This window comes from Amycolatopsis sp. NPDC004169 (genome assembly GCF_040610315.1).
Lineage (GTDB): Bacteria > Actinomycetota > Actinomycetes > Mycobacteriales > Pseudonocardiaceae > Amycolatopsis.
Genome location: NZ_JBEXMD010000008.1, coordinates 56,393 through 111,942, shown reverse-complemented (window position 1 = coordinate 111,942; position 55,550 = coordinate 56,393). Strand labels below are relative to the sequence as shown.

Genomic DNA, 55,550 nt, shown 5'->3' with positions numbered 1-55,550 from the left:
AAGGGCGTCGTCCGCGACACCGGTGGCCACGCCGTCGCGCTCGCCTACTCGATGGAGGCCGTCTACGACATCCGTCCCGGCGATGTCTGGTGGACCGCGTCCGACGTCGGCTGGGTCGTCGGCCACTCCTACATCGTGTACGCGCCGCTGCTGGTCGGCGCCACGACGGTCATGTACGAAGGCAAGCCCGTCGGCACGCCGGATGCGGGCGCGTTCTGGCGGGTCATCGCCGAGCACGGCGTCCAGGCGCTGTTCACCGCGCCGACCGCGCTGCGGGCCGTCAAGAAGGTCGACCCGGACGCCCGCGAGCTGGAGAAGTACGACCTGAAGCAGTTCCGGACGCTGTTCCTGGCCGGCGAGCGGCTCGACCCGGAGACCTACCACTGGGCGCACGAGAAGCTCGGCGTCCCGGTCGTCGACCACTGGTGGCAGACCGAGACCGGCTGGCCGATCGCCGCCAACCCGCGCGGCCTGGAGCCGATGGAGGTCAAGGCGGGGTCGGCGACCAGGCCGATCCCCGGCTGGGACGTCCGGATCCTCGACCAGGCCGGCGAGGAGCTCCCCGCCGGCCGCGAAGGCGCCATCACGGTGAAGCTGCCGCTGCCGCCGGGCTCGCTGCCGACGCTGTGGGGCGATGACGAGCGGTACCGCGAGGCCTACCTTTCGCGCTACGAAGGCTTCTACCTGACCGGCGACTCCGGCTACTTCGACGAGGACGGCTACCTGTTCGTCATGGGCCGCACCGACGACGTCATCAACGTCGCCGGCCACCGGCTGTCCACCGGCTCGATGGAGGCCGTGCTGGCCGCGCACCCGGCGGTCGCCGAGTGCGCCGTGATCGGCGTCGCCGACCAGCTCAAGGGTCAGCTGCCCCGCGGGTTCGTGGTGCTCAAAGCGGGTGCGGACATCACGCCGGAGCAGCTGCGCGAGGAGCTCGTGGCCATGGTCCGCCGGGACATCGGCCCGGTCGCCGCGTTCCGCGATGTGTCCATTGTGGACGCACTGCCGAAGACGCGGTCGGGGAAGATCCTGCGCAAGACGATGCGTGCGATCGCCGACGGCCGCGACGAGGCGGTGCCCTCCACGATCGAGGACCCGAGCGTCCTGGAGGCCATCCGGGCCGCCCTTCGTTAAGAGCTGTTCCAAATGCACCCGCTGGTCTGTACCTTTGCAGGGAGTCCCCGACCGGAGGTGCTTCGATGCGCTTGTCCAGAGCCGTCCTGACCGCGGCCGTCGTGAGTCTCACGGCCGCCGGCCTGCCCGCTTCCGCCACGGCGGCCCCGGCCGCCCCCGAACGCAGCGTGACCGACGTCGTGCCGGCACCCGTCTCCGCGAAGGCCGACCCGCGCGGCGCCTTCAAGCTCACGCCGGCCACCGTCATCACCGCCGACCGGGGCGCCGGCCAGGTCGCGGACTACCTGCGCGGCCTGCTGCGCCCGGCCACCGGCTACCCGCTGCCGGTCGTGCCGCAAGCCGCCGGCCTGCCCGCGATCGCGCTGGAGCTGGGCCACGACCCGCGGACCGGCACCGAGGGTTACCGGCTGAAGGTCACGCGCGACGGCGTCACGCTGACCGCCAACACCGCCGACGGGCTCTTCGAAGGCGTGCAGTCGCTGCGGCAGCTGCTGCCGTCGGCGATCGAGGCGAAGCGGGTGCAGCACCGGACGTGGACGGTCGCGGGCGGCACGATCCTCGACTACCCGCGCTTCGCCGAACGCGGCGCGATGCTCGACGTCGCCCGGCACTTCTTCAAGCCGGACCAGGTCAAGCGGTACGTCGACCAGATCGCCCAGTACAAGGTCAACACGCTGCACCTGCACCTGGCCGACGACCAGGGCTGGCGGATCGAGATCAAGAGCTGGCCGAAGCTGGCCACGGTCGGCGGCAAGACCGCCGTCGACGGCGATCCCGGCGGCTACTACACGCAGGCGCAGTACCAGGACATCGTCGCGTACGCGGCCTCGCGGCACATCACGGTGATCCCGGAGATCGACATGCCGGGCCACACCAACGCGGCGCAGTCGACGTACGCGGAGCTGAACTGCGACGGCAAGGCCGTCCCGGTCCGCACGGACACCGAGGTCGGCTACAGCTCGCTGTGCATCTCCTCGCCGATCACGTACAAGTTCGTCGAGGACGTCGTCCGCGAGCTGGCGGCCATCACCCCCGGCCCGTACCTGCACATCGGCGGCGACGAAGCACACTCGACCCCGCCCGCGGACTACCTCGCGTTCGAGAAGAAGGTGCAGCCGATCGTCGCCAAGTACGGCAAGAAGGTCACCGGCTGGCACGAGATCGCGAAGTCGGACCCGCCCGCGTCGGCGGTCCCGCAGTACTGGGACTTCGGCGGCGACAACCCCTCGGTGGCGGCGGCCGCGGCGCGCGGCAGCAAGATCCTGATGTCGCCGGCGAACTTCGCCTACCTCGACATGAAGTACACCGAGCAGACCCCGCTGGGCCAGGACTGGGCCGCGCTGATCGAGGTCGAGGACGGCTACGACTGGGATCCCGCGTCGCTGGTCACCGGCGTCGGCGAAAGCCAGATCGCGGGCGTCGAAGCGCCGCTGTGGACCGAGACCATCCGGACCAGCGCCGACATCGAGTACATGGCGTTCCCGCGGCTGCCGGGCATCGCGGAGATCGGCTGGTCCCCGAAGGCGACGCACAACTGGGACGCCTACCGCGTGCGGCTGGCGAAGCAGAGCCCGCGCTGGGTGGCGCAGGGCATCAACTTCTACCGCTCCCCGCAGGTCGACTGGAAGTGACCGGGCGGGCCACCTCGCGAGAGGTGGCCCGCACCGCGGTCAGCCCAAGGTCTTGCTGCGCAGGTAGACCACTTCCTGCGGGCCCCGTTTTACGAGCACCCAGAACGTCGACCACCGGTCCGGCGCGTGGAAACCGAAGTAGAGGTCGTACCGCACGTTCGGGTCGAGCACCCACCCGAACTGCCGCATCTCCCCGGCGTCGAACGGCGGGTCCTGCGGCCCGACCTCGCCCTGCGGGTTCGCCGGGTCGACGCCGTACTGCCGCAGGTAACCGTCCACACAGGACTTCGGGGCGGTGAAGGTGACCGCCAGCCGGTCGGTGAGCGGCGGCTGGACGTCGAACCGGAACCCCTCGACCGGGCACGACGGGAGCGAGATCCGGTACCGCGCCGCGGCGTCTTCCCAGCTCACCCCGCTCTCACTGCCCGGGTAGGCCCGCGGGTCGGGCTCCTCGCCGCAGCCGGCCAGCACGGCGGCCGCGGCGAGGAGCCCGAGAACGGCCGTCAGCGGCCGTGCACGCATCGCACTCCTTGCGGATTCATCGGTGCCCCGCGATGTCGAGGTTCTGGTTCGTGCTGCCCTGCACGGTGTAGTCCCGCGCGAGGCCGACGGTCGGCATCTGCGCCAGGTCCTTCACATTGTAGTCAACACCGTGCACCTCGATCGGCGGCTTGTCCGGGTCGAAGTTGTACGCCTTCTTCAGGTCCACGCGGTAGCCGCCGGTCAGCTGCACCGTGCCGTTGCCGGTCACCCGCGCGGTGAGGTCGCCGGTGACGCGGTACTCGAACGAGTGCAACGCGAAGATGTGGTCGGACACCTGCGTGAACTGCGAGCCGAGCCAGTTCGTGTCCAGCTTCAGCGCGCACGTGGAGCCGACCGGCCCGGTGCACTTGGCCGCGGCCTGGTTGGCGTAGGCCGCCAGCCGGGTGTTCAGTTCGGCCTGCCACTGCGGATCGCTGTAGAAGTCCCGCATCTGGTCGGCGCTCAGCACGTAGTCCTGACCGCTCGCCTTGGCCCAGTGGTCGAACAGGGCGCAGGTGATCGGCCGGTTGTGGCAGACGAACAGCGCGGCCGCGCCCTGCTCCATGGTCAGCATGTTGATGTAGTCCTGCAGCCCTATCCGCTCCCACGGCGTCGGTTCGTGGTAGGCCGGGTGGCCCGCCTCGTCGTCGCTGTAGGGGTGCCCGTCGGGATCGCTCATGTCGGGACGGCTGCCGCCATTGGCCTCGGCGATCTCCCGGAGGTACAGGTCGATCGTCCGCTGGAAGGCGTCGGCCGCGGCCTGCACCGCCTGGTCGCGGCTGAGGTTGGCGTCCGCGGCCGACTTCGCCGCGTCGGCCGCCGCCGTCCGCGCGTCGGACGCCGATGCCGCCGCGTCCGAAGCCGACGCCTGTGCCTTGTTCGCGGACTGCTGCGCCTGCTGGGCCGCCTGCTGGGCGGCGGCCTCGGCCTGCTTGGCCTGGTTCGCCGACTGCACCGCCGCGTCCGCCGACGTCTTCGCGTCCTGTGCCGACGCCGCGGCCTGCGCGGCGTAGGTCTTCGCCAGGTCGGCGGAGTCCTTGGCCTGCTGCGCGTAGCGATCCGCGTCGCCGGCCGCGCCACGGGCCACCGCGGCGGCCTTGGCCGCCTCGGCCGCGTTCTGCCGGGCCAGCGCCGCCGAGCGGGCGGCGTCGGCGACGTACCCGGCGACCTCGGCCCGGTGGGTGGCGGTCAGCGCGTCCCGCTGCCGCGCCCGGTACAGCCCGGACTCCAGGAACGTCCGGACGACGCTCGCCGGCCCGGCCAGCGCGGCCCGCGCCGAAGCGCGCACCTCCGGCCCGCCGGTCGAGACGGCCTGCGTGGCCAGCACCCGGTCGTCGGCCTCGCGGGCGGTGTACTGCCCGGTGCGCAGGAACGCCCGGACGTCGTCGGCGGTGCCGTCGAGGGCGCGGCGGCCCGCGGCCTGCACACCGGGTCCGCCTGCCGCGACGATCTGGGTGGCGAGCACCCGGTCGTCGGTTTCGCTGCCCGGGTACCGGCGGTTGCGCAGGAAGTCCTGCACCTGCGCGTCGGTGCCGACCATCGCGGTCCGCGCGGTCGTCGCTTCGGCCGGGTGGGCGGTCGAGGCCGCGATGGCCGCGACGCTGGCCCGGTCGTCCTTGCCCTGGGTGGCGGGCTGGACGGTGGTGACGAACGCCTTGACGTCGAAGTCGTCGCCGGTCAGCGCCGTTTCCGCGGCGGTGCGGGTGAACGGGCCACCGAGCTTGCGCAGGCCCGCGGCGGCCTTGCGGCCGTTGCGGGTGACCAGGGCCGCGTCGGCGCCCGGGGCGCGTGCTTCGGTGAGCAGGCGCTGGGTTTCGGCGTCGAGCTTGGCTTCTTCTCCTGCGGTCCAGGTGGCGTCCGCCTGGGCGTCCGCTTCGGCGTCCTTCGCCGCTTCGGCTTCGGCCGTCTCCTGGGCCTCCTGCTGGGCCAGCCGCTCCAGGTCGGCCTTGCGCGCGGTCTCGGCGACGGTCGCGGCGGTGTCGGCCGCGGTCTTCGCGTCGTTCGCGGCGGTGTCCGCTTCGCGCGCGGCGGCTTCGGCCCGTTCGGCCGCGTGCGCGGCTTCCCCGGCGTGGGCGGCGGCTTCCTCGGCGGCAGTGGCCGCCGCATCGGCGTGCGCGGCGGCCGAATCCGCGGCCGCGGCGGCCTGGTTCGCCGCCCCCACCGCCTCGTTCGCCAGCGCGGTGGCGGCGTTGGCCGCCCGGGTCGCCTCGGCGGCCTGCCGCTTCGCCTGCTGGGCCGCGCGGCGGGCGCGGTCGGCCTGCGCACCGGCTTGCTCGGCGAACCCGCCGGCCGCGTCGGCGGCATCGCCGGCCGCGGTGGCGTTCTGGCCGGCCGACGCCGCGGCGCTGGCCGCACTGGCCGCGGCGAGGGCCGCGGTGACCGCACCACGGGCCGCGTCGGCGGCCTTGCGGGCGTTCCACGAGACCTGGCGGGCGTCGACCGCGGCCTGACGGGCCCGGTCCGCCTGGCCGGCGTCCGTGGCGGCCGCGGCGGCGGCGTTGCGCGCGTTGGTCGCGGCCTGGCCGGCCTGCACGGCGGCGGTGGCCGCCTGGGACGCCGCGCTCGCGGCGATCCGCGCCGACTCGGTGGCCGCGGAGGCCGCCCGGATCGCCGTCTTGGCCGCCTCCGCCGCACGCCGGGCCGCGTCGGCCGCCCGGCCGGCCGCGGCGGCCGCGGTCAGGGAGTCGTTGCGCGCCGCTTCGGTCTCCTGGGCCGCCCGCTGCGCCGCCTGCTTGGCGAGCTCCGCGGCCTGCACGGCCTGGGCGGCGGCCTCCTTCGCGGCCTCCGTCTGGGCCGCGGCCCGCGTCTGCGCGTCCGAAGCGAGGTCCGCGAGCTGGGCCACGGTCAGGGTTTCGTGGTCCTGCGCGACCGCCACCGGGTAGCCGGCGGTGAGGAAGCGGGAGACGTCTTCGTCGGTGCCGTCCAGCGCGATCTGCGCCGCCCGCTTGACCTGCGGGCCACCCGCGGCCATCAGCTGGGTGACGCGCACGCGGTCGTCGCTCGCCTGCGCCCGCGCCCGGCCGGTGCTGAGGAATTCGCGCTGCTGTTCCGGGGTACCGGCCAGCGCCGTCTGGGCGGCGCGCTTGACACCGGGACCACCGGCGGCGAGCGCCTGGGTGACCTGTACGCGCAGGTCGTCGAGGCTCGGCTGCTGCCAGCCGGTGTCGAGGAAAGCCTGCATCTCCGGGACGGTGCCGCCGGCCGCGGTCTGCAGCGCGCGCCGCAGCCCGGGGCCCGCCCGCGACACGAGCTGCGAGATGCGCACCCGGAGGTCCTGCTCGGCGGCGACGGCCAGGCCGGCGGTCAGGAAGGCGTGCACGTCGGCGTCGGTGCCGCACAGGGCACGCTCGGCGGCGGCCTGGACGCCGGGCCCGCCGGTCTTGAGCTGGTCGAGGGCCTGCACCCGTTCGGACGGCGGCGCCGGTTCGGCGGCGGCCGCGGGCAGTGCGGTGACCCCGGACAGGAAACCCACGGCGGCCAGCACGGCGGCCACGGGTCTGCGGAACGATTTCATCTGTCGTCTCCCCCTTTTTTGGGCACGACGAAATCGCGGAACCGGCCGCGTGAAAAATCACCGCGGCCGGACCGCGCGAATGGGTGGAATACCGGTCAGCGGAACAGACCGGCGTGGCTCAGGACCGGCCGGACCGCAATTCGACGAGCGGCGTGAAGCCGTTCTGCGGGTCGACGCCCTCGCCGACCGGCGTGTAGGTGTTCTTGATGACGTCGGTGGGCGTGGCGGTGCCCTTGATCACCACGGTGGCCTTGAGCTCGTGGGCGTCGCCGGTGATCGCGAACACGTCCGGGACGTCCATCGTCAGGTAGCCGGAGTCCCCGGTGATGCGGAAGCAGAAGTAGGACCGCTCGGCGATCCGGCTCCACACCTTCACCAGCGGGCCGGTCGCGGCGCAGTCGGTGAACAGGATGTGCCCGTCACCCTTGAGCAGCCGGATGTGGTACTGCGCGTAGATCGCGTCGGCACCGGGGTAGTCGTACTCTTCGACGATCGGCGGTGGCACGTCGTCCGCGACCGCGGTTCCGGAAACGAACGGCAGAACGGCAGCGGAAAGAGCACCCGCGAGCAGCGGGCGCGCGAACTTCTTCACAGTTTCATCCCCCTGAAAAGGCGGCTTTTGACCGCCTCGAATCCCCGAACCGAATCCGATCTTACGGACGGCACACAGCGGAAGTCAACGGCAAACCCGCCGTCGTGACCGCTACCGCACCGAATCGCCCAGCCGCGCCCGGATCGCCCGCCGGGCCAGCTCATAGGGCCGGAATCCGCCGTCGAGCACGGCATCGGCGTTGGCCGCACGGCCCAGCGCGTGGAGTTCGAACGCGAGCACCTCGGCGTCGGCGTCGAGGTGCCCGAGCGCGACCGCTTCGGCCGCGGTTTCGGAGATGAAGGCGGCGAACGAGCCGCTCGCCGCGGCCACCGCGTCGTGCACCCGCCCCGGGCGCGCGTCGAACTCCGCGCCGACGTTGAAGAAGAAGCAACCGCCGGGGAAGACCCGCTTCGCCGAGTAGTCCAGCCACTTCTCGCAGATCGCGCGCAGCCGCGGCAGCCCGGGCGCCACCGCCCGCGCCGGGGTGACGACGTGCGAGCGGAAGATCTCCAGCGCGGCGTCGATCGTGGCGAGCTGCAGTTCTTCCTTGGAGCCGAAGAGCGCGAACACCCCGCTCTTGCTCAGCTCCAGCTCGGTGGCCAGCCGGCCGAGGGAGAGCCCCTCCAGGCCGTCGATCGAAGCGACGTCGACGGCCCGCCGCAGCACCAGGCGCCGGGTCGCGTCCCCGCGGGCAACCCGGCCGTCACCCGGCACGCCGCGCCCGCCAGCGGTCCACAGTGGACTGGACGCCGTCGCGGTAGGCCGCCGACAGCGCCGGTGCGGCCAGCACCCGGTCGGCGAGGTCCAGCGCCGCGTCGACCTTGTCCTCGGGCAGCTGCCCGTAGTTGGCGAAGGAAATCAGGTAGACCTCGGTGATCGTCGGCCCGTCCGAGCGTTCGGCGAGCTCGACGGGCCCGGCCGTCGGCACGGTGCCGGGCCGCAGCACGCGCAGGTACCAGCCACACCGGCCACTGTCGATCATCAGCGGCGTGATGTCCTTGCGCCCGGTCTTCATGGCCAGCTTGAAGCACGGCTGCCGCGGCTGCGAGACCTGGACGAGCGCGTCACCCCAGGCCCAGACGTCCCCGATCCGGACGTCGTCCTCGGTGACCCCGGACAGCGAAACGTTCTCACCGAACCCGCCCGGCTCGGCGTCGACGCCGTCGGCCGCCCAGGCCGGGTAGTGCGCGGCCGGGTAGACGTAGACGGCCTTGTCGACGCCGCCGTGCACGGTCAGGTCGGCTTGGCGGTCGCCGTCGAGGTTGAGCTCGGTCAGTGCCAGCTCGGGCACGGTGACCCGCGCCTTGGTGATCGCGCTCAGCACCGGGCGCTCCCGCCGGTACCCCAGGACGCTCGGTTCCCCCACAAACACGCCGTCGACGTTCATGGGGAGAAGGTAGCACGACCGTTCGTACAGTTCGGCCGTCTTCAGCCCAGCGCCGCCGACTCCTCGTCGGTGAGCAGCCGGGACCGGATCAGGAACCGCACCCCCTCCGGTGCCTCCAGCGAGAACCCGCTCCCCCGGCCGGGCACCACGTCGATCGTCAGGTGCGTGTGCTTCCAGTACTCGAACTGCGGCCCCGACATCCACACCGGCACCGGCTCGATGCCGTCGACCTCGAGCCGGCCCAGCAGCACGTCCGAGGTGCCCGTGCGGAACTCGCCCGCCGGGTAGCACATCGGGGCGCTGCCGTCGCAACAGCCGCCGGACTGGTGGAACATCACCGGTCCGTGGTGCGACACCAGCCGCCGCAACAGCGCCGCGGCGGCCGGTGTCAGGTCGGCCCTCTGCGTCATCAGAAGAACCCGAGCGCCTGGTCGGAGTACGAAACCAGCAGGTTCTTCGTCTGCTGGTAGTGGTCCAGCATCATCTTGTGCGTCTCCCGCCCGATGCCGGACGCCTTGTAGCCGCCGAAGGCCGCGTGCGCCGGGTACGCGTGGTAGTTGTTCACCCACACCCGGCCCGCCTGGATGTCGCGGCCCGCGCGGTAGGCCACGTTGCCGTCACGCGACCACACGCCCGCGCCCAGGCCGTACAGCGTGTCGTTGGCGATCTTCAGCGCGTCCGCGTAGTCGTCGAACTTCGTCACCGAGACGACCGGGCCGAAGATCTCCTCCTGGAAGATCCGCATCTTGTTGTCGCCGGCGAACACCGTCGGCTCGACGTAGTAGCCGCCCGACAACTCGCCGCCGAGGTCGGTCCGGGCGCCGCCGGTGAGGATCTCCGCGCCCTCCTGCTTGCCGATGTCGATGTAGGACAGGATCTTCTCGAGCTGGTCGTTCGACGCCTGCGCGCCGATCATCGTCTCGGTGTCGAGCGGGTGCCCCTGCTTGATCCGGCGCACGCGCTCGACGGCGTCGCCGAGGAAGCGGTCGTGGATGCCGGACTGGATCAGCGCCCGCGACGGGCACGTGCAGACCTCGCCCTGGTTCAGCGCGAACAGCGCGAAGCCCTCCTGCGCCTTGTCGTAGAAGGCGTCGTTCGCGGCCGCGACGTCGTCGAAGAAGATGTTCGGGCTCTTGCCGCCGAGCTCGACCGTCACCGGGATGATGTTTTCGCTGGCGTACTGCAGGATCAGCCGGCCGGTGGTGGTCTCGCCGGTGAACGCGATCTTCCGGACGCGGCTGCTCGACGCGAGCGGCTTGCCTGCCTCGACGCCGAAGCCGTTGACGATGTTGAGCACCCCCGGCGGGAGCAGGTCGCCGATGATCGAGATCAGCACGTGGATCGAGGCCGGCGTCTGCTCGGCCGGCTTGAGCACGACGGCGTTGCCCGCGGCCAGCGCCGGGGCGAGCTTCCAGACCGCCATCAGGATCGGGAAGTTCCACGGGATGATCTGCCCGACCACGCCGAGCGGCTCGTGGAAGTGGTAGGCGACGGTGTTTTCGTCGATCTGCGAGATGCCGCCCTCCTGGGCGCGCAGGGCACCGGCGAAGTAGCGGAAGTGGTCGATGGCGAGCGGGATGTCGGCGGCCAGCGTCTCGCGGACCGGCTTCCCGTTCTCCCACGACTCCGCGACGGCGATGGCCTCGAGGTTCCGCTCCATCCGGTCGGCGATCCTGAGCAGCGTGTTCGCCCGCTCCTCGGTCGACGTCCGGCCCCACGCCGGCGCCGCGCCGTGGGCCGCGTCGAGCGCCTTCTCGACGTCCTCGGCGTTGCCGCGGGCGATCTCGCAGAAGGTCTTCCCGGTGACCGGCGTCGGGTTCTCGAAGTACTGACCGCTCGCCGGCGGCACGTACTCGCCGCCGATGTAATGGTCGTAGCGCGCCTCGAAGCTGACGACGCTGCCTTCGGTGTTCGGTGCGGCGTACTGGACCATCTTCCCTGCCTCGTTGCTCGGAGTGATCGGGTGCGGCGAAGGTAGGTCCGGCAACGTTGCACGCGCGTTGCACCGCGGCGCGTCCGGTACCTACGCTGGCAGACGTGGCAGAGTCGCCGGAACCCGAGCTGCTGCGCGACCCGGAGTCGTACGCGCGGCTCCTGCGGCACGTCCGCGAGGCGGTGCTGGCCGGCGTGCCGGGCCCGCGGTCGCCACGCTCCGTGGTCTCCGACTCGTGGAACCGGTCACTGGCCGCCCGGGTGGACCCGGACGAGGGCGAGGCCCCGTTCGTCCACGACACCGCCGCCCTGGCCGCGCTGCGCGAGGCCCATCCGCTGGCGCCCGTGCTGCCGGTGCTGCGGCAGATGCTGGTGAGCATCGCCGACGACGCCGAGCACCTGATGATCGTCACCGACGCCGACGGCCTGATCCTCTGGCGCGAGGGCGCGGCGGGCCAGCTGGTGCGCGGGGACCGCGTCGGCCTCACCGAAGGCACCCAGTGGAGTGAAACCGCGATCGGCACGAACGCCATGGGCACGGCACTGGCCACCGGCGAGCCGGTGCAGATCTACTCGGCCGAACACCTGGTCCGGCGCTACCACACGTGGACGTGCGCGGCGGCGCCGGTGCGTGACCCCGAGACCGGCGTGCTGCTCGGCTCGATCGACGTCAGCGGGCCGCTGCGCACGGTCCACCCGGCCATGCTTTCCCTGGTCACGGCGACCGCGCAGCTCGCGGAAGGCCAGCTGCGCGCCCAGCTGGCGGTCCGCGACGAACGGCTGCGGCGGGTGAACATGCCGCACCTGGCGGCCCTGCGCGGCCGCCCGGGCGCGCTGCTTTCGGCGGCCGGGCGGGTGCTCGCGGCGGAGGCGTGCACCCTGCCGTCCACCGTGGACGTCCGCCGCGGCGGCGGGACGGTCGCCCTGCCCGACGGCCGCCTCGCCACGGTGGAACCGCTGTCCGAGGGCTACCTGCTCCGCCTGGCGTCCCCGTCGGGCACCCACCGGGCCCGGCTGCACCTGCAGTTCCTGTCCGACGGCGCCCACACGACCACTGTGGACGGTCGCGAAGTGCCGTTGACGTTGCGGCACGCGGAGATCCTGACCCTGCTGGCCCTGCACCCGAACGGCCTCTCGGCGGAACGGCTGGCCCTGCAGCTCTACGGCGAGACCGGCAACCCGGTGACGGTCCGCGCGGAGATCCACCGGCTGCGCTCGCAGCTGGGCGCGTCGGTGGTGCAGACGCGCCCGTACCGCCTGGCCGCGGACGTCGACGCCGACTTCCTCCGCGCCCGCACGGCGGTCCGCTCCGGTGCCCCGGCCGACGCGCTGCGCGTCTTCCGCGGGCCCCTGCTGCCGGAGTCGGAAGCGCCGGCGATCCGTGAGGAGCGGGAGACGCTGACCGCCCAGGTGCGTCAGGTGGCGTTGAACAGCGGCGACCCGGCGGTGCTGTGGTCGTTCTGGGAAACGGCCTGCGGTGCCGACGACTTCGCGGTGCTCGACGCGCTGCTGCGGACGCTCCCGCCGGCCGACCCGCGGCGGGCCGCCGTGGCCGCCCACCGCAGGCGGCTCGCCTGAGCCGTCACGGCTCGAGGTCGGCCACGCCCCGGCCGCTCGCCACGTCGAACGGCACCGACGCCTGGTCGTGCACGATCACCCAGCCGTCGCCGGTCTTCCGGAAGACGAAGGTGGCCCGGACCCACATGCCGTCGGTCACCACGCCGTTCTTCAGCGTCCCGCTGACCCGGCCGAAGCCGTGCCCGACGGCGAGGTCGCCGCTCGCGGTGATGGTCAGGTCGCGCAGCTCGTAGTCCACCTTTTCGAAGATGGTGAACACCTTCGCCCAGTTCTTCAGCTTGGCGTCGGTCCCGACGTGCTGCAGCGGCGGTTCGACGTCGAAGGACACGACGTCCGGCGCGTAGATCCGCCGCAGGGCCTCGAGATCCTTGGCCCGCAGCGCTTCCACGACCGCGTCGAGCCTGCCCCGGACCGCGGCCTCGGCACCCCCGGCCCGCAGCGGCGCCAGCGCGGCACTCCAGGCGACGACGTGGCCGAGCAGCGTGTCCAGCGCGGCGAACTGGTGCTCGCCGGGCGCGAAGACGGTGCCGAGGTCGAATTCGGTCGCCAGCGGCAGCGTGACCTGCGGGGCCACGTCGGCCAGCTGCAGGGCGCCGCAGACCAGCCGCAGCTGCTCGACCGCCCGGGCGCCGCCGACCCCGCCGTAGGAGACGAACCCGGCCGCCTTGGTGTTCCACTCGACGTAGACGTGGTCGAGGGCGTTCTTCAGCACCCCGGGGAGGGAGTGGTTGTACTCGGGGGTGACGAACACGAACCCGTCGCAGGACGCGACGACGGCGGCGAAGGCCCGGGTGCGCGGGTCGTCGTACTGCCCCGAGAAGCCCGGAGGGTCCTCGAGGTGCGGCAGCGGGTGGTCCCGCAGGTCGATCACGGTGAACTCGGCGTCTTCCCGGCGCGCGGCCCGCTCGTGCACCCACTGGGCGACCTGGTCGCCGATGCGGCCCGGACGGGTGCTGCCGAGCACGATCCCGATCTTGGTCATCGTTTCTCCCCTGTTCGGTTGGTTCCGACCGGTACGACGAAACGGGACGCCCGAATGTCAGGTCCTGACGGTCGGGCAGGCTGGATCGTCGGAGGAGACATGACAACGCCATCGGAAATCGTCGTCGCCGAGCGACGGCAGCTGGTCAACCTCGCCTACCGCCTGCTCGGCTCGCTGACCGAAGCCGAGGACGCCGTTCAGGAGACCTACGCCCGCTGGTACGCCCTGACCCCGGCGCAACAGGACGCGATCTCCTCGCCGGGCGCGTGGCTCACCACGGTGGCCGGCCGGATCTGCCTGGACGTCCTCGGCTCGGCCCGGGTCCGGCGCGAGCGGTACGTGGGCGAGTGGCTGCCCGAGCCACTGCCCGACCAGCCCGACCCGGCCGACCGGATCACCCTGGACGAGTCGGTGAGCATGGCGTTCCTCGTCGCGCTGGAAGCGATGACACCGGCCCAGCGCGTGGCCCTCGTGCTGCACGACGTCTTCGGGTACTCGTTCGCCGAGGTCGCCGAGATCACCGGCCGGACACCGGCGGCGAGCCGGGAACTGGCCTCCGCGGCCCGCCGCCGCGTCCGCGCCGGCTCGCCGGGCGCCCCGGCTCGCGGCCGGGCGGGCCTGATCAGGGACTTCAAGGAAGCGTGGGAAGCGAGCGACATCGAAGCGCTGGTCGGCCTCCTCGACCCCGGCGCGACCCTGACCGCGGACGGCGGCGGCGTGGTCCGCGCCGCGCTGCTGCCGATCGAAGGCGGCGAGCCGGTCGCGCGGTACGTCGCCGACCTCGCGGCCTCCGGGGTGCTGACCCTCGTGGAGCGGACGGTCAACGGCGAGCCCGGCCTGCTGCTCCGGCGCGGAGACGAACTCGCGGCCGTCTACTCCTTCGACGTCGAGGACGGCCGCATCACCCGGATCTGGGCGGTGCGGAACCCCGAAAAGCTGCGCCCCTGGCTCGGGTGAACTCGAAGTAGACACCGTCTACAGAAGTTTGATAGACAGTGTCCACAAGGTGAACCACGGGTTACGGAGATCGGGATGAGCTACCACCGTTTCGTCGTCGTCGGCGACAGCTGCGCCGAAGGACTCGACGACCCGTACCCCGACCGGCGCCACTACCGCGGCTGGGCCGACTTCGTCGCCGCACGGCTGGCCGAGGACGAGCCCGGGTTCCGCTACGCCAACCTCGCCGTCCGCGGGCGGCGGCTCGACCAGATCGTGCCCGAGCAGCTCCCGGCCGCCGCGCGTCTCGAACCCGATCTGGTCGCCCTCTTCGGCGGCGGCAACGACGTGATGAGCCGGGGCTGGGACGCGCGCACCGTCGCCCGGCGGGTCGATGCCGCCGTCCGGGCCTGCACGGACATCGCGCCCGTCGTCGTCACCTTCACGCTCAGCGACGTCTCCCGCCGGATGCCGCTCGGCCACCGGATGCGGCCGCGGATCGTCGCGCTCAACGACGCCATCCGCGAGGCCGCCGTCAGCTACGGGGCCCTGCTGATCGACCTGTGGCCGGACCAGGCCGTCACCGATTCGCGCTACTTCGGCGCCGACCGCCTGCACCTGTCCGCCCACGGCCACCGCCGGCTCGCCGCGTACGTCCTGGCCCGGCTCGGCCTGGACCACGACCCCGCCTGGCTCGCGCCCCTCCCGGGCACCGCGGCGCCCGGCAGCAGGCGCGCCGACCTGCAGTGGCTGGTCCGGGAGGTGCTGCCGGTCGCCGTGACGCGCACGCGCAACCGGCTGATCGGCCGCCAACCCGGCGACGGCTTCCTCCCGAAGCGCCCCGACCTGCTCCCGATGGCTTTGGACGAGGCATGGGCACCCGGCAACGCCTGATCGCGACGGCGTCGGAACTGCTCGCCGAGGAAGGCGTCGGCGCGGTCACCCTGCGCGGGATCGCCAAGGCGGCCGGGGTTTCCCACGGCGCACCCCTGCGGCACTTCTCGGGCCGCGCCGAGCTGCTGTCCGCCGTCGCGACCCGCGGGTACGCCGAGCTGCTCGCCCGCCGGGAGACGCTGCCGGAGACCTCGCCGCGGGAACGGCTCACCGCGGCCTGCCACAGCTACCTCGACTTCGCGCTGGCCAACCCGGCGATGTTCGAGCTGATGTTCCGCCGCGACCTGATCGACCCGGACGACCCGGAACTCTCGGCGGCGACGAGCGCGGTCTTCGACACCTTCGCCGTGCTGGTGGCGGCGGTGCCGACCCCGGTCGCGCGGTCCGGTGCCGACCTGCGGCTGGTGGCCGCGTCGCTGTGGGCGGCCCTGCACGGGCTCGCCCAGCTGTGGCTGTGGGGCGGCCTGGCGGACGCCAGCTTCGCGCCGTCCCCCGAAGCCGCGCTGGCCGTCACGCTCGACGCCTACCTCGACACGCCGACCCGGTCCGCGCGCCCGAACACCTGATCGAATACCCTCTCCGGCATGACCGAGTCAGACCCGCAGCTCGAGCGCATCCGCAAGCTGCTGGCGAAGGCGGAAGACCCGGCGGTCACCGAGGCGGAAGCCGAGGCGTACAACCAGAAGGCCGCCGAGCTGGTCGCGCGCTATGGGATCGACCAGGCGATGCTCGCCGCGTCGGGCGCCAGTTCCGACGAGATCGGCACGCTGACGATCCCGATGAACGACCCGTACAGCCGCGACAAGGCGAGCCTGCTCACCTCGGTCGCGTACCCGCTGCGCTGCCGGACGCTGCTGCACCGCCTCGGCCAGAAGGTCGAGAGCGTCACGGTGTTCGGGTTCCGCTCCGACCTCGGCCGGGTGGAGCTGCTGTTCACCAGCCTGCTGCTGCAGGCGGGCACGCAGCTGACCCGCGTCCGGCCGGGCGGGTTCTTCCCCGGCGAGTCACTGGCCGCGTACCGGCGCACGTGGCTGCACGGCTTCGCGCGCGCGGTGCACGAACGGCTTTCCCACGCCGAGGAGGAAGCCGTCCGCACGGCGGTGCCGGGCGCGCGCTCGGCGGAGCTGGTGGTCCGCGACCGCGCGCAGATGGTCCAGCACGCGTTCGACGCCGAGTACGGCGACCTGCGCGCCGCCGCACCCCGGCGCCTGTCGGGCAGCGGCTACCTCGACGGCCACGACGCCGGCACCCGGGCCAACCTCGACCCGGCCGCGCTGACGCGGCGCCGCAAAGCCCTGCGCTGAGTCCCCCGGTTGCCGCTATCGCGGCGGCGATCACTTCCGCTTGTATGAGCGCATGCGCGTTGTCGATCTTGCCGGCCGCCCCGACCTCCTCGACGCCGCGTTGGGCCTCGGTGACGTCGGCGGCCAGTTCATCTACCAGGGCGCGAGCGGCCGGATGATCACCGGCGAGCGCTTCCTGCGCCACTGGGCGCGCTACTTCCTGATCGCCTTGGCCGACGACGGCACCCCGATGGCCCGCGCGCTGTCGGTCCCGCTGGCGTACCCGGCGCCGGACCGCACGGAGCTCCCGGACCACGGCTGGGACCAGGCGATCGAGTGGGCGGCCCAGGACGTCATGGACGGCCGCGCGCCGAACGCGTTGTGCGCGCTGGAAGTCGTGATCGCCCCGCACCTGCGGGGCACCGGCCTGGCGACCCCGATGCTGAAGGCGCTCAAGGCCGTGGCGGCGGAATCGGGGCTGAGCAAGCTGATCGTCTCGGTCCGCCCGATCGGCAAGGAGGCCGAGCCGACCGTCCCGATGCCGGAGTACGCGGCCCGCCGCCGTCCGGACGGCCTGCTCGCCGACCGCTGGCTGCGCACCCACGAGCGGCTCGGCGCCCGGGTGGTGAAGGTGTGCCCGTTCGCGGTGACGCTGTCGGGCTCACTGGCGGACTGGCACGAGTGGACGGGCGTGAAGCTCGAGGACGGCGAGAACCTCATCCCGGGCGGCATCGCCCCGGTCCACGCCTCGACCACCTACGACGTGGCGACCTACGTCGAGCCGAACGTGTGGCTGGAACACCCGATGTGATCTCGGGGATCACCCTGATGGCGCACCCTCCTGGCACCTGCTAACTTTTGTTGGCATGTGGACGCCGGGTGACGAGCTCCTGCGGCAGCTGGGCGCGCTCGCCAACCCGCACCGGCTGCGGATCGTCGCGGCCCTGCACGCCGAACGCACCTACGTCAGCAAGCTGGCCCGCGAACTGCGGATCAGCCGCGCGCTGCTGCAGGTCCACCTGCGCAAGCTCGAAGCCGCCGGCCTGGTCAGCGCCGGCTTCGAGACCGGCGAGGACGGCAAGACGCTGCGGTTCTACGAGCTCACCCCGTTCTCCGTCGTGCTGACGCCGGAGGCGATCGCGGCGGCCGCGCCGACGCTGACCACACCGGAGTCCGTCCAGGGGGACGGCGAGGAGGGACGGACGTGAACTGGCACCAGTGGCAGGAAATCATCGGCGTGACCGGGGTCTTCGTCCTGATCACCGTCGTGCTGTCGATCGCGATCGTGCAGCTGGCCGCGACCTGGCGGGCCAAGGCCGCGCTCGCCCGCGAGAGCGAATACCGGAGCCTGGCCGAGAAAGCCGTCCGGACGCAGGAAGAAACCGAACGGCAGCTCAAGGACGTCCAGGACCGCCTGCGGTCCATCGAACACGTGCTCAAGGAGGTCGACTGACCGGCTGAAGGCCCTGGACCGCCGAGCGGCAACTCGGCGGCCCAGGAAGAAGAAGCACCCACTCGCCCGAGGGCGAGCTCTCATCGGATCACTCCTTCACGGAAGGACCTTAGTTCATGCTGCCCGCAAAACGGCCGGTGGTCGAAGCCGTCACGAACTGGTCGCTGCGGCACCGCGCCGCCGCGATCCTCGGCTGGCTCGCGCTCGTCGCACTGGCCTGGGCGCTCGGCACGTTCGTCCCCGGCACCGACGCGCGGTCGAGCCCGCCCGGCGACGCCGGCACCGGCCAAGCCGTCCTCGACCACCAGGCCACCCGCGAACCCTTCTTCGAGAACGTCCTCGTCCAGCCGCGGTCCCCGGCGGTCACCGCCGACCTCGTGACGACCCTGACGACGTCGGGCGCGGTCGCGGACACCCGCTCCGAGGTCTCCGCCGACGGCCGGTCGGAACTGGTCACCTTCCGGATCACCGGCAGTGGCACCGAAATCCGGGCCGGCCTGGCGAAGGCGACCGCGGCGGTCGACACGGTCGCCGCCCGGCACCCGGACGTCCGGGTGGCCCAGGCCGGCGATCTCACCGTGTCCGGCGCGGTCGACAAGAGCATCAAGGAGGACATCGGGCGGTCGGAAGCCCGCTCGCTGCCGATCACCGTGCTGATCCTGCTGGTGGTGTTCGGCTCGCTGGTCGCGGCCGCGGTCCCGGTCCTGCTCGCGGGCACCGCGGTGCTCGCCACCTTCGGCTTCCTGTCCGTTGTGGACAACTGGATCCCGGTCAACAGCGCGACTTCCGCGATCACGCTGCTGATCGGGATGGCGGTCGGCGTCGACTACTCGCTGTTCTTCCTGCGCCGGGTCCGGGAAGAACGCGCGCACGGCGTCGAGGAGTCGATCCGGATCGCGGCGCGGACGTCGGGGCACGTGATCGTCGTGTCGGGCCTGACCGTCGTGCTGTGCGTGACCGGCCTGCTGTTCACCGGGCTCGACAACCTGCGCGGCCTGACCGTGGGCACGGTCCTGGTCGTCGGCCTGGCCGTGCTCGCCGCGGTGACCGTCCTGCCGGCGACGCTTTCCCTGCTCGGCTCGCGCGTCGACCGCGGCCGGATCCCGTGGCTCGGCCGGCGCCGGACCCGCTCGGCCTTCTGGGCGGGTGTGGCGACCGTCGTCACCCGGCGGCCCGCGGTCTGGAGCGGGCTCGCCACCGCACTGCTCGTGCTGCTCGCCTTGCCCGCGCTGGGAATGCGGTTGCAGGACCCGGCGCCGGCCGAGAGCCTGCCGCGCAGCATCCCGGTGATCGACGCGGCCGTGCGCATCCAGGAAGCGTTTCCCGGCGTCACCATGCCCGCGCACGTCGTCCTCTGGAACACCCGCGGCGGCCCGGTCGACACCCCCGCGCTGCGCCGGGCGATCGGCGAACTCACCGCGGAACTGCCGCGGCCGTCCGTCGTCGTGCCGGTGGACCAGGCGCTCGTCGTCCGGATCCCGCTCGGCGGCACGGGGAACGACGAAGCGGCGAGCCGCACGCTCACGACGTTGCGGGAAACCCTGCTGCCGCAGACGGTCGGGCGGATCGACGGCGTCGGTTACGCCGTGGCGGGCCGCACCGCCGAAGCGCACGACTTCACCGCGCAGGTGCTCGCCCGGGCGCCGTACACCTTCGGGTTCATCCTGCTGCTCGCGTTCGCGCTGCTGCTCGTGGTGTTCCGGTCGGTCGTGGTGCCGGTGGTGTCGATCCTGCTCAACGCGCTGTCGGCGGGCGCGGCCTACGGCGTGCTCACCCTGGTGTTCCAGGGTGGCTTCCTCGCGCCACTCCTGGGTTTCACGCCCTACGGCGGGGTGCTCGGCTGGCTGCCGGTGTTCCTCTTCGTGCTGCTGTTCGGGCTGAGCACCGACTACCACGTCTTCATCCTCAGCCGGATCCGCGAACGGCGGCGGCCGGGCGGGCCCGTCCGGCAGGCGATCGTCGAAGGCACCGCGAGCAGTTCCGGGGTGGTGACGAGCGCCGCGCTGATCATGACCGGGGTGTTCAGCGTCTTCCTCAGCCTGGCCGCGATCGAGTACAAGATGCTCGGCCTCGGCATGGCGTTCGCGATCCTGCTCGACGCGACGATCGTCCGCGGCGTCCTGCTGCCCGCCGCGCTGGCACTGTGCGGCGACCGGCTCTGGCCCGGTCAAAGTGTAGAAACCCTTAAAGCTCCGTCCAGAACTCTTCGCTTGTCCTGACGGATCCTCTTCGGCACCGTTGATCGCATGAACGGTGGACGGGGCGCTTCGGCGCGCATAGTGGTCCTGGCCCTGCTGTGGGGCTCGGGCTTCCTCTGGATCAAGCTGGCCCTGACCGGGCTGAGCCCCGTCCACCTCACCCTCGTCCGGTGCGCCCTCGGCGCGCTGACGCTGCTGGGCCTGGCGATCGCCGCCCGGCAGCGGCTGCCGCGGGACGGCCGGACCTGGGCGCGGCTGGTCGTCGCCGCGTTCTTCTGCAACGCCCTGCCCTTCGCGCTGTTCGGCATCGGGGAGCGCACCGTCGACTCCGGGGTCGCCGGCGTCATGAACGCCACCACTCCGCTGTGGTCGCTGCTGATCGGTGTCGCGCTCGGGACCGAACGGCGGCTCAACCCCGCGCGGCTGCTCGGGCTGGTCCTCGGCTTCGCCGGCATCCTGGTGATCTTCGCGCCGTGGCAGCAGTCGGGCCTGCTGAGCACCGGCGCGCTGGCCCTGCTCGGCGCCGGCCTCAGCTACGCGGTCGCCTTCGCCTACATGGCACGGAAACTGCCGCCGGACGGCGCTCCGCTCGCGCTCTCGGCCGCCCAACTGCTGACCGCCACCGGGCTGACCGCTCTCGCGCTGCCGGTCGCCTCCGCCGCGCCGCACCTGACGCTCACCGCCGTCGTCGCGGTGACGGTCCTCGGCGTCTTCGGGACCGGCATCACGTTCTACCTGAACTACCGGATCCTCTCCGACGAAGGCCCGACCGCCGCGGCGACGGTCGGCTACCTCCTGCCGGTGGTCTCGGTCGCGCTCGGCGCCCTCGTCCTCGGCGAGCCGCTGACCGTCCGGGTCGTCGGCGGGATGGCGGTCGTGCTGGTCGCCGTCGGCCTGACCCGGTGGCAGCCGGCTCAGGCGCGGGCGAACTGCCCGGCGAGCTCGGCAGGCGGCCTGGCCACGCCGAAGTAGTCGCCGGTCGCCAGTTCCGCGCCGGCCGTGCGCCACCAGCTCGCCTGGTCCTCGGTGTGGATCCCGTCGACCACGAGCGTCGCGCCGACCTGCCGGACCAGCGGCACCAGCGCGCTGAGGAACGTCGAGTCCGACCACGCCTGCCACTCCGCGAGCCGCCGGTCGACGCGCACGATGTCGACCGGCAGGTTCTCGATCGCGCGCAGGTCGTCCGGTCCCAGCCCGAACTCGTCGAGCATGACGTGCACGCCGAGGTCGGCCAGCGCGGTGACGTTCTCGATCACCCCGGACACCGGGAGCGCGCCGGCCGGGACGCCGAGCATCAGCTGCTCGGGCGGCAGGCCGGTGTCCCGCAGCAGCCGCGTCACGCGCGTGCCGAGTGCGTCGTCCGACACCTGGTGCCCGGTCAAGCCGGCGACCATCGGCAGGCCGAACCCCGCGCGCTGGCGCCACCACTCGCCCTGGCGGCTCGCGGCCCGCAGCAGCCAGTCGCCGAGCGGCAGCATCAGCCCGGTCGACTCGGCGAGTTCCACGCAGCACTCGTGCGAAAGCGCGGTGTCGTCCGGGCGGTCCCAGTGCAGGCGGGCTTCGATGCCGGCGACCTCGCCGTCGGCCAGCCGCGCCACCGGCCGGTAGCGCACGCCGATCTCGCCGTGTTCCCAGGCGCCGGCCATGCCGACGGCCACCGCCTGCGTCCGCCGGTCGTGGGCGTCGGCCTCGCGGTCGAACATCTTCCACTGGCCGCGCCGCCGCTCCTTGGCGCGCCGCAGCGTCTGGTCGGCCTGGCGCAGCAGTTCCAGCGGGTCGATGCCCTTCGCCGGCCGGTGCACCACCCCGGCGCTGGCCGACAGCGCGAGCCCGTGGCCGTCGACGAAGAACGGCTCGGCGAGCTCGTCGTTGATCGCCCGCACGATGGTGGCGATGTCCGGCGTCGACTCGGTGTTCTCCACCAGGATGCCGAACTCGTCGCTGTGGAACCGCGCGATCATCGCGTTCTCGCGGGACATCACCGCCTTGAGCCGCTGCGCGAAGTGCACCAGCAGCTGCTCGCCGACGCGGCGGCCGAGGCTGTTGCAGACCATGCCGAACGCGTCGAGGTCGACGTGGAACAGCGTGACGCCGTACGTCGGGTCGGCCCGCCGCAGCGCCGCTTCCAGGTGGGTGCCGAAGTACTGGCGGTTCGGCAGCCCGGTGAGGACGTCGTGCAGGGCCTGGCGGCTCAGCTCGCCCTGCAGCAGCATCAGCTCGGTGCCGTCCTCGATCACCACGACGAAGTGGGACGGCTGGTTTTCGGCGTCGCGCAGCAGCGACGCGGTGAGCGAGATGCGGACGACGTCGCCGTCCTTGCGCAGCAGCCGTTCCGACTGCCGGATCCGCTCCTTGCCGCCGTCCAGCAGGGCCAGCATCGCGTCGCGGAGGACCTCGACGGACTCGGGGTGGACGACGTCGTAGAGCACCGAGCCGGCCAGCTCGCCCGCCGGGTGCCCGAGCATCTCGGCCAGCGCCGCATTGGCCCGCACGATCCGGCCGTCCAGCGCGACGACGGCGATGCCGCTCGCCGACGACGTCACCACCTCTTCGAAGCGCGCCTCGCTCTGCCGCAGGTTCCACTGGGCGTCCCGCACCGCCTTGATCAGCGACAGGTGCATGATCTCCTGCTGGTCGAGGACGCTGCGCTCGTGCGCGAGCAGGAAGCCGCAGGCGAGCGCGCCGAGCGCGGCCACGATCCGGTCGGCGGCGCCCGCCAGTTCGGGCAGCGCCGGCAGGCCCTTCCCGAGCACCTCGAGCGTGCACCGCAGGCCGGGCTCGCCGACGTAGCCGAGCGCGACCAGCCGGGCGCCGATCCGCTCCGCCGGTGTCACGTCCGGCGACGCGCGGTGCAGCGTGCCGCAGAGCGTGTCCACCAGCTCGCCGAGCTCCGCTTCGAGTTCCTCCCGGCTCAGCGAAACGACCGTCACGCCGCTGAGCAGGTACGCCCACTTGCGGGCGAGCCGGGTCCGTTCGCGGCTCGCATCGGGAGCGGCGGGCTCGTCCGGCTGGGGTGCGATCATCGGCATGGAGGACGTCCGCATCAGATCTCGTGGCCGGCCCGCACGATGCCGGGTAGGGAGAAATCGGCATCCGGCGGATACCATTCCGGTGATCGGGTCACGGAGAACACCTTCTCAGTCTGATCGGACCGAAAGAGCTTAGCGATTCCTCGCGCTTCGGCTACTGCGCCATCCGCGTGAGCCCGGACCACCCGATCGGGCACTGTCCCGTTCGACCGGACGCGCCTAGCGTGAGCCGTCTCCTTGGAAAATCCAGACAATGGCGTAACGAGGAGTATGCATGAGCGTTCCGGTGGCTCCGCGCCGGTGGCCTTTTCTCGGGCACACTCCGGTACTCCTGAGGCAACGCTTCGCATTCACCGACACATTGCCGGAGCACGGCGAGATCGTCAAACTCCTTCTCGGCCCGGCGCCCGTCTACTTCGTCACCAGCCCGCGATTGGCGCACGAAGTGCTGGTCAACGAGGGCCCGAAGTTCCGCAAGGGCGCCATGTTCGACAAGTTTCGGCCGTTCGTCGGAAATGGCTTGGTGCTTTCGAACGGGGACTTCCACCTCCGGCAGCGACGGCTGATGCAACCGGCGTTCCACCGCGAACGGCTGGCCGCCTACGCGGAGATCATGCGGCGCGCGGCCGCGGAACTGAGTGGCTCGTGGCATGCCGGTGAAGTGCGCCCGATCGACGACGACATGCAGAGCCTGGCGGTGACGATCGTCGGCGAGGCCCTGTTTTCCACCGAACTGGGTAAAGCGGCGATCGCCGAAGCGCGCCGGTCGATTTACGTGATCATCCAGCAGGGAATGATTCGCGCGTTGTCGCCGAAGTTCGTCGAAAAGCTCCCGGTGCCCGGCAACCGCCGGTTCGACGAAGCGATCGGCCGGATGCAGGCCATCGTGCTCGAGGTGATCCGCGACTGGCGGCGCGACGGCACCGACCGCGGCGACCTGCTTTCGACGTTGCTGCTGGCCGGGATGACCGACGAGCAGGCGCGGGACGAGGTGCTCACCCTGCTCACCGCGGGCATCGAAACGACGGCGCTGGCACTGGCCTGGACGTTCCACGAGCTCGGCCGGAACCCGGACGTCGAGGCGAAGGTGCACGCCGAACTCGACGAGGTGCTCGGCGAACACCCGGTCACCGTCGAGGACCTGCCCCGGCTGACCTACGTCCGGCAGGTGGTCGACGAAGTGCTGCGGCAGTACCCGCTCTGGATGCTGATGCGCCGCACCCTGACCGAAGTCGACCTCGGCGGCGTCCGGCTGCCGGAAGGCGCGGAGGTGATCGTCAGCCCGCACACGCTCCACCACGACCCGGCCTCGTTCCGCGACCCGGACCGCTTCGACCCGGACCGCTGGGCACCGGAGCGGGCGGCCGAGATCCCGAAGGGGGCGTTCGTGCCGTTCGGTGCGGGCACCCGCCAGTGCATCGGAAACCGCTTCGCCCAGAACGAAATCGTCATCACGCTCGCCACGGTGGCCGCCCGCTGGCGGCTGCTCCCGGTGGCGGGCAAGCCGGTCCGGGTGAAGTTCACCTCGGCCGCCTACCCCGACCGCCTGCCGATGACGGTGGTGCCCCGCTAGCCGCTCTGGCCACATCGTGGACAGTTCCCGGACAGTTGCCGACGATTCCCGCCGGTCGGCTCGACCGCGTACTACAAACGGGCCCCAGGGACGAGACCACCGGGGAGTGCGCATGCGGGTCGTGGCGGTCATGAACTACAAGGGCGGAGTGGGCAAGACGACGCTGACCGCGAACCTCGGCGCGGTCGCCGCGAGCCGCGGCCTGCGGGTCCTGCTCATCGACCTCGACCCGCAGACCAACCTGACGTTTTCGTTCTTCTCGATCGACGACTGGCACGAGCGGCTGGCGGACACCCGCACGATCAAGCAGTGGTACGGCGCCGAGATGCCCGGCCGCGACCTGCCGCTGGCGGACCTCGTCGTATCGCCGGAGCGGGTGAACAACGTCCTGGACGGCACCGGCGGACGGCTCGACCTGATCTCCTCCCACCTCGGCCTGATCGACATCGACCTCGAACTCGCCGCGCTGCTCGGCGGGACGACCACCCTCGACGGGTCGAAGCGGCGGTTCCTGGACCTGCACGGCTGCCTGCGGCAGGCGCTGGCGGACAGCTCCTTCGCCGGCTACGACCTGGTCCTCATCGACTGCGCCCCGAACTTCGGCCTGGTCACCAAGACGGCGATCGTGGCGAGCGAGCGGATCCTCGTCCCGGCGAAGGCGGACTACCTGTCCACCCTCGGCCTGGACTACCTGGTGGGCAACTGCACCGGCCTCGTCGAGCAGTTCAACGACTTCGTCCACCACAAGGGCGGCAGCCGGGACCACGAACCGATCGAGCCCGGCTTCCTCGGCGTGGTGTTCACCATGGCGCAGGTCTACGCCAAGCGGTTGATAGCCGCCCAACAGCGCTACGCCGACGAAGTGCAGGCGAACTCCAAGGTTCCGGTGCTGAAGAGCTACATCCGCAACAACACCAACCACTTCGGGGACGCCGGCGAGAGCGGGGTGCCGGCCATGCTGCGCGCCACCGGCCGCGACGAGGTCGTGCAGGAGTTCGACGGGTTCACCGACGAGGTCCTCGGCGCCCTTTCGCTTTCCGGAGACCGCCGGTGAACGGCCTGAAGCGGCTCGCCGCCCTGCAGGAACGGGTGTACGAGTTCCTGGCGCAGCAGGACGAGGCCACGCTGGAGGCACTCCTCGACGGCTCGGCCCAGCTGACGGTGACCGGGCTTCCCGAGGATCTGTCGAAACTGAAGGTGGGAGAACTGAAGGCGCTGGCCAAGAAACGCGGATTGCGCGGGTACAGCAAACTCCTCAAGGCCGAACTCATCGACTGGCTCCTCGGCCACCGCGCCGCCGCACCCCCGGCCGAGCCGCCGCCCGCACCCGCCGCCCTGCGGCCGGTCGTCACCGCACCGGCGGCCCCGGCTCCGCGGCCGGTCCCCGCTCCTCAGGCGGTGACCGCGCGACCGGGCGTCGACGCGGCCGCCATCGCCGTCCACCTGCGGGAAACCGACACCGAAGAGGAAGGCGCGGTCTACCTCGAAGCGCAGCGCCTCGACCGCGACAGCCTGCTCGCCGTCGCCACCGAGCTGCAGCTCACCCGGGTGGACCGCCTGAGCCAGAAGGAACTGAAACGGCGGATCCTCAAGCAGGCCATCGGCGCCCGGCGCAAGTTCGCCGGGCTGCGGAAGTGGTGACCGGCGACGGCCGGTCGATGTACCTGATCGACGGCCGCCGCGTCACGGTGCCGGACCTGCTGGAAGCCCGTCTGCTGGCGCCCGGGGCGAAGCTGCGGTTCGAGCGCAAGCGCATCGGGGCGGCCTTCGACGCGACCGTCACCGACCGGGGCCGGATCCGGCTGGAGCCCGACGGCGAGGAGTTCCGCTCGCCCTCCCGCGCGGCGATGGTGGCCGCGGGGATGCGCGCGGTCGACGGGTGGCGGGCCTGGGTGGTGGTGGCCGAGGAGCGCCTGCTGGACTCGGTCCGCCAGGAGTTCCTCGACCGGACGGTCTCGACGGCCGGCCGTCAGCTCGGCGACCAGCGCGTCCACGAGCGCCTGCGGCAGGCACGCACCCGCGCCGACCAGGGTGATCCCGAGCGGATCACGGTCCGCGAGCTCCTCAAGTTGTGGGGCGTGACCGACCGCGGCGACCAGGTCGGCCGGATCGAAGCGGGCCTGGCCAACCACGGCCTGGTGACCTCGCCGGGCTTCCGCGCGGTCACGCTCGACACCGTCGTCACCCTGACCACGCCACCGGAGGAGCCCGAGGAACCGGCGGCGCCCGACGTCCTGCCGGCCACCGAAGACGACGAAGGTGGTGGCGACCTGGACGTCCGCCTGACCGTGGGCAACCTGAAGCCGGTCGAGGGCCTGGCGTCCGTCGGGCCCAACAGCTCGATCGAGGAAGCGATCACCACGATGCTCCTCAACGACTTCTCGCAGCTGGCCGTGCTCAGCGGCCCGCGCAACCCCCGCGGAGCCGTGACGTGGCGCTCGATCGCCCAGGCCGTGCACCACAAGCCAGGGGCGGGGCTCGCCGACGCGATCGTCCACGCCGAGGTCGTCGCCTACGACCGTGACCTCTTCGACGTCCTCCCCACCCTGCAGCAGCGGGAGTTCGTGCTCGTCACCAACGAAAGCCGGGCTGTCGAGGGCATCGTCACGACGGCGGACGTCGCCCGCCGCTACGGCGAGATGGCCACGCCGTTCTTCCAGCTGGGCGAGCTGGACCAGACGCTGCGCTGGATCATCCGGTGCACGCTCGACCTCCCGGCGGTCCGGCCCCTGTGCGGCAGGCCGATCGACAGCTTCGACCACCTGGCCTTCGGCGACTACCAGCGGATCCTGGAGAACAAGGACGCCTGGGACCGGATCGGCTGGCCACTGGACCGGCCGGCGTTCATCGCCCGCCTGGACGAGATCCGGCGGATCCGCAACAGCGTGATGCACTTCCACCCGGACGCGGTCTCCGAAGACACCGTCGAGAAGCTGCGGCACTTCACCAGCCTGCTGCACCGCTACCGCACGCCGGCTTAGCCGCCCGGCCCGCACCCTCGCAGAATGGGCGACCGGCGGACTTCGCGAAGGTCACCGCATCCGCGGATCCTGCGACGGATCGGCGTACATCGGCGGACACCCGTGGTCGACAGCTTCGGGCCGCAGTTCGAAGTGCCACGGTTCGTTGCGGTAGATCCGGCACAGCCCGTACCGGGCACCGTGCTCGGCGAGCCACGTCCGGGCGGCGGGCGGCCCGATGTCGACCGCCTGCCCCCGCACGTGCGCCGAGCGGTCCGGCGTCGTCACCCAGCGGGCCGCCGCCGCTTCCGAGCCGTGCTGAGCGATCCCCTGGCGGCGGAGCTGTTCCTGGTACGCCCAGGATCGCCAGCCCCCGTTGACGACGAACACCACGCCGTCGGCGGCGGCGTCCGCCGCGGCCCGGCGGAGGGCGTCGAGCAGGGCGGGATCGAGGTTGGCGACGGCCGGGGAGTCGTCGAAGACCGGCAGGCCGTCCGGGACGGCGCCGTGTCCCCGGCCGAGCGACGTGCGTTGGCTGGAGGTCATGGCGGCCAGTCAAGGCCGCGCGGTGTTGCCGTCGCGTACGCGCTTTCCGATATGCGGCCGATATGCGGCCGCTCGTAGCATCGGGAAGGTGCGTGTGCTGATCGTCGAGGACGAGCCCTACCTGGCCGACGCCATCCGCGACGGCCTCCGGCTGGAGGCCATCGCGGCGGACACCGCAGGCGACGGCGACACCGCGCTGGAGCTGCTGAGCGTCAACACCTACGACATCGCCGTGCTGGACCGCGACATCCCCGGCCCGTCCGGTGACGAGATCGCCCGGCACATCGTCGCCTCCGGCAGCGGGCTGCCGATCCTCATGCTCACCGCCGCCGACCGGCTCGACGACAAGGCCACCGGCTTCGGCCTCGGCGCCGACGACTACCTCACCAAGCCGTTCGAGCTGCGCGAGCTCGTCCTCCGGCTGCGGGCCCTCGACCGGCGGCGCGCGCACAACCGGCCACCGGTGCACGAAATCGCCGGCCTGCGGCTGGACCCGTTCCGCCGCGAGGTCTACCGCGACGGCAAGTACGTGGCCCTGACGCGCAAGCAGTTCGCCGTCCTCGAAGTGCTCGTCGCCGCGCAGGGTGGGGTGATCAGCGCCGAGGAGCTGCTGGAGCGGGCGTGGGACGAGAACGCGGACCCGTTCACCAACGCCGTGCGCATCACGGTTTCCGTGCTCCGCAAGCGCCTCGGCGAGCCGGGGATCATCGCGACGGTCCCCGGCGTCGGCTACCGCATCGACACCGGCGACGACGGCCGTGGCTAGGGAGCCGGGGCTGAGCGCCCGGCTCAAGCTCACCCTCAGCTACGCCGGGTTCGTCATGCTCGCCGGCGTCCTGCTGATGGCCGCGGTGCTGGCCTTCTACCTGTACTTCCTGCCCAACGGCTGGATCACCACCGAAGGCGACTTCTGGATCAACCGCGGGCGGCTGGTGCGCGCCTTCGTCCCGTTCATGGCCGTCGTGCTCGTCTTCCTGCTGGTGTTCGGCCTGCTCGGCGGCTGGGTGCTGGCCGGCAGGATGCTCGCGCCGCTGACCCGGATCACCGACGCCACGCGCATCGCCGCGGACGGCTCGCTGTCGCACCGCATCCGGCTGCCCGGCCGCGCCGACGAGTTCCGCGAGCTCGCTGACGCCTTCGACACCATGCTCGCGCGGCTCGAGACGCACGTCGCCGAGCAGCGCCGGTTCGCCGCCAACGCGTCCCACGAGCTGCGCACCCCGCTGGCGATCACGCAGAGCCTGCTCGACGTCGCCCGCAACGACCCCGAGCGCACGACGGACGAACTCGACGAGCGCCTGCGCGTGGTCAACACCCGCGCGATCGAGCTGACCGAAGCCCTGTTGCTGCTCAGCCGCGCCGAGCAGCGGGCGTTCAACCGGGACGACGTCGACCTGTCCCTGGTCGCCGAGGAAGCCGCCGAAACGCTCCTGCCCCTGGCCGAAAAGCGCGGCGTCACGGTCGAGACGTCCGGCGACGCCGCGCCCGCGTTCGGCTCACCGGCGCTGCTGCTGCAGCTGACGACGAACCTGGTGCACAACGCGATCGTCCACAACCTGCCCGAGCGGGGCGCGGTGCGGGTCACGACCCGCGCCGAGGCCGGGACGGCGGTGCTCACCGTCGAGAACACCGGCGAGCACCTCGCACCGGCCCTGGTCGCGACCCTCGCCGAACCGTTCCGGCGCGGGACCGAGCGCATCCGCAGCGACCAGGCCGGGGTGGGCCTCGGCCTGGCCATCGTCAAGAGCATCACCCAGGCCCACGACGGGACGCTCACGCTGACCCCGCTCCAGGAGGGCGGCCTCCGCGTCACCGTGCGGCTGCCGGCCTACGCGACGGGGAAATCGAAGTACGTGTCCGGGTAGGGCTCGTCCTTCAGGCCGTAGTGCCACCATTCGCGGTCGTACGCGGCGAACCCGCACCCCTCCATGATGGACCGGAGGCAGGCGCGGTTCGCGGACTCGGCCGGCGGCACCCCGCGCGCGCCGTGGTGCGACACCGGGTCCATCAGGTCGTGGCCACCGCCCATGGCCGCGAGTTCCCCGGAACCGAGGTGGTAGAGCGTCAGGTCGACGGTGCTGCCCCGGCTGTGCCCGGACCTGGCGGCGACGTACCCCTTGGCGAACATCCCGGACCGGTCGAGGTTCGGGTAGTGCCACAGTTTCGTCCGCCCGTCTTCGGGCTGGTCCACCCAGCGCAGGAAGCAGTCCACGGCGCGTTGCGGACGGTAGCCGTCCCACAGGAGAAGGCCGAAACCGAGCGACGCGGCCTTCTCCTGCGCCTCCCCCAGTGCGGCGCACAGGGTGCGCGTGCCGGCGATCCGGTTGACGAGGTAGCCGTCGACGGGCTTGCCGGTGAAGTTGTCCCAGGTGGCGTACTTGGCGTCCCAGCGGATGCCGGGCACCAGCTCGTCCACGAAGGCGAAGTCGTCGTTCATCGGGCCGTGGCCAGCGAAACGAGCCGGTCGATCAGCGCGGGGAGCGGCACGCCGGCGGCGGCCATCATCCTCGGGTAGCGGCTGTACGACGTCAGGCCGGGCAGGGTGTTGACCTCGTTGAGGACGACGGTGCCGTCTTCGGTGAGAAACATGTCGACGCGGGCCAGCCCCTTGCAGCCGAGGGCGCGGTAGATGGCTTTCGCCGTCTCCTGGACGCGTGCCCGGGTGTCCGCCGGGATGTCGGCGGGCACGATGGGTGTCGAGTTCTCGGAGCCGGTTTCGGGCTCGTCCTCCTGGTGGATCCGGAAGAAGCCGTGGGAGAGGGCGATCCGGTCGACCTCACCGGTGAACAGCTCCTGGTCGTTCCCCAGGACGGCGCACCCGACCTCGCGGCCGGCAACGGCCTCTTCGATCAGCACCTTCGAGTCGTACTGCGCGGCGGCCCCGATGGCGGCGGCCAGCTCTCCCTCGTTCGCCACCTTGCTCACGCCGAAGGACGAACCGGACCGGGCCGGCTTCACGAACACGGGGTAGGTGAGCCCGTCGACCTCGTCGCCGGGCCGCACGGTCCGGAAGTTCGGTGTGGCGATGCCCGCGCTCGCGACGACGACGTAGGCGAGGGATTTGTCCATGCACAGAGCGGAACTCGGGACGTCACAGCCGGCGTAAGGGATTCCGGACAGCTCCAGCAGGCCCTGCAGAGCACCGTCTTCGCCGAGTTTGCCGTGCAGCACGGGCAGCACCACGTCCAGGCCGATCGTCTCGTACTTGCCGTCTTCGAGGACCAGCAAGCCGGGCACGCTCCGATCCGGCGACAGCACGACCGTCCGCCCGGCTTCCCAGTCCCCTTCGGGGCCGTCGCAGAGCTTCCAGGCGCCGCTCTTCGTGATCCCGATCCAGAACGCTTCGTACTTCCCGGTGTCGAGGTGCCGCGCGACCTCCTGCGCGGACTTGACGGAGATCGGGTGTTCTTCGGAACAGCCCCCGAAGACGATCCCGACCTTGAGCCTATCCATGCCGTTCCCCGCTTTCGAATGCCAGGCAGTTGATGATGGAGTTTTCGACGGTGTCGCTGAGCGCGTGGTCGGTGTAGTACGCGGTGTGCGGGCTGATGAGCACGTTCGGCAGCTTCTGCAGCTGCACCAGCAGTTCGCTCCCGACCGGCCGATCACGGCAGTCGGCGTAGAAGATGCCTTCTTCCCCTTCGACGACGTCCAGCGCGGCCCCGCCCAGCCGGCCGTTTTCCAGCGCCGCGACGAGCGCCTCGGTGTCGAGCAGGGGTCCCCGCCCGGTGTTGACGACGAACGCGCCGGGCTTCATCAGCTCCAGCCGCCGTCGGTCCAGGAGGTGGTGCGTTCCGCTGTCGAGCGGCGTGTGGAGGGTGACGATGTCGCTCACCCGCACCAGGTCGTCGAGCTCGACGTACTCGATGCCGGCCCGGGGGCGGCTGTCGTGGGCGACGACGCGGGAGCCGAACCCACGCAGCCGGTCCACGACCGCGGAGCCGATGCGCCCGGTGCCGACCACGCCGACGGTCAGGTCACGCAGTTCCCTTCCCCGCACGTCGTTCAGCCGGTAGTCGTGCTCGTCGGCCCGGCGGATGACGGACTTGGCGTCCCGCACGAGCATCAACATCAGCATCAGCGTGTAGTCGGCCACGCTGTCGGGCGAATAGGCCACGTTCCCGACGGAAATGCCGACACTCTGGGCGTAGCCGACGTCGATGTGGTCGAAGCCGACGCTCCTGGTGGAGACGTAGGAGACGCCGACCCGGCTGAGCGCGAGAAGAGTCTCGTTCGGGAGCGCAGTCTTGTGACCGACGCTGACGCACCGGCTGCCGGAGGCGAGCTCGACGTTGGCCTCGGACACGGGCGCGTCCGTGATGACCGGCGTCACGCCGAACCGAGGCGCCAGCTCCCGGAACAGCACGGCCTCATCGGGCGCGCACCCATAGACCGTCATCCCGAGCGCCGGTTCGTTCATGCCGCCCAGTCAACGGAATCCGGCGTTGCCGGCACGTATGCGCTTTTCGATACACCGAGGATAAGTTACCGATCAGTAACTATGCGCGGGCTCAGGGCTTCCGCGCCACGCCCGCGTAGATCAGCTGGTTCCACTCCGGATCCTCGGCGATGTCGGTCGGCCCGGCCGGCCGCCAGGTGCCGCAGCCCACCAGGCCCGGCTCGACCAGCACCAGGTCGCCGAGCAGGTCCAGGATCTCGTCGTGGGACCGGGTGTGCGGCACCTCGCCGCGCCGCTGCGCCATCTGGTCGCTGGCCACGGCGAACGACTCCTGGTGCGCGTCGGACGTGACGTGGGTGAAGGCGACCAGGCTGCCCGGGGCCAATGGTTCCCGGTAGGCGCGCACCAGTCCGGCCGGGTCGTCTTCGTCGGGGATCCAGTGCAGCAGCAGCATGCACAGCAGGCCCACCGGCTCGGAGAAGTCGATCAGCCGCCGGACCTCCGGGCTTCCCAGCACCCCGGCGACGTCCCGCACGTCCGCGTGCAGGACCGCGGTGCGGTCGTTGCCCGCCAGCAGCAGCTCGCTGTGCGCGACCGCCACCGCCTCCTTGTCGACGTAGACCACCCGGGCCTCGGGGAGTTCCCGCTGGGCGATCTCGTGCACGTTGCCCACGGTGGGGATGCCCGCGCCCAGGTCGAGGAACTGGCGGATGCCCTGCGCGAGCATGAAGCGCACCGCGCGGCGGAGGAAGGCGCGGTTCAGCCGCACCGAATGCCGGATCCAGGGCAGCGTCCGCTCGAGGTGGTCCGCGGTGCTGCGGTCGGTCTCGAAGTTGTGGCTGCCACCGAGCCAGTAATCGTAGATCCGGGCGACGTTCGGTGAGGTCACGTCCACTCCGGCCGGGATCCAGTCCCGCGTACCCACCATTGCGCACCTCATCGGGTTCGGAAGCCGGCACAGCATACCCACTCCACCGATAGTGGCCTAATCCGTCAATCGTGGTTCATCTTTACCCAATCGGGTGCTGTCGGCTCGACGGAATGGGCCGTAGGGTGACGACCTTCCTGATTCCCGCCTATACCAAGGAGTTCTCGTGCCCGTCCGGGTGGCACCCGGCCGATGGCCTTTGCTGGGACACACACTCGCACTGGTCCGCCGTCCCGTTCCGTTCACCGCGGGACTGCGGGAACACGGCGATGTGGTCAAGCTTTCAATGGGACCACTTCAAACGTATTTCCTCACCAATCCGGAACTCGTTCACCGCGTGCTGGTGACGAATGGATCAAGCTTCGGCAGCGGGATCATGTTCCGCAAATTCCGCCCGTACGCGGGCAACGGCCTCGCGTTGTCCGACGGCCCGTTCCACCGCAGGCAGCGCAAGCTGATGCTGCCGGCCTTCGACCAGCGGCACCTGCACCGCTACGCCGAGATCTGGGTCCGGGCGACCACCGCACTGGCCGAGTCCTGGCGGCCGGGCGAGGTGCGGCAGATCGACGCGGACATGCAGGCACTGGCCATGACCAACGTGGGCGAGGCGCTGTTCGGCACCGAGCTGGGCGAGGAGGCGATCCGCGAGGCCCGCCGCTCGATCCCGCTGGTCATCCGGCTGGGCATGTACCGGGTGCTCTCCCCGGGCTGGGTGGAGAAGCTGCCGGTCAACCGCCGCTTCGACCAGGCCACCGCGCGGATGACGGCCGTGGTGCACGAGCTGATGGCGGGCCGCGACGCCGACACCGACCACGGCGACCTGCTGTCCACGCTGCTGCTGGCCAGGGACGCCGAGACCGGGGAGCGGATGACCCGGGAGCAGGTGCACGACGAGGTGATGACCCTGCTCACCGCGGGCACCGAGACCACCGCGCTGATCCTGGCCTGGGCCTGCCACGAGCTGGGGCACCACCCGGGCGTGGCGGAACGGGTGCGGGCCGAGGTGGACGAGGTGCTGGGCGGGCGCCCGGTGACCTTCGACGACCTGCCCGCACTCGCCTACACCGGGCAGGTGGTCAGCGAGGTGCTGCGGATGTACTCGCTGTGGATCCTGATGCGCCGGACCGAGCAGGAGCTCGACCTCGGCCCCGTCCGGCTGCGGCCCGGCGACGAGGTGGTGTTCAGCCCGCTCGCCCTGCACACCGACCCGCGCTACTGGGACCACCCGGAGGTGTTCGACCCGGACCGCTGGACCACCGAGCGGGTGCGCTCGCTGCCGCCGGGGGTGTTCATCCCGTTCGGCAACGGGATCCGGCAGTGCATCGGCCACCTGTTCGCGCGGGCCGAGGTGGTCATCGGCCTGGCCACGATCTTCGCGCGGTGGCGCCTGGAACCGGCGGGCCCGGTCCGGGTGCGGTACACCACGATCGCCTGCCCCCGCGGCCTGCCGATGACGGTGCGCCCGAGGGATTGACTGCCCTGCAACGGAATACGGAGATTCTTGTGCGTTCGTTCGTGCGCCGCCTCACCGCCGCGGCCGTGTCCCTGCTGTGCACCGGCACGGTGCTCACCCCACCGCGGGCGTCCGCCGCCGAGGCGGCCTGCCAGGACCTGAACATCCCCGTGTCACTGGTGGACGTGCCCCTGCTCGGGCTCAAGGACCAGACCATGTACGGAAGACTGTGCGTCCCCCCGGGCGGCAGCCGGACCCTGCAGCTGCTGGTCCCGGGCGGGACGTACAGCTCGGCGTATTACGACCCGCCCGGCCTGCCGGACACCCGATCGTTCCGCAAGGCGGTGAACAACGCCGGCTACGCGACACTGGCGGTGGACCGGGTCGGCTCGGGCCGCAGTTCGAAGCCGCTGAGCGAGCTGCTGACCGCGACCGCCCAGGCGAACGTGGTGCACCACGCCATCCAGGCCATGCGCACCGGCGCGGTGGGGCCGAGGTTCGAGAAGATCGTCCTGGTAGGACACTCACTGGGCTCGGCAACAGCGATCATCGAGTCGGCGACGTTCCGCGACGTGGACGGCGTGGTGGTAACGGGGTTCACCCACCACGTCGCCCCGCTGACGGTGATGCCGACGCTGGCCGCACTGAGCCCGGCGGCCCTGGACCCGAAGGAGTCCAAGGTGGTCGGCTTGGACGCGGGCTACCTGACAACGCTGCAGGGGATGCGCTACGCCGCATTCCACAGCCCGGGGCCGTACGATCAGCAGACGATCGACGCGGACGAGGCAACCAAGGACCTGATAGCCCCCGGAGAGATCATCGACGCAGTCCTGATCGGCTTGGTCCTCCCTTACAGCAGAAGGATCAACGCACCGGTACTGCTGGCCATGGGAGAGAAGGACAACGTGTTCTGCGGCCCCCTGGCCACAGACTGCTCAACGGCAGAAACCCTGCGCCAGTCCGAAACAGCCTCCTACGCACCCGAGGCGCACTTGCGAACATTCGTGGTGCCGGACTACGGCCACTCAATCAACTTCGCCCCCAACGCCCCCCTACTGCACACGGCGGTAACCACCTGGACAAACGAGATGATCGGCCACTGACCAACTTTCAGCCAGAGAACAAAGGCAACCACGCCGGGGGTCCAGGGGGCGGAGCCCCTTGGCGGGGGTTTGGGGGTCCGACCCCCAAAAGACACAACGAAGTGAGCCCTGTTTGCGCTTTCCGCAAACAGGGCTCACCTACGAACGAGTGGAGCTGAGGGGAATCGAACCCCTGACCTTCTCGATGCGAACGAGACGCGCTACCAACTGCGCTACAGCCCCTTGGTTGTGCTCGTAGAGCTTAGCAGTGCCCTACGAGCACCTCGCGCAGGGGGGTCACTCTCCGACCGCCCGGCGGTAAGGCCCGGTCCCGGGCTCGTCGAGCTCCTCGAACGCCGGGTCTTCGTCGTCGAGGTCGACGACGACGGCGCTGCGGCGGACGCGGGATGTCGGGGACGGCCGGCGCTCGACCACCTCGCGGCGGACCGGCTCGACGACTTCGACGTCTTCCGGTTCCGCGTGGTCCTCTTCTTCCGGCAGAGGAGCGGACGTGCGCCGAGGCGCGCGGGTGCTGTTGAAGCGGGCGAGCCGGCGCTGCCGGATCTCCTCCTCGATGCGCACCTGACGGCGCAGGTACACGAGGTACCCGACGAGCACGACGTCGACCACGCCGTGGCCCCACCAGGCCAGCGGGACGAGGAAGCCGGCCACGACGCCGGTGATCACCGCGATCAGGAGCAGGATGACGACGACGCGCTGCCGGAAGCCGTACTTCGCGCGGGCCGCGATCTCGGCGGCCTCGGGGTCGAAGCCACCGCGGCCGGGGCGGTAGCCCGGCCGGTCGCGTTCGGCCCGTGAACCGCGTTTCGGCTGCGGGAGCGGGTCCGGTTCGGGTTCCGGCTCGTCGACGTCGTCGTCGAGCTCGAGCTCGGCTTCCAGCTCAGCGAGGTCGTCCTCGACCGATGGCCGGGACTTCCCGGGATCGTCGGACATGGCGAATTCCTCCCGGTCTTCGTTGCGTCCACTGCGCACGACCCTGGCCGCGAGCGCCGAGTCGGCCGTTCTCGCGACCTGCTGCCGCCGTCGCGCGACCATGGGCACGAGTACGACGAGCCATGCCGCGGCGAGCGCGACGATGATCACGGAGCTGGGCATCTCCCGTCACCTCCCCCGATCCTTCCACCACGAATCACGTTAGTCACAGGAGTAACAGATCGGGCGCAGACTCGCCGGGTTCGATCACGGAAAAGCCTCACCGGATTAGGTGAAACTCACAGCATGTGGTAACGCGGCTACGGACCCGGGTGGGTAATCACGTTCAGGCGTAGTCCGCGCGGCCCGCGGCGACCAGCCGCGACACCAGGCCGACCCCGGTTTCCTCGCGGGTCAGCGCGTAGCAGTAGTGGTCCCGCCAGCCGCCCGCAACGTCGAGGTAGCGCTCGAAAAGCCCCTCGCGCCGGTAGCCGGCTTTGGTGAGAACTCGCAGGCTGGCGGCGTTTTCCGGGCGCACGGTGGCCTCCAGCCGGTGCAGCCCGGCCGAGCTGAACGCGTGGTCGGTGACGAGCGCGACGGCGGCCGTCGCCACCCCGCCGCGGACCACCTCGGACGACACCCAGTAGCCGATCCAAGCCGACCGGAGCGACGCCCGGATGACGTTACCCACAGTGATCTGCCCCGCGAGACGACCGTTCAGGGTGATCGTGAACGGGAGACACTGACCACGCCGAGCGAGCGACCGCAGAGCCGCCCACTGGGAAGGCCACGACCAGAAGGCGTTGCGTTCGGGCCACGGCCCGACACCGGTGGGCTCCCACATTTCGAGGTGCGCGCGGTCCCGGAGCCGGATCCGGCTCCATTCGCCGGCGTCGCGCAGCCGCACCGGCCGGATCGCGACCTCGCCCGCGGGCACCCGCAGCGGGCCGAGCCGAGCCGGCCAGCCCGGGTGCCTGCTCTCGACCGGATAGGACACGCCCGACACGGAGTTCATCAGGCCCGTTGCGCCAGGAAGGTGACTTGGACCTGGTCGCCCGCGGCGACTTCGGTCAGCTCTTCCGGCACGTTGATCAGGCAGTTCGCTTCGGCAAGCGACGCGAGCAGGTGCGCCCCGGACTGGCCGAGCGGCTGGACCAGGTACTCGCCGTTGGCCTCGTCGCGCAGCAGCTGGCCGCGGAGGAAGCCGCGCCTGCCCTCGGTCGAGGTGATCGGCGACAGCAGCCGCGCGCCGACGATCCGCCGGTGCGGGTTGCGGGTGCCGCGCGCCGCGCGGATCAGCGGCCGCACCAGGACCTCGAACACCACCAGCGCGCTCATCGGGTTGCCCGGGATGAGGAACGTCGGCACCGAGTCGGGGCCGAGCCTGCCGAACCCCTGCACCGAGCCCGGGTGCATCGCCACCCGCGTCATGTCGATCCGGCCGAGGTCGGACAGCGCGGCGTGGACCTCGTCGCCGGTGGCGCCCCCGGCGCCGCCCGCGACCACGACGATCTCCGACATCAGCAGCCGGCCTTCGACGACCTCCCGCAGCCGCTTCGGCTCGCTCGGCACGATGCCGACCCGGCTGACCTCGGCGCCGGCGTCCCGGGCGGCCGCAGCCAGCGCATAGGAGTTGACGTCGTAGACCTGCCCGACCGAGGGCGTCCGGTCGATGTCGACCAGCTCGTCGCCGACCGACACGATCGAAACCCGCGGCCGCGGGTAGACGAGGACCTTCGCCCGCCCGACCGCGGCCAGCAGCCCCACCTGGGCCGAGCCGATCGTGTCGCCGCGGCGCACCGCGACGTCCCCGATCTGGACGTCCTCGCCGGCCCGCCGCACGTACCCCGCCGACGGCACCGAGCGGTGCACGGTCACCTTCGCCTGGTGCCCGTCGGTGTAGGCGAGGGGCACGACCGCGTCGGCCAGCGTCGGCAGCGGCGCGCCGGTGTCGACCCGGACGGCCTGGCCCGGCTGGAGCCGCCGCGGCTGGCGCGAGCCCGCCGCGATCTCCCCGACGACCGGCAGCTGCACCGGCTCCTGCCCGGCGTTGCGCACGTCGACGCTGCGCACCGCGTACCCGTCGATCGCGGCCTGGTCGAAGCCGGGCAGCGCGTGCTCGGCGACCACCTCCTCGGCGCAGAGCAGGCCCTGGGCCTCGGAGATCGCCACCCGCACCGGCTGCGGCCGGACGGCCGCGTCCAGTGTCATCGCGATCTGCGCGTCGACCGAGCGGAACTCGGCCTCGTCCCCGGCCACCTCGGGCCGCGCCGCGTCGAGGGATTCCGTCATGGGCGCTCTGTCCCGATCCGTTCCGTCAGCCACGCCCGTAAAGATGGACCGTACTCGGGCGTTTCAAGCGCGAAATCGACCGCGGCACGCAGGAAACCACCCGGATTCCCCAGGTCGTGGCGTCCACCGCGGTGGACGACGACGTGCACGGGGTGTCCTTCGGAGATCAGCAGGGCGACCGCGTCGGTCAGCTGGAGCTCGCCGCCGCTGCCCGGGGTGATCCGCTTGAGCGCGTCGAAGATCGCCCGGTCGAGCAGGTACCGCCCGGCCGCGGCGTAGGTCGACGGCGCGTCCTCCGGCTTCGGCTTCTCGACCATCCCGTGCACGCGCTTGACGTCGTCATCGCCGGTGTCGCTGACGTCGAAGACGCCGTACGGCGAGATCTCGGCCTTGGGGATGTCGAACGCGCAGAGCACGCTGCCGCCGAACTCGGCGCGGACCGCGCTCATCTTCTCGAGCACGCCGGTCGGCAGCACGAGGTCGTCGGGCAACAGCACGGCGACGGCCTCGTCGTCCGGGCGCAGGTTCGGTTCGGCCTGCGCGACGGCGTGGCCGAGGCCGAGGGCCTGCTCCTGGATGGCGGTTTCGACGGCGAGCAGCTCTGAGCCCCGGCGCACCTTCTCGAGCAGGGCGGTCTTGCCCTTGCTCTCGAGGTTCTGCTCCAGCTCTGGCTGCTTTTCGAAGTACCGGACCACGGCGTCCTTGCCCGGCGAAGTCACGATCACCAGGCGTTCCGCGCCGGCGGCCGCGGCCTCGGCGGCGACCAGTTCGATGCCGGGGGTGTCCACCACCGGCAGGAGCTCCTTGGGCACGGCCTTCGTCGCCGGGAGGAACCGTGTCCCGAGGCCGGCGGCAGGCACGATGGCGGTTCTGAACGTCTGGGTGGTTGCGGCGCCCGTCATGGGCGCAGAGCCTAACGTGAGGTCATGCACGCGCTGGGCAATGAGCACCTGAGCAAGGCGGAGTGGCGTGACCGGGTGACGCGCGCCCGGGCGGAGCAGGCAGCCGAATCACACGCCCGGGAGGCGTCGGCGCTGGTCACTGCGGTGTCGAAGGTCACAGCGAGCACGGTCTGCGCGTACCTGCCGTTCGGCACCGAGCCGGGCACGACGGCGTTCGTCGACGCGCTGGTGGCCGCCGGCGCGCGAGTGCTGCTGCCGGTCATCGTGTCGCGGACGGATCCGCTCGACTGGGCCGAGTACACGGGCGAGGCCGACCTGGTGCCCAGCCGGTTCCGCGGCATCCGCGAGCCGGGCGGGAAGCGCCTGGGCACCGATGCCGTGGGGGCGGCGGAGCTGGTGCTGGTGCCCGCGCTGGCCGTGGACCACCAGGGCGTCCGGCTCGGCCGCGGCGCCGGGCACTACGACCGCTCGCTGGGGTCCGCCGCGCCCGGCGCCGCGCTGCTGGCCGTGGTCAGGGACGAAGAGCTGGTCGAACGGCTGCCCGGGGAGCCCCACGACGTGCGCATGACCGGGGCCTTGACACCGGGTCGGGGCGTGGTCGAACTGCCGGTGTGAGCAACCAGGAATTGCCTTCCGGGAAGGTTTTCCCGCACAATCGGGTTAGCACTCAGGTCGGATGAGTGCCAGCAAAGGAGCCGTCAGTGCCTACGTACCAGTACGCCTGCAAAGAATGCGACCACCGGTTCGAAGCCGTGCAGTCGTTCTCGGACCCCAGCCTGACCGTCTGCCCGCAGTGCTCCGGGGCGCTGCGCAAGGTCTTCAGCTCGGTCGGCGTCGTCTTCAAGGGGAGCGGGTTCTACCGCACGGACTCCCGCGACTCGAGCAAGTCGAGCACCGCGGCCGCCCCGGCGAAGACCGAGACCAAGACGGAGTCGAAGTCCGACACGAGCTCGGCATCCTCCTCTTCGACCACGACGAAGACGACCGCCGCGGCCTCCTGACCCGGAGGTTATCCACAACACCCCGGTTGTCCACAGATGCCGGACGAGACCCTTTCGACGGTCCGTCCGGCTTCCCTAACGTCGATCTCGTGCAGCACACCGCCGCACCAGATCCGGCCGAGGGGACCCCATGGACATCCTGTCGAAGCTCCGCCCGTTCGACCCGACCCGGCTGCAGAGCCGGCGGACGCGGCTCATCCGCCGCTGGCTCGCCGCCGGCCTGCTGGTGCTGGGCGGCCTGCTCCTGGCCCACCCCGGCCTCGCGCGAGGCGCACCGACCGTCCTCGCGGCCCACGACCTCCCGCCCGGCACGACGCTGAGCGCTGCGGACGTCCGGCTGGCCGACATCCCCGACGAAGCACGTCCAGCGGGCGTACTGACGTCCCTAGACTCCGTCGAGGGACGCCTGCTGTCGGGCGCTGTGCGCTCCGGTGAGCCACTGACCGACGTCCGCCTGGCCACGGCACCCACAGCGGTGGATCCGGGCACGGCAACCGTCCCGGTCCGGCTGGCCGACGAGGCCGTGGCTGAACTGCTCCAGCCCGGCCAGCAGGTCGACATCATCGCTGCTCCGGACCAAGCAGCTCCCGCTTCGGTGCTGGCTGCCGGGGCGACAGTGGTGACGATCGGCCATCGGCAGCCGGCCACCCCCAAGGGGCCGCTGGTCCTGCTCCGCCTCCCGGAGGCCTCCGCGACCCGGGTGGCGGCAATTTCCCTGGAGCGTCCGGTGACAGTCACTCTTCGCTAGCCGCCGACCGACCGGCCGCGATCCCCGCCACGGCTGACCCCGGTACCGCGACCGTGCCGGTCCGGCTGGCCGGATCAGCGTCGCCAGAGCAGACAGCGCGTGCTCCCACGCGACAGCGGCGCTCTTCGCCAGCCATCAACCACCGACCGACCGGCGGCGATCCCCGCCACGGGCAAACCGGTAGGGCGGCCGTCCCGGTCCGGCTGGCCGGATCAGCGTCGCCGGAGCCGGCAGCGCGTGCTCCCACGCGACAGCGGCGCTCTTCGCCAGCCATCGACCACCGACCAACCGGCCGCGACCCCCACCCCGGGTTACCCCTGAAGGCGACCATCCAGGCCCGACTAGTCGACTCAGCCTCGCGCCGGCAAGCAGCTCCTGCCCGCGCAGCCCAGGCGCCAGCCGAACACCGAAACCAACCATCCCGAGGGCGGTGATTTCACTGAAGCGTCCGGTAACGGTTACTCTCCGCTAGCCCACACCCGCCAAGACGGGCCGGGCGTCCCCTTCCCGGTTCCTGGCTTCATGAGGAGAGCAAAGGTGTTCAAAGGCTTCAAGGACTTCCTGATGCGCGGCAACGTCGTGGACCTCGCCGTGGCGGTGGTCATCGGCTCGGCGTTCACGGCGATCGTCACGGCGTTCACCAACGGCCTGATCAAGCCCCTGATCAGCACGATCGGCGGCACGGACGCGGCAAACGGCCTCGGCTACCAGATCTTCGACAACAACAAGGCGACGTTCCTGGACTTCGGCAGCGTCATCAACGCGGCGATCAACTTCGTGCTGGTCGCGGCGGTCGTCTACTTCGTCATCGTGTTGCCGGTGAAGAAGGTCCAAGAGCGCCGCAAGCGTGGCCAAGAGCCGGGCCCGTCCGAGCCGACGGACGTGGAGCTGCTGACCGAGATCCGCGACCTGCTGCGCGCCCAGCAGACCCAGCAGTCCCAGCGTGGAACCGACCTCGACTGACGAGGTCAGCGGTCGTGGTGCGGAGGCCGGTTCTCCCGGTACCAGTCATCCGGGAGACCGGAGCGCCGCTCCGGGTCGCGTTCGTCGGAGGTCGTCTCGGGCAGGACGTCCCCGAAGATCTCGTCGACCCGGCGGCGCTGCTCGCTGCTGGTCTTGGGGTCGCGCTGCTGTCCGGCCATACCCCCAGTGTCCCACGACGCGATGTTTGACAACTCCAGAGCGAAGCCCGGAGTGACCATGTGTCACCCCGGGCCCGGCAAAGCGGAGATCAGACCTCTTCGAGGCCGGAAAGCTCGTCGATCACGTGCGGAACGAGCGAGGTCAGCGTCGCCATCCCGTCGCGGACCGCGGACCGCGAGCCGGCGAGGTTGACCACCAGGGTGCTGCCCGAAACCCCGGCGAGCCCCCGCGAGATCCCCGCGTCGACCGCGCCGGCGGCCAGCCCGGAGGCGCGGATGGCCTCGCTGATGCCCGGGATCGGCCGGTCGAGCACACCGGCGGTGGCGTCCGGCGTCCGGTCGCGCGGCAGCACACCGGTGCCGCCGACGGTGATCACCAGGTCGGCGCCGCCGATCACGGCGGTGTTGAGCGCGTTGCGGATACCCGCGGTTTCGGCCTCGACGACCACGACACCGTCGACGATGAAGCCCGCTTCTTCGAGCAGCTCCGTGACCAGCGGGCCAGTGGTGTCCTCGTGCTCGCCGTGCGCCACGCGATCGTCCACGATGACCACGAGGGCCCGGCCCAGCCGTTGTGCACTCCGTTCCATGGCGCCCACCGTAGCCGGTTTGCGTGGCCGGGCGCCGGGAGGTGCCGGGCGAGTCCTGACGATTCGGTGACGTGCCGCGGCGAGCCCCCGCGGACCCCGCCGAAGCCCCCTAGCGTGGCCGGTGTGCGCGTACTGGTCACCGGCGGAGCCGGGTTCATCGGGTCCCACATCGCCGACCTCCTGGCCGACGACGGCGACGAGGTCGTGGTGCTGGACAACCTCCTCGCCACGGCCCACGGTTCCCGGACCCCGCCGCCGTACACGGGCCGGCACCGTTTCCTGCGCGGCGACGTCACGGACGCGGAGATCGTCGCGGAGCTGCTGGACGGCGTCGACGCGGTCTGCCACCAGGCGGCGGTGGTCGGCCACGGCATCGACCCGTCCGACGCCCCGTCGTACGCGCTGCACAACGACTACGGCACGGCGGTGCTGCTGGCCGGAATGCATGCGGCCGGCGTCCGGAAGCTGGTCCTGGCGTCTTCGATGGTGGTTTACGGCGAAGGCCGCTACGCGTGCCCGGAGCACGGCGTGGTGGCCCCATCGCCCCGCCGCCAGTCCGATGTGGACGCGGACCGGTTCGAGCCGCGGTGTCCGTCGTGCGAAGCGGAGCTGAGCTGGCAGCTGGTGCCCGAGGACGCTCCGCTGAACCCTCGCAGCACGTACGCGGCGACGAAGCTGGCCCAGGAACACCTGGCCGGTGCCTGGGCCCGTCAGACGGGCGGCACGGTGTGGGCGATGCGCTACCACAACGTCTACGGCCCGCGGATGCCGCAGAACACGCCGTACGCGGGAGTCGCGTCCCTCTTCCGTTCGGCTCTGGTGCGGGGCGAAGCGCCGCGCGTGCTGGAGGACGGCCGCCAGCAGCGCGACTTCGTCCACGTCCACGACGTGGCCAGGGCGAACGTCCTGGCCCTCCGGACAGCGGGCCCGGCGGCCGACCTCACCCCGCTGAACATCTGCTCCGGCATCCCCCACACGGTCGGCGACCTGGCAACGGAGCTCGCCCGAGCCTGCGACGGCCCGGCCCCGGAGGTCGTGGGCGGCGCCCGCCCCGCCGACGTCCGGCACGTGGTGGCCGACCCCGCCCGCGCCCGCAAACTGATCGGCTTCACCGCGGAGATCGGCTTCGAGCGGGGCATCGCCGACTTCGCGACGGCGGAACTCCGGGAGCCGGTCTCCCCCTGACGGCCCGGCCCGCGGCGAGCACCCCGACCACGAATCGCGGCTCCGGGCGGCCCACGCGGGCAAGCAGCCGCAGCCAACGCCGGGCCCGGTTCCGGGGCAACCCGCCTGCGGCGCCTACGGCATCGCGAGCGGCAGGCGCACCTCGAACCGGCACCCCGGCCCGTGGTTCTGCACCCCGATCCGCCCCCGGTGCGCCTCGACCAGCCCCTTGGCGATGGCCAGGCCGAGCCCGCCCCCGCTGGTCGTCCCGCCGCGCTCGGGCGTCCGGGCCTGCGTGCCGCGGAACGCGACGTCGAAGACCCGGTTGATCTCGTCGTCCGGGATGCCGCCGCAGGAGTCGTCGACGGCGAGGAGGGCCTCGTCGCCGTCGACGCCGATCTGCACCGCCACCGTCCCGTCGGGCGGGGTGTGCCGGATCGCGTTGGACACCAGGTTGCGCACGATCCGGGCCAGTTCCGGGTCGCTGCCGGTCACCACCGGCCAGGTCGACGCGTTGGCGAGCACCCGGACCCGCTTCCGCTCGGCGACCGGGGCCTGGGCGGCGACAGCGTCGCTCACCACGTCCCGCAGCGGCACCGCGGACATCGTGAGCTCCAGCGCACCCGCGGTGATCCGCGAGAGCTCGAACAGGTCGCCCACCATCGCGGAGAGCCGCCGGGTCTCGCCGCCGATCCGCTGGGCGTAGTCGGCGACCTCGTCGCGTTCGGACACCACGCCGTCGGCCAGTGCCTCGGCCATCGCCTGGATCCCGGCCAGCGGGCTGCGCAGGTCGTGGCTGATCCAGGCGACGAGTTCGCGCCGCGACGCCTCGGCGGCGCGTTCCCGTTCGCGCGCCTCCCGTTCCCATACGCTGCGGCGCGCGATGGCCCGGCCGAGGATGATCGCCGCGGGCACCGTGACCAGCGCGACGAGCAGGCAGACCAGCAGCATCGTGGTCAGGGCCGGGGTGAACATGAAACCGCTGATGCCCAGGACGCCGACCAGCGTGGCGAGCACCGGGATCAGCACCAGCACCGTGAGCGTGGTGGCCAGCGAGCCGCGGCGCAGGACGTACAGCGCCACCCCGCCCAGCGCCGCGACCGGCAGCGAGAACATCAGCGCGAACGGGAGGATGTGCCAGAGGTGCGTGAGCATCTCCGGGAAGGATTCTCCGGACCCGATCAAGGTTGCTCCCGGTCGTAGCGGTAGCCGACGCCCCACACGGTCGCCACCCGGGCCGGCTTGGCCGGGTCGCGCTCGATCTTCTCGCGCAACCGTCGCACGTGGACGGTCACTGTGGACTGGTCGCCGAAGTCCCAGCCCCACACCTTCTCGAGCAGGTCCGATCGCGAGAAGGCGACGCCCGGGTGGGCGAGGAAGAACGCCAGCAGGTCGAACTCGCGGGTGGTGAGCGGCAGTTCGCGGCCGGCGAGGGTCGCGGTCCGCGCCTTCATCTGCAGGCGCAGGTCGCCGTCCACGAGCTCGGCGGCGGCCGGCTCCGGGCGGGGCATCCGGGCGCGGCGCAGCACCGAGGCCACCCGCAGGGCGAGTTCCTTGGGGCTGAACGGTTTGGTCACGTAGTCGTCGGCGCCGAGCTGGAGCCCGGCGATGCGGTTCTCCTCCTCGCCAAGGGCGGTTAGCATGACGATCGGCACCTGGCTGACCTGGCGCAGCCGGCGGCACACCTCGAGGCCGTTGATGCCCGGCATCATGACGTCGAGCACGACCAGGTCGGGTTCGTGGGCGGCGAACTTGGCCAGGCCCTCGCCACCGTCACCGGCCATGTCGACGGTGAACCCGGCCACCTCGAGGTAGCGGCGGACGACGTCACGGACCGTCTCGTCGTCGTCGACCACGAGCACGCGCCCGGCCTGATCGTTCATCACGTCTCCCTCACCAGCCCGTCAGCAGCAGGTGGTTGACGGCCAGCGCCGTCGCCGCCTGCGCGGCCAGCCACCACCGGCGACCGGGCCGCGGCAGCAACGCCGTCAGGGGCAGCAACCACACCCCGAACGGTAGCCAGATCCGCTCGGTCTCCGCCTTCGACAGGCCCGAAACGTCGGCGAAGAGGATGGCGGCCAGGGCGGCGAGGCCGAGCAGGAGCACCGGATCGGTGAGCAGGGCTCGGCGCGGGGACGCGAAACCGCGCCGGACGGCGGCCACGACCGCGGGGCCGAGGGGGACGACGACCGCCGCGAGGTCGGCCCACACCCAGTACGAATAGGGCCGGACCAGCGCGACGCCCTGGTAGTAGCGCTCGACGACCAGGTGGTAGCCGTCGAGCCACCAGAAACCGGCCCAGGCGAAGACGCCCACGACGGCGAGCGCCGCGAGGATCGCCAGTGCCACCGCCCGCCACTGGCGGCCGAGGATGGCGACGGCCACCGCGAGCACGCCCAGCAGCACCAGGCCGTAGGACAGGAAGATCCCGAAGCCGAGCAGCACCCCGGCGGCCAGCCCGGCCGGGACGGCGTACCGGCGGCCGCGGGTGAAGCCCGTCGCGGACAGGGCGAGCAGGGCCAGCCCGGTGGCAGTCACCCCGGCGAACAGGCCGTCCGCGGACACGCCGATCCACACCGCGCCGGGGGTGAGGACGGCGAACGGCAGCACCGCGCGGGCCGCCTCGGGCCGGCCGAGGAGGGCGACCGTGGCCGGCACGGCGACCGCGACCAGGCTGCCGGTGAGCACGACGGCCGTGGCCGCCCAGGCGCCGCCGTGCAGGCCGATCCGGTCCAGCCAGACGAAGACGAGCGTCGCGCCCGGCGGGTGACCGGACACGTGCGTCGTCCACGAATGCGGCTGGAAGTCGAGGATGCGGGAGGAGAACTCGCGCAGCATCCGCGGGATGTCGGTGATCCCGGGGACCTCGTGGAGGTACTCCTGCGGGATGGTGAGCCGCCCGGCGAACCCGCGCGCCCAGCCGTCGACCATGGCCAGGGAGAAGATCCAGGCGAGCGAGGCCAGGTAGCCGACGCCGAGCGCGCGGCGCCACGGCAGGCGGGCGGCCAGTGCCGGGCCGTGCAGCACCACCGCGACCGCCACGAGCACGGCGAACACCGAGCCCGGGCCGACGTGCGGCAGCCAGTCGGCGAACAACGGCGGCGCGGACACGAAGATGATCACGCCGGAGTGCGGCCGGTTGTAGTACAGGCCGACCGCGGTGGCCGCGGCGACGAGCAGCACCGCCGCGGCGACCGCGACGAGGTCGGCGCGGCGGCCGCGGACCGGGGCTTCGGGTTCACGGGCAGGCGGCTCGGCGAGCCGGGCTGCCGTTTTCGGCTCGCTCATCGCCGCCAACCGTAGGGCCACGGCGGGCGGTCCGCGCCCCGGGAACGGCAGCCGTAACGACGCGGTAAGAACTCGTCGAACGTCATGATTCGGTAAGCGCCGCAAGGGTTCTGCGTCGCTCACGTCCGGACTTACGGTCGGCGCCGTGACTGACTTGGAAGTGGACGTCGTCCTCCCCTGCCTCGACGAAGCGGCGGCGCTGCCGGGCGTGCTGGCCGGCCTGCCGCCGGGCTACCGCGCGATCGTGGTCGACAACGGTTCGTCCGACGGCTCCCCCGAAGTGGCGGCCTCGCTCGGCGCGAAGGTCGTCCACGAACCGCGCCGCGGGTACGGCGCGGCCGTGCACGCGGGCCTGGAAGCCGCGACCGCGGACATCGTGTGCTTCGCCGACGCCGACGGGTCACTGGCCCTCGCCGACCTGCCGCGGCTGGTGACCGCGGTCGGGCAGGGCGCGGACCTGGCCGTCGGCCGCCGGGTGCCGACCGGGCCGGGAGTGTGGCCGTGGCACGCCAGAGCGGGCAACATCGTGCTGGCGCTGCTGTTGCGCAGCCGTGGCCTCCCGGTGCGGGACATCGCGCCCCTGCGCGCCGCGGACCGGCGGGCCCTGCTCGGCCTCGGCGTTGCCGACCGGGCGTTCGGCTACCCGCTGGAGCTGCTGATCAAGGCCCAGCGGGCCGGGTGGCAGGTGCGCGAGTTCGACGTCCGGTACGGCGAGCGCGCCCGTGGCACGAAGTCGAAGGTGTCCGGGTCCGTGCGGGGGACGCTGCGCGCGGTCCGCGACTTCGGGCGGGTGCTGGCCCGATGACGCCTCCGTTCGTCCTGCTGGTCGTGGCCAAGGCACCGGTACCCGGCCTCGCGAAGACCCGGCTCTGCCCACCCGCGACGCCGGCCCAGGCGGCCGGGATCGCCGCGGCGGCGCTGCTCGACACGCTCGACGCCGTCTGCGCGGTACCCGGGGCCTTGCCCGTGGTCGCGATGACCGGCGACCTCGGTGCCGCCGCCCGGGGTGCCGAGATCGGAACGGCGCTGCGGGGCGCGACCGTCATCCCGCAGCGCGGCTGGGACTTCGGCGCCCGGCTGGCGAACGCCCACGCCGATGCCGCCGCGGTCCACACCGGCCTGCCGATCCTCCAGATCGGCATGGACACGCCGCAGGTCACGCCCGAATCCCTGGCCGCGGCGGCCGCACCGGTCCTGCACCACGGCCACGACTCCGTGCTCGGACCGGCCGCGGACGGCGGCTGGTGGGCGCTGGGCCTCGCCGAACCGCGGCACGCGCAAGTCCTCGCGGGCGTCCCGATGTCCCGCGACGACACCGGCGAGCGCACCCTGCGCGCCCTCACGGCGAGCGGACTCCGGCCGGCGCGGGCCGCCGAACTGTCCGATGTGGACACCATGGTGGACGCCCGCGCGGTGGCGGCGGCGTGCCCGGGCGGCCGGTTCGCCCGCGCCGTCGCGGCCGTCGGCGGACAGGCGGTGGCGTGATGACGGCCCCGGTGACCACCGGCCACGAGTTCGACCACGGCCTGCTCGGCCACCGGTGCTGGCTCGAGCTGGCGAACGGCGAGCGGATCGAGCTGGCGGTGGAACGCTGGGCGGAACCGTCCGCGGGCGACGACGTCCTGCTCGACGCGTGTTCCGGGCCCACCATCGACCTCGGGTGCGGGCCCGGGCGGCTGACCGCGGCGCTGGCCGGGCGCGGGGTCGTCGCGCTCGGCGTGGACAGCTCGCACACGGCCGTCGGCCTGACTCGACGTCGGGGTGGAATCGCGTTGCAGCGCAACATCTTCGACCCCCTGCCCGGCGAAGGGCGGTGGCGGCACGCCCTGCTCGCGGACGGCAACATCGGCATCGGCGGCGACCCGGCCACGCTGCTGCGGCGCACCGCCCGGCTGCTCGCCCCCGGCGGTGACGTCCTCGTCGAGCTGGAGCCGCCCGGGCAGGGGCTGCGGCACGAGCGCGTCCGGCTCCGGCCCGGTCACGCCGACGTCGCCTGGTTCACCTGGGCCTGGGTGGGGGTGGACGCGATCGCCGAGGTCGCCGTGCGTGCCGGCCTGCGCGTCGACTGGACCACCCGCCACGGGCACCGCTGGTTCGCGCGATTGGAGCGACCGTGAAACTCCCGATCCCGGCGGAGGAACAGTTCCGGGCCGCCGCCCACCACGAACGCGTGACGTCGAAAATCGGCCTGGCCCTCGCCGTCACGTTCACGACGTGCTTCGTCACCGGCTTGCTCAGCCACCTGATCCAGCACCCGCCAGGGTGGTTCTTCTGGCCCAGCCGCCCGATCGGGCTGTACCGCGTCACCCAGGGGCTGCACGTGATCTCGGGCGTGGCGTCGATCCCGTTGCTGCTGGCGAAACTGTGGAGCGTCTACCCGAAGCTGTTCGGCAGGCCGCTCGTCCGCTCGCTGCCGCACGCCCTGGAGCGGCTGTCGATCCTGGTGCTGTCCGGGGCGGCGTTCTTCGAGCTGACGACCGGGCTGCTGAACGTCGCGCAGAACTACCCGTGGGGCTTCTACTTCCCGCAGGTGCACTACGCGGTCGCGTGGCTGGCGATCGGCTCGATCCTGGTGCACGTCGCGGTGAAGCTGCCGATCATCCGCCGGGCGCTGAGCCGGACCGCCCCGGTCGAGGAAAGGCCGACCGAGGGGCTTTCGCGACGGGGTTTCCTCCTGACCACCGGGCTGGCGACCGGCGTCGCGGTCGTGGCCACCGCGGGCGCCACGGTCCCGTTCCTGCGCGGCGTCTCCGCCCTGTCCTGGAGGACCGGCAAGGGCACCCAGCAGCTCCCGGTGAACCGCACGGCGACAGCCGCGGGCGTCACGTGGTCGCCGGACTGGCGGCTCTCGGTGGTGACCCCGCGCGGCACGGCGAAGTTCTCGCTCGACGAGCTGCGTGCCCTGCCGCAGACGACGGCCGAACTCCCGATCGCCTGTGTGGAGGGCTGGAGCCAGTCGGCGACCTGGCGCGGGATCTCCCTGCCCACGCTGCTGAAAGCCGCCGGCGCGGCCCCGGGCACGGCGGTCCGGGTGTCCTCTTCGGAGCGTGGCGGGCTGTACGGCGTCAGCGTGCTCCCCGGCGAGCACACAGCCGACGAGCTGACCCTGCTGGCCCTGGAGCTGAACGGCGAGGTCCTCGCGCCCGACCACGGGTTCCCGTGCCGGATCATCGCGCCGAACCGTCCCGGCGTGCTGCAGACGAAGTGGGTCACGAAACTGGAGGCGCTGTGAAGACCGCTCGTGCGCTCCTCGCGCTGCCGGGCCTGGCGGCGCTGGCGTGGGGTGTGGTGCTGTTCGCCGAGTACGCGCTGCCGCTGCGGCCCGACGTCTTCGGGACGGTCGGCTGGATCATCGGCGGCCCGATCCTCAACGACGCGGTCATCGCCCCGCTGACGGCGGTGCTCGGCTTCGCCCTCTCCCGCCTCCTCCCGCCCCGCTGGCGCACCCCGGTGGTCGCGGGCACGGTCATCACGGCCGCGCTGGCCATCCTGGCGTTCCCGCTCCTCTGGCGCCCGTACGGAACCCCACCGATGCCCGGCCTCCACGACACGAACCCAGCCCCCGGCCTGGCCGCAACCCTGGCAGTGGTCTGGCTAGCGGTAGCCCTGACGGCCCTCCGCCCCCGCCGCAATGCCCCACCAATCACACGTGATGCCCCACCAATCACGCGAGATACCCCACCACACACACGAGACACGCCCCCAATCACGCGAGACACGCCCCCAAGCACACGCGAAACGTCTCCAATCACGCGAGAGACCCCACCTGGCACCCCAACCGCCCCGCCAAACACGCGAACCGACCCCCCAGGCACGCCAACCGACCCCCCAGGCACGCCAACCGACCCCCCAGGCACGCCAACCGACCCCCCAGGCACGCCAACCGACCCCCCAGGCACGCCAACCGACCCTCCAGGCACGCCAGCCGACCGCCCGGCTCCCTGACCCAGGGCACAAATGCGGCCACGCGCGACCAGCATCGAATGCCTGGTCGCGCGTGGCCTTGTGGGTCCGGCCCCGAAAACGGGGGTCGAGCCGAAGTTGGTCTCGGCCGCGCCAGGGCGGCCGAGCGTCTGGATCAGTTGGGCTGGACGGGCTGGCCGCCGAAGGTCACCTCGACCGTGCGGCCGTCAGCGAGGGTGAACGTCGCCTTCTCGTCCGGTGCGCGGGTGCGGACCGCCGCGACCAGCGTGTCGGCCGAGTCGATCGGACGCTCGTCGATCTTGGTGACGACGTCGCCCGCCTTCAGGCCGGCCTTCTCCGCCGGGCTGCCGGGCTTGATCGCGCCGAGCTCAGCGCCGCCCTGCGGGGCGTCCTTGACCTCGGCGCCGATGTAGGTCTGCACCGCCTGGCCGGTCTTGATGATCGTGTCCGCGGTGCGGCGGGCCTGGTCGATCGGGATGGCGAAGCCGATGCCGACGTTGCCGCCTTCGGACGCGCCCTGGCCCTGGCCGCCCGACTGCGGGCTGTAGATCGCCGAGTTGATGCCGATGACCTGGCCGGCCATGTTCGCCAGCGGACCACCCGAGTTGCCCGGGTTGATCGCCGCGTCGGTCTGGACCGCGTCCATCACCGTGGTCTGGTCGCCGCTGCTGCCGCCGGCGCGCACCGGGCGGTGCAGCGAGCTGACGATGCCCGACGTCACCGTGCCGGCCAGCTCGAACGGCGAGCCGATGGCGACCACCGACTGGCCGACCCGCAGGTCGTCGGACCGGCCGAGCTCCACCGGGGTCAGGTTGCCGACGCCGTTGACCTTGACGACGGCGATGTCGGTCGTCGGGTCGCGGCCGATGATCTTGGCGGGGGCCTTCTTGCCGTCCTGGAACACCGCCTGGATCTGGCCGCCGTTCGCGCCGACCTCGACGACGTGGTTGTTCGTCAGGATGTAGCCGTCGGTGCTGATCACGAACCCGGAGCCTTCGCCTGCTCCCTGCTGGCCGCTGACCTGCAGCTCAACCACGCTCGGCGACAGCTTCTGCGCGACGGACTCGACCGAGCCGGCGGGCGCGTTGCCCGTCTGCTGGGCCGGCTTCGGCGCGTCGAGCGCGTTGCTGGCCGGGCCGGACGAGCCGGCGGTGAAGTACCCGACCGTCCCGCCCGCGATCCCGCCGACCAGCAGCGCGACCAGCGCGACGCCGGCGAGCAGCTTCCCGCCGGAGCGCTTGGGCTCCGGCGCGGCGGCCACCGGGTAGCCGCCGGTGGCGGGCTGCCCGTACGGGTTCGGCGGCGGGTAGACGCTCTGCTGGGTCTGGCCGGACGGCATCTGCGCACCCTGGGCGGACCACGGGTTCGCGGTCTGCCCGCTGTACGCCGGATCGGCCCCGGTCACCGCGTGGTAGGACGGCTCGGAGTACTGCGGCGCACCGCCGGACTCGGGCTGGGCCTGCTCACCGTACGGGTTCCCCGCCCAGCCGCCCTGTGCCGGCTGCTGGCCGGTCTGGGGGTGCCGCGGCGCCGCGGGGTCGTGCGCGCTGGGGTCGTTCTCGGTCATGTCCTCACCTTGCGCGATGGTCCTGAGAGGTTCCTGAGCCGAACCTGTGCATCGCAGATGAGTATGGCCGCTCAGCCCGCCGCGCGGAGCCGTTCCGCGATTTGCTCCGGCGTCGCGTCGTTGATCCACACCGCCATGCCCGATTCGGACCCCGCCAGGTACTTCAGCTTGTCCTTCGCGCGCAGCACGGAGAACAGTTCCAGGTGGAGCCAGCCCAGCTCGCGGTCGCGGTGCACCGGTGCCTGGTGCCACGCGGCGATGTAGGGCAACGGCCGGTCGTACAGCGCGTCGCAGCGGCGCAGCACGTCGAGGTAGACGGCGGCGAAGTCGTCACGCTCGGCGTCGGTCAGCGCGGGGATGTCCGGGACCTGCCGGTGCGGCACGATCTGGACCTGGACCGGCCAGCGCGCCGCCGGCGGCACGTACGCCGTCCAGTGCTCGCCGGAGGTCACCACGCGCGCGCCCGACTTGCGTTCGGCCGCGAGCACGTCGCCGAGCACCGGGCGGCCGTGCTCGGCCTGGTAGGCGCGGGCGACGTCGAGCATCCGCTCGGTCTTCGGCGTCACGAACGGGTAGCCATAGATCTGCCCGTGCGGGTGCGAGAGCGTGACGCCGATTTCCTCGCCGCGGTTCTCGAAAGGGAAGACCTGCTCGACGCCGGGCACCGCGGACAGGCCGGTCGTGCGGTCCGCCCACGCGTCCACCACGGCCCGCACCTGCTCGACACTCAGCTGCGCGAAGGAACCGTCGTGGTTGCTGGTGAAGCAGACCACCTCGCAGCGGCCACGGCCGGGCCGCACCGGCACCAGCCCGAGACCATCCACAGTGGACGGCTCACCGACAACATCCTCGGCGAACGAGGGGAACCGGTTCTCGAAGACGACGACGTCGTAATCGCTTTCCGGGATCTCGCTCGGTTTGCCGGGCTTGCTCGGGCACAGCGGGCAAAGGTCAGCCGGCGGCTTGTAGGTCCGCGTCTGCCGGTGCGCGGCCATCGCGACCCACTCGCCGGTCAGCGGGTCCAGCCGGATCTCCGACGCGGCCGAAACCGGCGGCAGGTCACGGGTGTCCTCGGCGACGCGATCGGGCGCGCCGGGCTGGTCGAAGTAGATGATCTCCCGGCCGTCGGCCAGGTGTCGTACGGTGCGCTTCACGCTTCTTGGGCCTCGTCCGTCTCCGCCGTCTCGGCGATCATGAGTTCTCCCGCCCGTTCGGCGAGAACTTCCTTGGCCTCGTCGGGAATGCCGTCATCGGTGACGACGACGTCGGCCTCGTCCAGGTCGGCGATCGTCGAGATCCCGACGGTGCCCCACTTCGTGTGGTCGGCGAGCACGACCAGCTTGCGCCCGGCCTCGACCAGCGCGCGGTCGGTCTCGCTCTCGGTGAGGTTCGGCGTCGTGAAGCCCGGCCCGTCGGCCATCCCGTGCACGCCGAGGAACACGACGTCCAGGTGCAGCGACCGCAGGCTGTGCACGGCGACCGGCCCGACCAGCGCGTCCGACGGCGTCCGCACCCCGCCGGTGAGCACGACGGTGCGATCCGGCTGCGTCGACCCGCGGAGCACGTCGGCGACCTGGATCGAGTTGGTCACGATGGTGAGCCCGGGGATGGCGTCGAGCGCCCGCGCCAGGGTCCACGTGGTGGTGCCGGCGGAGATGCCGATCGCGGTGCCGGGCCGGACCAGGGTCGAGGCGAGCTCGGCGATGGCTTCCTTCTGCGCCCGCTGGCGCACGGACTTGGCCTCGAAGCCGGGTTCGTCGGTGCTCTTGCCGACGACCGAGGTGGCCCCGCCGTACACCTTCTCGACGAGCCCCCGCCCGGCGAGGACGTCGAGGTCGCGGCGCACCGTCATGTCGGACACGCCCAGCCTGGTCACGAGGTCACTCACCCGGACCGCACCGGTCCGGCGGGCCTCTTCCAGGATCACCGCCTGTCGCTGACGCGCCAGCACCGTTCACTCCGTCCGTCGCACCCCAACCACACAAAATCCTAC

The 55,550-nt window shown here is 71.9% G+C and carries 55 protein-coding genes and 1 tRNA gene (1 of these 56 cut by a window edge); 29 read left to right on the top strand and 27 right to left on the bottom strand.

The genetic code is table 11. The features are described from left to right. Both ABZX11_RS13370 and ABZX11_RS13365 read left to right on the top strand, forming a co-directional pair. Positions 1–1,134: the 3' portion of a propionyl-CoA synthetase gene (locus tag ABZX11_RS13370; protein WP_354912877.1), read on the top strand. It extends 735 nt beyond the left edge of the window; 1,134 of the gene's 1,869 nt are visible here — the last part of the coding sequence; the start codon falls outside the window, past its left edge; its stop codon occupies positions 1,132–1,134. A gap of 65 nt (positions 1,135–1,199) precedes the next feature. Further along, the gene (locus tag ABZX11_RS13365) at positions 1,200–2,765 is read left to right on the top strand and encodes a beta-N-acetylhexosaminidase (protein WP_354912875.1); all 1,566 of its coding nucleotides are present in this window, start codon (positions 1,200–1,202) and stop codon (positions 2,763–2,765) included. A 39-nt stretch (positions 2,766–2,804) separates the two neighbouring features. Here ABZX11_RS13365 and ABZX11_RS13360 read toward each other — a convergent pair whose 3' ends face one another. The 7 genes from ABZX11_RS13360 to adh form a co-directional block, all read right to left on the bottom strand. Next, on the bottom strand, positions 2,805–3,287 hold the full coding sequence (locus tag ABZX11_RS13360) for a hypothetical protein (protein ID WP_354912873.1): 483 nt from the start codon (positions 3,285–3,287) through the stop codon (positions 2,805–2,807). Between the two features lie 16 nt (positions 3,288–3,303). Next, positions 3,304–6,801 carry an ALF repeat-containing protein gene (locus ABZX11_RS13355; RefSeq protein ID WP_176174776.1) on the bottom strand — a complete coding sequence of 1,166 codons (3,498 nt, stop codon included), beginning with the start codon at positions 6,799–6,801 and terminating at the stop codon, positions 3,304–3,306. 118 nt (positions 6,802–6,919) lie between these two features. Continuing rightward, on the bottom strand, positions 6,920–7,393 hold the full coding sequence (locus ABZX11_RS13350) for a hypothetical protein (RefSeq protein ID WP_354912871.1): 474 nt from the start codon (positions 7,391–7,393) through the stop codon (positions 6,920–6,922). A gap of 111 nt (positions 7,394–7,504) precedes the next feature. Continuing rightward, positions 7,505–8,107, bottom strand: coding sequence for a TetR/AcrR family transcriptional regulator (locus ABZX11_RS13345; RefSeq protein WP_354912869.1), 603 nt, complete (start codon positions 8,105–8,107; stop codon positions 7,505–7,507). After that, entirely contained in the window at positions 8,097–8,780 is a 684-nt protein-coding gene (locus ABZX11_RS13340; protein ID WP_354912867.1) for an MOSC domain-containing protein, read from the bottom strand. The genes ABZX11_RS13345 and ABZX11_RS13340 overlap by 11 nt, the downstream gene beginning before the upstream one ends. Before the next feature lie 41 nt (positions 8,781–8,821). After that, on the bottom strand, positions 8,822–9,190 hold the full coding sequence (locus ABZX11_RS13335; protein WP_354912865.1) for a DUF779 domain-containing protein: 369 nt from the start codon (positions 9,188–9,190) through the stop codon (positions 8,822–8,824). Continuing rightward, complete coding sequence (gene adh / locus ABZX11_RS13330) at positions 9,190–10,713, bottom strand: aldehyde dehydrogenase (protein ID WP_354912863.1); 1,524 nt, start codon at positions 10,711–10,713, stop codon at positions 9,190–9,192. Before adh ends, ABZX11_RS13335 begins: the two co-directional genes overlap by 1 nt. A 104-nt stretch (positions 10,714–10,817) precedes the next feature. Here adh and ABZX11_RS13325 point away from each other — a divergent pair, with 104 nt between their 5' ends. Further along, positions 10,818–12,290 carry a GAF domain-containing protein gene (locus ABZX11_RS13325; protein WP_354912861.1) on the top strand — a complete coding sequence of 491 codons (1,473 nt, stop codon included), beginning with the start codon at positions 10,818–10,820 and terminating at the stop codon, positions 12,288–12,290. Between the two features lie 4 nt (positions 12,291–12,294). On the opposite strand, the gene ABZX11_RS13320 is transcribed toward ABZX11_RS13325, so the two are convergent. Continuing rightward, positions 12,295–13,272 (bottom strand): NAD(P)H-dependent oxidoreductase, encoded by a 978-nt coding sequence (locus tag ABZX11_RS13320; protein ID WP_354912859.1) that lies wholly within the window; start codon positions 13,270–13,272, stop codon positions 12,295–12,297. 99 nt (positions 13,273–13,371) lie between these two features. Here ABZX11_RS13320 and sigJ point away from each other — a divergent pair, with 99 nt between their 5' ends. From sigJ to ABZX11_RS13275, 9 genes are all read left to right on the top strand, one after another. After that, positions 13,372–14,229 carry an RNA polymerase sigma factor SigJ gene (gene sigJ / locus ABZX11_RS13315; protein ID WP_354912857.1) on the top strand — a complete coding sequence of 286 codons (858 nt, stop codon included), beginning with the start codon at positions 13,372–13,374 and terminating at the stop codon, positions 14,227–14,229. Positions 14,230–14,304: 75 nt separating this feature from the next. After that, the gene (locus ABZX11_RS13310; RefSeq protein WP_176174769.1) at positions 14,305–15,102 is read left to right on the top strand and encodes an SGNH/GDSL hydrolase family protein; all 798 of its coding nucleotides are present in this window, start codon (positions 14,305–14,307) and stop codon (positions 15,100–15,102) included. Next, positions 15,081–15,668 (top strand): TetR/AcrR family transcriptional regulator, encoded by a 588-nt coding sequence (locus tag ABZX11_RS13305; protein WP_354912855.1) that lies wholly within the window; start codon positions 15,081–15,083, stop codon positions 15,666–15,668. The genes ABZX11_RS13310 and ABZX11_RS13305 overlap by 22 nt, the downstream gene beginning before the upstream one ends. Before the next feature lie 18 nt (positions 15,669–15,686). Next, the gene (locus tag ABZX11_RS13300; RefSeq protein ID WP_176174767.1) at positions 15,687–16,406 is read left to right on the top strand and encodes a DUF2786 domain-containing protein; all 720 of its coding nucleotides are present in this window, start codon (positions 15,687–15,689) and stop codon (positions 16,404–16,406) included. A gap of 52 nt (positions 16,407–16,458) precedes the next feature. Next, complete coding sequence (locus ABZX11_RS13295) at positions 16,459–17,196, top strand: Long-chain-fatty-acid--CoA ligase (protein ID WP_354912853.1); 738 nt, start codon at positions 16,459–16,461, stop codon at positions 17,194–17,196. Between the two features lie 55 nt (positions 17,197–17,251). Beyond that, positions 17,252–17,593 carry a winged helix-turn-helix domain-containing protein gene (locus ABZX11_RS13290; RefSeq protein WP_176174765.1) on the top strand — a complete coding sequence of 114 codons (342 nt, stop codon included), beginning with the start codon at positions 17,252–17,254 and terminating at the stop codon, positions 17,591–17,593. Beyond that, positions 17,590–17,838 (top strand): hypothetical protein, encoded by a 249-nt coding sequence (locus ABZX11_RS13285; RefSeq protein WP_176174764.1) that lies wholly within the window; start codon positions 17,590–17,592, stop codon positions 17,836–17,838. The genes ABZX11_RS13290 and ABZX11_RS13285 overlap by 4 nt, the downstream gene beginning before the upstream one ends. Positions 17,839–17,954: 116 nt before the next feature. Next, positions 17,955–20,057 carry an MMPL family transporter gene (locus tag ABZX11_RS13280; RefSeq protein ID WP_354912850.1) on the top strand — a complete coding sequence of 701 codons (2,103 nt, stop codon included), beginning with the start codon at positions 17,955–17,957 and terminating at the stop codon, positions 20,055–20,057. A gap of 27 nt (positions 20,058–20,084) precedes the next feature. Then, a complete protein-coding gene (locus ABZX11_RS13275) occupies positions 20,085–21,008 on the top strand; it encodes a DMT family transporter (RefSeq protein WP_354912848.1) in 924 nt (307 codons plus the stop codon). Here the strand turns inward: ABZX11_RS13275 and ABZX11_RS13270 are convergent. Then, positions 20,951–23,080: an EAL domain-containing protein gene (locus ABZX11_RS13270; protein WP_354912846.1), complete on the bottom strand. Its 2,130-nt coding sequence runs from the start codon at positions 23,078–23,080 to the stop codon at positions 20,951–20,953. The genes ABZX11_RS13275 and ABZX11_RS13270 overlap by 58 nt on opposite strands. Before the next feature lie 259 nt (positions 23,081–23,339). On the opposite strand from ABZX11_RS13270, the gene ABZX11_RS13265 reads away from it, so the two are divergent. From ABZX11_RS13265 to ABZX11_RS13250, 4 genes are all read left to right on the top strand, one after another. Further along, positions 23,340–24,638: a cytochrome P450 gene (locus tag ABZX11_RS13265; RefSeq protein ID WP_176174761.1), complete on the top strand. Its 1,299-nt coding sequence runs from the start codon at positions 23,340–23,342 to the stop codon at positions 24,636–24,638. 112 nt (positions 24,639–24,750) lie between these two features. Then, entirely contained in the window at positions 24,751–25,692 is a 942-nt protein-coding gene (locus tag ABZX11_RS13260) for an AAA family ATPase (RefSeq protein WP_176174760.1), read from the top strand. Then, a complete protein-coding gene (locus ABZX11_RS13255; protein ID WP_354912843.1) occupies positions 25,689–26,279 on the top strand; it encodes a hypothetical protein in 591 nt (196 codons plus the stop codon). Before ABZX11_RS13260 ends, ABZX11_RS13255 begins: the two co-directional genes overlap by 4 nt. Continuing rightward, positions 26,273–27,619 carry a CBS domain-containing protein gene (locus ABZX11_RS13250; RefSeq protein ID WP_354912841.1) on the top strand — a complete coding sequence of 449 codons (1,347 nt, stop codon included), beginning with the start codon at positions 26,273–26,275 and terminating at the stop codon, positions 27,617–27,619. The genes ABZX11_RS13255 and ABZX11_RS13250 overlap by 7 nt, the downstream gene beginning before the upstream one ends. A gap of 51 nt (positions 27,620–27,670) precedes the next feature. Here the strand turns inward: ABZX11_RS13250 and ABZX11_RS13245 are convergent, their stop codons facing one another. Next, the gene (locus ABZX11_RS13245; RefSeq protein ID WP_354912839.1) at positions 27,671–28,144 is read right to left on the bottom strand and encodes a D-alanyl-D-alanine carboxypeptidase family protein; all 474 of its coding nucleotides are present in this window, start codon (positions 28,142–28,144) and stop codon (positions 27,671–27,673) included. An 88-nt stretch (positions 28,145–28,232) separates the two neighbouring features. Here ABZX11_RS13245 and ABZX11_RS13240 point away from each other — a divergent pair, with 88 nt between their 5' ends. After that, positions 28,233–28,910 carry a response regulator transcription factor gene (locus tag ABZX11_RS13240; RefSeq protein WP_176174757.1) on the top strand — a complete coding sequence of 226 codons (678 nt, stop codon included), beginning with the start codon at positions 28,233–28,235 and terminating at the stop codon, positions 28,908–28,910. Continuing rightward, complete coding sequence (locus tag ABZX11_RS13235; RefSeq protein WP_354912837.1) at positions 28,903–30,009, top strand: HAMP domain-containing sensor histidine kinase; 1,107 nt, start codon at positions 28,903–28,905, stop codon at positions 30,007–30,009. The genes ABZX11_RS13240 and ABZX11_RS13235 overlap by 8 nt, the downstream gene beginning before the upstream one ends. Here ABZX11_RS13235 and vanX read toward each other — a convergent pair. The 4 genes from vanX to ABZX11_RS13215 form a co-directional block, all read right to left on the bottom strand. After that, entirely contained in the window at positions 29,973–30,581 is a 609-nt protein-coding gene (gene vanX / locus ABZX11_RS13230) for a D-Ala-D-Ala dipeptidase VanX (RefSeq protein WP_354912835.1), read from the bottom strand. The two genes, ABZX11_RS13235 and vanX, sit on opposite strands and share 37 nt — an antisense overlap. After that, a complete protein-coding gene (gene vanA / locus ABZX11_RS13225) occupies positions 30,578–31,597 on the bottom strand; it encodes a D-alanine--(R)-lactate ligase (RefSeq protein ID WP_354912833.1) in 1,020 nt (339 codons plus the stop codon). The genes vanX and vanA overlap by 4 nt, the downstream gene beginning before the upstream one ends. After that, entirely contained in the window at positions 31,590–32,564 is a 975-nt protein-coding gene (locus ABZX11_RS13220; protein WP_354912831.1) for a D-isomer specific 2-hydroxyacid dehydrogenase family protein, read from the bottom strand. The genes vanA and ABZX11_RS13220 overlap by 8 nt, the downstream gene beginning before the upstream one ends. Before the next feature lie 91 nt (positions 32,565–32,655). Further along, entirely contained in the window at positions 32,656–33,471 is an 816-nt protein-coding gene (locus ABZX11_RS13215) for an SAM-dependent methyltransferase (RefSeq protein ID WP_176174754.1), read from the bottom strand. Between the two features lie 166 nt (positions 33,472–33,637). Here ABZX11_RS13215 and ABZX11_RS13210 point away from each other — a divergent pair, with 166 nt between their 5' ends. Together ABZX11_RS13210 and ABZX11_RS13205 are read left to right on the top strand one after the other, a co-directional pair. Continuing rightward, entirely contained in the window at positions 33,638–34,945 is a 1,308-nt protein-coding gene (locus ABZX11_RS13210; protein WP_354912828.1) for a cytochrome P450, read from the top strand. A 29-nt stretch (positions 34,946–34,974) separates the two neighbouring features. Beyond that, the gene (locus tag ABZX11_RS13205; protein WP_354912826.1) at positions 34,975–36,027 is read left to right on the top strand and encodes an alpha/beta hydrolase; all 1,053 of its coding nucleotides are present in this window, start codon (positions 34,975–34,977) and stop codon (positions 36,025–36,027) included. A 149-nt stretch (positions 36,028–36,176) separates the two neighbouring features. On the opposite strand, the gene ABZX11_RS13200 is transcribed toward ABZX11_RS13205, so the two are convergent. The 5 genes from ABZX11_RS13200 to ABZX11_RS13180 all read right to left on the bottom strand — a co-directional run bounded on the left by ABZX11_RS13200 (position 36,177) and on the right by ABZX11_RS13180 (position 40,133). After that, positions 36,177–36,249 (bottom strand) — tRNA-Ala (locus ABZX11_RS13200). Between the two features lie 54 nt (positions 36,250–36,303). Continuing rightward, on the bottom strand, positions 36,304–37,122 hold the full coding sequence (gene glpR / locus ABZX11_RS13195; protein WP_176174743.1) for a gephyrin-like molybdotransferase receptor GlpR: 819 nt from the start codon (positions 37,120–37,122) through the stop codon (positions 36,304–36,306). 163 nt (positions 37,123–37,285) lie between these two features. Beyond that, positions 37,286–37,954 (bottom strand): GNAT family protein, encoded by a 669-nt coding sequence (locus tag ABZX11_RS13190; RefSeq protein WP_354912824.1) that lies wholly within the window; start codon positions 37,952–37,954, stop codon positions 37,286–37,288. Continuing rightward, positions 37,954–39,231, bottom strand: a complete 1,278-nt coding sequence (gene glp / locus ABZX11_RS13185) for a gephyrin-like molybdotransferase Glp (RefSeq protein WP_176174741.1) — start codon at positions 39,229–39,231, stop codon at positions 37,954–37,956. Before glp ends, ABZX11_RS13190 begins: the two co-directional genes overlap by 1 nt. Continuing rightward, positions 39,228–40,133: a UTP--glucose-1-phosphate uridylyltransferase gene (locus ABZX11_RS13180; protein WP_176174740.1), complete on the bottom strand. Its 906-nt coding sequence runs from the start codon at positions 40,131–40,133 to the stop codon at positions 39,228–39,230. The genes glp and ABZX11_RS13180 overlap by 4 nt, the downstream gene beginning before the upstream one ends. A gap of 24 nt (positions 40,134–40,157) precedes the next feature. Here ABZX11_RS13180 and ABZX11_RS13175 point away from each other — a divergent pair, with 24 nt between their 5' ends. The 4 genes from ABZX11_RS13175 to mscL all read left to right on the top strand — a co-directional run bounded on the left by ABZX11_RS13175 (position 40,158) and on the right by mscL (position 42,845). Beyond that, positions 40,158–40,748 carry a 5-formyltetrahydrofolate cyclo-ligase gene (locus ABZX11_RS13175; protein ID WP_354912821.1) on the top strand — a complete coding sequence of 197 codons (591 nt, stop codon included), beginning with the start codon at positions 40,158–40,160 and terminating at the stop codon, positions 40,746–40,748. Positions 40,749–40,834: 86 nt separating this feature from the next. Then, the gene (locus ABZX11_RS13170; protein ID WP_176174738.1) at positions 40,835–41,134 is read left to right on the top strand and encodes an FmdB family zinc ribbon protein; all 300 of its coding nucleotides are present in this window, start codon (positions 40,835–40,837) and stop codon (positions 41,132–41,134) included. A gap of 130 nt (positions 41,135–41,264) precedes the next feature. Next, positions 41,265–41,882: an SAF domain-containing protein gene (locus ABZX11_RS13165; RefSeq protein ID WP_354912819.1), complete on the top strand. Its 618-nt coding sequence runs from the start codon at positions 41,265–41,267 to the stop codon at positions 41,880–41,882. Positions 41,883–42,419: 537 nt separating this feature from the next. Continuing rightward, a complete protein-coding gene (mscL, locus tag ABZX11_RS13160; RefSeq protein ID WP_176174736.1) occupies positions 42,420–42,845 on the top strand; it encodes a large-conductance mechanosensitive channel protein MscL in 426 nt (141 codons plus the stop codon). Between the two features lie 5 nt (positions 42,846–42,850). Here mscL and ABZX11_RS13155 read toward each other — a convergent pair whose 3' ends face one another. Continuing rightward, complete coding sequence (locus ABZX11_RS13155) at positions 42,851–43,024, bottom strand: hypothetical protein (RefSeq protein WP_176174735.1); 174 nt, start codon at positions 43,022–43,024, stop codon at positions 42,851–42,853. 89 nt (positions 43,025–43,113) lie between these two features. Continuing rightward, positions 43,114–43,614: a molybdenum cofactor biosynthesis protein B gene (locus ABZX11_RS13150; protein WP_013230045.1), complete on the bottom strand. Its 501-nt coding sequence runs from the start codon at positions 43,612–43,614 to the stop codon at positions 43,114–43,116. A gap of 123 nt (positions 43,615–43,737) precedes the next feature. Here ABZX11_RS13150 and ABZX11_RS13145 point away from each other — a divergent pair, with 123 nt between their 5' ends. Then, the gene (locus ABZX11_RS13145; protein ID WP_354912816.1) at positions 43,738–44,799 is read left to right on the top strand and encodes an NAD-dependent epimerase/dehydratase family protein; all 1,062 of its coding nucleotides are present in this window, start codon (positions 43,738–43,740) and stop codon (positions 44,797–44,799) included. Positions 44,800–44,913: 114 nt separating this feature from the next. Here ABZX11_RS13145 and ABZX11_RS13140 read toward each other — a convergent pair whose 3' ends face one another. From ABZX11_RS13140 to ABZX11_RS13130, 3 genes are read right to left on the bottom strand one after another with little or no spacing between them, the layout of a single operon-like run. After that, a complete protein-coding gene (locus ABZX11_RS13140; RefSeq protein WP_354912814.1) occupies positions 44,914–45,963 on the bottom strand; it encodes a HAMP domain-containing sensor histidine kinase in 1,050 nt (349 codons plus the stop codon). After that, positions 45,960–46,661, bottom strand: a complete 702-nt coding sequence (locus tag ABZX11_RS13135) for a response regulator transcription factor (RefSeq protein WP_176174732.1) — start codon at positions 46,659–46,661, stop codon at positions 45,960–45,962. The genes ABZX11_RS13140 and ABZX11_RS13135 overlap by 4 nt, the downstream gene beginning before the upstream one ends. A 10-nt stretch (positions 46,662–46,671) precedes the next feature. Beyond that, positions 46,672–48,066, bottom strand: coding sequence for a hypothetical protein (locus ABZX11_RS13130; RefSeq protein WP_354912812.1), 1,395 nt, complete (start codon positions 48,064–48,066; stop codon positions 46,672–46,674). Between the two features lie 160 nt (positions 48,067–48,226). Between ABZX11_RS13130 and ABZX11_RS13125 the strand changes: the two genes are divergently transcribed. From ABZX11_RS13125 to ABZX11_RS13110, 4 genes are read left to right on the top strand one after another with little or no spacing between them, the layout of a single operon-like run. Continuing rightward, positions 48,227–48,871, top strand: coding sequence for a glycosyltransferase family 2 protein (locus ABZX11_RS13125; RefSeq protein ID WP_354913108.1), 645 nt, complete (start codon positions 48,227–48,229; stop codon positions 48,869–48,871). Next, positions 48,868–49,551: a DUF2064 domain-containing protein gene (locus tag ABZX11_RS13120; protein WP_354912810.1), complete on the top strand. Its 684-nt coding sequence runs from the start codon at positions 48,868–48,870 to the stop codon at positions 49,549–49,551. The genes ABZX11_RS13125 and ABZX11_RS13120 overlap by 4 nt, the downstream gene beginning before the upstream one ends. Then, entirely contained in the window at positions 49,551–50,183 is a 633-nt protein-coding gene (locus ABZX11_RS13115) for a class I SAM-dependent methyltransferase (protein ID WP_354912808.1), read from the top strand. The genes ABZX11_RS13120 and ABZX11_RS13115 overlap by 1 nt, the downstream gene beginning before the upstream one ends. Next, positions 50,180–51,298: a molybdopterin-dependent oxidoreductase gene (locus tag ABZX11_RS13110; protein ID WP_354912806.1), complete on the top strand. Its 1,119-nt coding sequence runs from the start codon at positions 50,180–50,182 to the stop codon at positions 51,296–51,298. Before ABZX11_RS13115 ends, ABZX11_RS13110 begins: the two co-directional genes overlap by 4 nt. An 846-nt stretch (positions 51,299–52,144) precedes the next feature. On the opposite strand, the gene ABZX11_RS13105 is transcribed toward ABZX11_RS13110, so the two are convergent. The 3 genes from ABZX11_RS13105 to ABZX11_RS13095 form a co-directional block, all read right to left on the bottom strand. Beyond that, positions 52,145–53,557 (bottom strand): trypsin-like peptidase domain-containing protein, encoded by a 1,413-nt coding sequence (locus tag ABZX11_RS13105; protein WP_354912804.1) that lies wholly within the window; start codon positions 53,555–53,557, stop codon positions 52,145–52,147. A gap of 71 nt (positions 53,558–53,628) precedes the next feature. Continuing rightward, positions 53,629–54,711, bottom strand: a complete 1,083-nt coding sequence (galT, locus tag ABZX11_RS13100; RefSeq protein ID WP_176174724.1) for a galactose-1-phosphate uridylyltransferase — start codon at positions 54,709–54,711, stop codon at positions 53,629–53,631. Beyond that, a complete protein-coding gene (locus tag ABZX11_RS13095; RefSeq protein ID WP_176174723.1) occupies positions 54,708–55,508 on the bottom strand; it encodes a DeoR/GlpR family DNA-binding transcription regulator in 801 nt (266 codons plus the stop codon). The genes galT and ABZX11_RS13095 overlap by 4 nt, the downstream gene beginning before the upstream one ends. Positions 55,509–55,550 lie beyond the last annotated feature (42 nt).

Bases quoted from the DNA above. Each gene is read 5' to 3' on its own strand.
- ABZX11_RS13365 (WP_354912875.1), top strand. From the start codon at position 1,200: ATGCGCTTGTCCAGAGCCGTCCTGACCGCGGCCGTCGTGAGTCTCACG.
- ABZX11_RS13360 (WP_354912873.1), bottom strand. From the start codon at position 3,287: ATGCGTGCACGGCCGCTGACGGCCGTTCTCGGGCTCCTCGCCGCGGCC.
- ABZX11_RS13355 (WP_176174776.1), bottom strand. From the start codon at position 6,801: ATGAAATCGTTCCGCAGACCCGTGGCCGCCGTGCTGGCCGCCGTGGGT.
- ABZX11_RS13340 (WP_354912867.1), bottom strand. From the start codon at position 8,780: ATGAACGTCGACGGCGTGTTTGTGGGGGAACCGAGCGTCCTGGGGTAC.
- ABZX11_RS13335 (WP_354912865.1), bottom strand. From the start codon at position 9,190: ATGACGCAGAGGGCCGACCTGACACCGGCCGCCGCGGCGCTGTTGCGG.
- adh (WP_354912863.1), bottom strand. From the start codon at position 10,713: ATGGTCCAGTACGCCGCACCGAACACCGAAGGCAGCGTCGTCAGCTTC.
- ABZX11_RS13320 (WP_354912859.1), bottom strand. From the start codon at position 13,272: ATGACCAAGATCGGGATCGTGCTCGGCAGCACCCGTCCGGGCCGCATC.
- sigJ (WP_354912857.1), top strand. From the start codon at position 13,372: ATGACAACGCCATCGGAAATCGTCGTCGCCGAGCGACGGCAGCTGGTC.
- ABZX11_RS13310 (WP_176174769.1), top strand. From the start codon at position 14,305: ATGAGCTACCACCGTTTCGTCGTCGTCGGCGACAGCTGCGCCGAAGGA.
- ABZX11_RS13305 (WP_354912855.1), top strand. From the start codon at position 15,081: ATGGGCACCCGGCAACGCCTGATCGCGACGGCGTCGGAACTGCTCGCC.
- ABZX11_RS13300 (WP_176174767.1), top strand. From the start codon at position 15,687: ATGACCGAGTCAGACCCGCAGCTCGAGCGCATCCGCAAGCTGCTGGCG.
- ABZX11_RS13295 (WP_354912853.1), top strand. From the start codon at position 16,459: ATGCGCGTTGTCGATCTTGCCGGCCGCCCCGACCTCCTCGACGCCGCG.
- ABZX11_RS13290 (WP_176174765.1), top strand. From the start codon at position 17,252: ATGTGGACGCCGGGTGACGAGCTCCTGCGGCAGCTGGGCGCGCTCGCC.
- ABZX11_RS13280 (WP_354912850.1), top strand. From the start codon at position 17,955: ATGCTGCCCGCAAAACGGCCGGTGGTCGAAGCCGTCACGAACTGGTCG.
- ABZX11_RS13275 (WP_354912848.1), top strand. From the start codon at position 20,085: ATGAACGGTGGACGGGGCGCTTCGGCGCGCATAGTGGTCCTGGCCCTG.
- ABZX11_RS13270 (WP_354912846.1), bottom strand. From the start codon at position 23,080: ATGCGGACGTCCTCCATGCCGATGATCGCACCCCAGCCGGACGAGCCC.
- ABZX11_RS13265 (WP_176174761.1), top strand. From the start codon at position 23,340: ATGAGCGTTCCGGTGGCTCCGCGCCGGTGGCCTTTTCTCGGGCACACT.
- ABZX11_RS13260 (WP_176174760.1), top strand. From the start codon at position 24,751: ATGCGGGTCGTGGCGGTCATGAACTACAAGGGCGGAGTGGGCAAGACG.
- ABZX11_RS13245 (WP_354912839.1), bottom strand. From the start codon at position 28,144: ATGACCTCCAGCCAACGCACGTCGCTCGGCCGGGGACACGGCGCCGTC.
- vanX (WP_354912835.1), bottom strand. From the start codon at position 30,581: ATGAACGACGACTTCGCCTTCGTGGACGAGCTGGTGCCCGGCATCCGC.
- vanA (WP_354912833.1), bottom strand. From the start codon at position 31,597: ATGGATAGGCTCAAGGTCGGGATCGTCTTCGGGGGCTGTTCCGAAGAA.
- ABZX11_RS13220 (WP_354912831.1), bottom strand. From the start codon at position 32,564: ATGAACGAACCGGCGCTCGGGATGACGGTCTATGGGTGCGCGCCCGAT.
- ABZX11_RS13215 (WP_176174754.1), bottom strand. From the start codon at position 33,471: ATGGTGGGTACGCGGGACTGGATCCCGGCCGGAGTGGACGTGACCTCA.
- glpR (WP_176174743.1), bottom strand. From the start codon at position 37,122: ATGCCCAGCTCCGTGATCATCGTCGCGCTCGCCGCGGCATGGCTCGTC.
- ABZX11_RS13190 (WP_354912824.1), bottom strand. From the start codon at position 37,954: ATGAACTCCGTGTCGGGCGTGTCCTATCCGGTCGAGAGCAGGCACCCG.
- glp (WP_176174741.1), bottom strand. From the start codon at position 39,231: ATGACGGAATCCCTCGACGCGGCGCGGCCCGAGGTGGCCGGGGACGAG.
- ABZX11_RS13180 (WP_176174740.1), bottom strand. From the start codon at position 40,133: ATGACGGGCGCCGCAACCACCCAGACGTTCAGAACCGCCATCGTGCCT.
- ABZX11_RS13175 (WP_354912821.1), top strand. From the start codon at position 40,158: ATGCACGCGCTGGGCAATGAGCACCTGAGCAAGGCGGAGTGGCGTGAC.
- ABZX11_RS13165 (WP_354912819.1), top strand. From the start codon at position 41,265: ATGGACATCCTGTCGAAGCTCCGCCCGTTCGACCCGACCCGGCTGCAG.
- ABZX11_RS13155 (WP_176174735.1), bottom strand. From the start codon at position 43,024: ATGGCCGGACAGCAGCGCGACCCCAAGACCAGCAGCGAGCAGCGCCGC.
- ABZX11_RS13150 (WP_013230045.1), bottom strand. From the start codon at position 43,614: ATGGAACGGAGTGCACAACGGCTGGGCCGGGCCCTCGTGGTCATCGTG.
- ABZX11_RS13135 (WP_176174732.1), bottom strand. From the start codon at position 46,661: ATGAACGATCAGGCCGGGCGCGTGCTCGTGGTCGACGACGACGAGACG.
- ABZX11_RS13130 (WP_354912812.1), bottom strand. From the start codon at position 48,066: ATGAGCGAGCCGAAAACGGCAGCCCGGCTCGCCGAGCCGCCTGCCCGT.
- ABZX11_RS13120 (WP_354912810.1), top strand. From the start codon at position 48,868: ATGACGCCTCCGTTCGTCCTGCTGGTCGTGGCCAAGGCACCGGTACCC.
- ABZX11_RS13115 (WP_354912808.1), top strand. From the start codon at position 49,551: ATGACGGCCCCGGTGACCACCGGCCACGAGTTCGACCACGGCCTGCTC.
- ABZX11_RS13105 (WP_354912804.1), bottom strand. From the start codon at position 53,557: ATGACCGAGAACGACCCCAGCGCGCACGACCCCGCGGCGCCGCGGCAC.